Below are 57,671 nucleotides of genomic sequence, written 5' to 3'. Positions count from 1 at the left end.
TCGCGAGTCGACGCTGCTGACCCGCTGAAAGATTTCGGGTCGGTACATCTTCAAACCCGTACAAGCCGACCTGGTCCAAAGCCTCCTCTAGATCGATATCTTGCCTGGCCTTGCCCAGGCCTTTGGCGATTCGCAGATTCTCCAAAGGAGTCAGATCCTGCTTCGAGCCATCCTTATGGCCCAGATAGGCAATGTGTTCATGGAATTCAGGCCCCAACTGAAAAATATCTTCACCTTGCCAGAGCAAATCTCCGGCTTCGGGTAGGCGAATACCGCACAAAATTCGCAACAGGGAGGTTTTACCACTGCCGTTTCTACCCTCCAGGACCAGTGCCTGACCAGGATTGATGGTGAAATCGAGACCTTCGAACAGCATACGGTCATCCCGGATACAGGCCAGAGATTTGGCTTCAAAGGTCGCAACAGAGTGGCTTGAAGATGCGGTTGTCACAGATTCAGTCGTTTTATCGTTATCGTAATCTTTACAGCCCACCAACCATACCTGAATTCACTCAGGAGTCTCAACAAAAAAAGCGCTTAACCTCTTGGTTTGCCGTTTTGTTGATGAGCATGGGTTAATATTCCCAAATAGTGACCAGTGGAGGCAAGGGTTTGTTCAATATCGATCGAAAATGACGACAGAAACCTGAAACAGATCACGCTACAGATCTGCCGTAATGGCTGACTGAAGTAGAATTTTATGAGGATTTCACTATCTCAGTGATACCGGAAAGGGAAGTGGAAACAGTGTTTCCGCAAATACCTGAATTACACTCAAGAAGCTTGTGGCTTTTTGATAATCACCTGTTCCTGTTCGAAACTCTGGAGGTTGGGGGTTCTGTCAGCAATGTTGGATGTTTGCCAAAACAGTGTCATACAGAATGCAATGGCCAACATGAATAGGTATTTCACCGGATATACCCCCGGAACTCTTATTTGGTGGTGAAATTATGGAGCCTAAATACAAGGCAGATTTTTTTATGGGGGCAAATATATAGTAATTACCCTGATTCCGCTAGTGTAGGAACCTACTGATTTTTGATCTAGATCACCAAAATCGTGTGTTTAATTAAAATTTGGGCTGTATTAGGATTTGATTATCGTTGATCTTGACGGGATATGTGCCAATCGGTTCATCTGCAGGCTCTTCCAGAGGTCTCCCGGTTTTCAGGCAGAAACGGCTGCCGTGGAGTGAACATTTGATGTTGTGATCCTCGATGCAGCCGAGGTAGAGGGAGACTTCTTCGTGGCTGCATGTGTCATCTACGGCGTAGATCTTGCCGTCAACGTTCACAATCAGGTACCGATGTTGTTCAATGTCAACACGCTTCATGGTGCCAGGCGGTAGTTCAGCTGTTGCTGCAACCTTGATCCATCTCTCGGTCATCGGCTATCTCCAGTTATCTCAGGCGGTCCGCTGCCTGACCGGAATCCAGAACCTGCCGCACCTGGGCTGCTGCCTGCTCCAGGCTTGCATGGCGTCCGCTGTGCCAGAGGGTGACGGCACAGCTGTAGACCAGCGAGTCGTAAGCTGGGCCCGATTTTCCCTGCAAAGCTTCAAGTGCAGTTTCGGCCGCTATCTCGGCTGCCTGGGTGATATCGCTGATTCGGGCAACATCATCGTCATTGCGCTGGATGGCTGGATGATCCGGCAGCGGAACAGCACGCACACTCTGGTCAATCGACAGACTTGTCGGTGAGATCTCCACCGGACTCTCCTGATTCAGATTGTCGTAGCGAAAAATCATTCCTTGCTGTCTGAGAGAGGGGATCACACCACCCTCGGTACCTCTTACCAGAAGGCAGCCCTCGAATCCGGCGAAGCGTGCCAGAGAGGCGTACTTGGCCGGGTAGGGCTTGTGTACGTAGCCGGTGAGAAGATGGGTCTTCTGTGTCGCGGTGATCGGTTTGGCCAGCACTTCAACCGTGGTCAGTACCTGTCGTTTGATGATGCGTTGCCGCAGTCCGGTAAGATCATGTAGACCAGGACAGAAGGTCTTTTGATCTACATAGGCCCAGCCCAGATCCGGGTTTTCGATACGGTTTACGGCCTCATCCAGATCCATGTCCACATCGATACCGGCGGCCTGCAGGACGTGACGGTGGGTGATACCGAACTTCGGGCCGACCGCATCAAGCCCGTGGCTGACACAGGGGAGTCCACAGGCGGCAAGCACCACTGGAATCACCGGGGCAATTGGCAGGTTCCTGTTCATGCCGTCGTAGGGATCGGCCAGGGAGATCAGCTCATCGACATTGGCTGTACGGCTTTCAGAGATGTTCAGAATAGCTTCCAGGGTGCCTTTGTTTTCATCATCCGTCTCCCGTTTCATGCGCAGGGCAATCAGAAAGATGGCAGTTTGCACATCATCGATTTCACCGCGCAGAATGGCAGACATTCCCTCCCGGGCTTCATCCAGAGAGATATCTTTGCTCAATTCTGGGCCAGTGGCGATTCGCTGGATAATCGAGTGCATCAATGCCGCTGATGTTTGATTTGTCATCTGTACTACCTGGCAGACCGGATCACTGCTGTTGGATGAGAATGGGTCGAATTGGCGAGGAGTATAAAAAACTCAGTAAAATTGTCAAGAATAGCTACCGTAACAACTGTAAGGGGATTGAGTGATTATGCATTGTCAGCACGAGGTGGGTTTAGAGATTACCCAGGGGTAATTACACAAAGTTGGATGGCTGCCCGGCAATGAGAAAGCCTTGCAGGGATACCTCTGCAAGGCTTTGTTCGGGATTTTTCTCGCCTGCTGGCGTGGCTGGGGAAGAGCCGGCGCCGTAGCAGCGAACTCAGCGGTGCAACACAGAGGTCAACACGTGGTCGTATTCAAAAAATACGGAATAGCTTGGATAGTCCCAACGGGTGATCGGTGGGTCGCCAACGGGTGAATGTGTGGTGCTGGGTTGACCGAAACGCTGACTGACCTGATCCATTGTCATGCTGCGGGTTGGGCGTGGAATGCCTTCCTCACTGTTAATGGGGACAGAATTTATCGAGTCTATCAGCAGGACTTCAGCCACGGCTGAATGGGATAGCAGACAGGCACACAAAGTGATGGATAGGGCGGTAATGCGAAAACTCATCTGAGCAACTCCGAATTTGTCTCTTCATGAAGGAATATAGCACTCTTGCCTAACTATAGGAAAGCATGAGTAATTAAGCTGAAATAAAAGCGTAAAATGGATAAAACTCTGACCCAGCTAACACTATTCAGTGTCTACACAGGTTGAATTCGATCAAATGGTATTTTTTTTGCGTAGTCTATGCGGATTATTCGTACTTTATGTTTTAATGCCGAGCTATGTTTAAACCGATCGAATTTTATATCGGCCTGCGCTACACGCGTGCAAAACGGCGAAATCATTTTATCTCCTTCATCTCCGTGATCTCGATGGTAGGGATCATGCTCGGGGTTGTGGCCCTGATTGTGGTGCTCTCGGTGATGAACGGATTTCACAAGGAGATCCGCGAACGGATACTCGGTATGGCTTCCCATGCAACCATCTCCGGGGTCAATGGGGAACTGGCCGATTGGCGAAGCGTTGAATCCGAAGCGGCAAAGTTTCCCCACGTGGTCGGCAAGGCGCCCTATGTGGAGGGGCAGGGCATGCTGATCAGCGGACAGAAGGTCAGCGGGGTACTGTTGAGAGGTATCCTACCGGAGCAAGAGGGCGAGGTATCGGATGTCATCACCTCCATAACCCAGGGCACGATTGAGACCCTGAAGCCGGGCAGTTACGGCATCGTACTCGGCAGAGAGCTTGCCAATGTGCTGGGGGTTGGAATTGGCGACCGGGTGACACTGGTCACACCTCAGGTCAATGTCACGCCCGCCGGCATCATGCCGCGTCTGAAACGTCTGACCGTCAGCGCTATTTTTCAGGTCGGAATGGGGGAGTATGACCGGGGTGTGGCGATTCTGCATATCAAGGATGCAGCAAAACTGATGCGGCTGCAGGATGGGGTGACCGGAGTTCGACTGAAACTGGACGATCTCTACCTGGCGCCACAGGTTTCACGTGAGTTGGCGATGAAGATGGGTGGTTACTACCGGATCAGTGACTGGACCATGCAGCATCGCAACTTCTTCTCGGCGCTGCGTACTGAAAAACGCATGATGACCATCATTCTTTCGCTGATTGTCGCCGTGGCGGCCTTTAATATCGTTTCAACCATGGTGATGGTGGTTACCGATAAGCAGTCGGACATTGCAATTCTACGTACCCTGGGGACATCACCGGGTTCGATTATGGGTATCTTCATGGTTCAGGGTGCGACGATTGGAATCGTCGGTAATCTTTTCGGTATGTTGGGAGGGACGCTGCTCGCACACAATGTGGAAGGGATCGTCAGCTGGATCGAAAAGGCTTTGAGCGTCGATTTCCTCGATCCGAGTATCTACTACATCACCAAGCTACCTTCAGATCCCCATACCAGCGACATACTGTTGATTGGGGGTATGGCTTTTCTGATTACACTGCTGGCGACCCTCTATCCTGCCTGGAAAGCCTCCCGGACCCAGCCTGCCGAGGCGTTGCGTTATGAGTAGTGAAGATCTGGTACTTGAGGCGAATGACCTGGTTCGTACTTTTTCCCAGGGAGGACTTCATGTTGAGGTGCTGCAAGGCGTCAATCTGGAACTCTGTGCAGGCGAACGGGTAGCCATTGTCGGCTCATCCGGGTCTGGAAAAAGTACCCTGTTGCACTGTCTGGGCGGACTGGACAGCGCGGATTCAGGCCGTGTCAGGTTATGTGGCCAGGATCTGCTCGGTCTCAATGAACGGGAAAAAGGTTTGTTGCGTAACCGTAACATGGGCTTTGTCTATCAATTTCACCATCTGTTGCCGGAATTTACCGCGATGGAAAATGTGGCGATGCCGTTGATGATCGGCGGGCACGGGGTAAACCATGCCCGGGCTCGGGCGACAGAGATGCTGCAGCAGGTCGGTCTGGCGGAAAGGATGCACCATAAACCCAATGAGCTGTCAGGGGGAGAGAGGCAAAGGGCTGCCATGGCACGTGCCATGGTCCACCACCCGGCCTGTGTACTGGCGGATGAGCCAACCGGCAATCTGGATAGAAAAACAGCGGATCAGGTTTATGAACTGATGCTGCAGCTCAATCAGGAACTCAATATCAGCTTCGTCGTGGTGACCCACGATGCGGAACTTGCTCAACGCATGGACCGTACCTTGCACTTGATCGATGGCAGGCTGACAGCGGGGTAACAGGCTTATTCTCTACACTGCCCGGAGAGGGTGGTTATTCGGATAGCTTGGCCGAGGTGCTGCTATGCCGGCGGCTCTTCCATTTTTCCACCACGCGCCAGCGCCAGATCCACAGAATCAGACTGTAACCCAGAATTGCAGAAATGGTGGCGCACACCAATGAGCCCAGGATCAGGGGTATCAGGATCTCAGAGCCGACACTCTGCAGCCACTCCAGGCTGAACTGAAAGGGTTCCAGGGAGGCGGTCTCGCCGGTGATCATGATGCCGACTTGGTAGGCAAAATAGAACATCGGTGGAATGGTGATCGGATTGGTGATCCATACCAGGGCGACTGAGAGCGGCAGGTTGACCCGAAAGAAAATCGCGGCTGCGGCTGCGAGTACCATCTGAAAAGGCGCCGGGATAAATGCCATGAACAGGCCGACAGCAAAAGCGCCGGAGACCGAGTGTCGGTTGAGATGCCAGAGATTGGCATCGTGCAGCAGATCACCGAACACCTGCATGTGCTTGTGGTTACACACATGGTCGCGGTGTGGCAACAGACGCTTGATCAGTCGTTTTGGCATGTTTAAGGCAATTAAAAAACGGTCTAATTGGTTAGCGGCAAGTGCGTTCGGAACTTGCGCATCGGCATGCTACCCCATGCAATCCCGGTGGCAGCCGATCAAAAGCAGTTTCTTCCCTGAAAATCACTCAAGTTGTAACTTCTCGACAATAGTAAATCAATAGTAGTTGTCAGGACTATTGTTTTTTTACAATTCAGACAGATTATTTACTTGGTAACTTATCTAAGTGCTGGGCTAATAAGCATAGTCCACAAGCGTGCTGATATCCGATAAAGTGGACTCAGATCTCGACAAGGAGTAGTCGTGAACAGATTTCTGATCGGTTTTATCATCGGTGTGGCGCTTTTTCACCTGCTGGATCACCTGCCAGGCTTGAGATGGTTGTCCGTGGTTTTGACATTTCCATTGCTCTGGCGGTTCAAGCCTCTGCGTCCTTTGGTGGCAATGGCTGCAGGTGCCGGTTGGAGTCTGCTCAATGCCAGCCTGATTCTGCACCACCAGTTACCTCTGAAATTGGAGCGCAGTGACCTGGTTCTGGAAGGTGTGGTGGATTCACTGCCGATTACACAGGGTCTGCTATCCCGTTTTCAGATGCAGGTTACCTCGTTGCAGGACGAAAATGGCGAGTCTGTTGAACTCTCCCGGATTCAGCTCAGCTGGTTTGGTGCGACAGAAGATCTGAGTATCGGCGATGCCTGGCGCTTTAAGGTTCGCTTGATCCGCCCCAGAGGGGCACAGAATCCGTCTGGTTTCGATCATGAACAATGGTTGTTCATACAGCAGATCCAAGCCAAGGGCTATGTCAGGGATTGGGCCGGTAACAGCCAGCTTGAGTCGGACCGACTGCCCGCCTTGCTTGGTTTGTTACGACAAAGGATCGCCAAAGTCATCGATAACGTGAGCGACAAGCCTGAGGCTGCTGCCCTGCTGAAGGCGCTTGCAGTTGGTGATAAACGGGGTATGGATGGGCAAGCTTGGCAGACGTTCACCCGTACCGGGACCAACCATCTGATTGCCATATCCGGCTTGCACATTGGCCTGGTTGCCGGCTGGTGCCTGTTTACCGGTGGCTGGTTGTGGCGTCGCAGTGCCAGACTCTGCCAGCGATTGCCAGCACTCAAAGCCGGTGCCCTGTTCGCCCTGCTGGGCGCGGCGGTTTATGCTGCATTGGCCGGTTTTACCCTGCCTACCCAGCGTGCACTGATCATGTTGGTTGCTACCCTCGGGGCTCTGATTCTGGGTTATCGTATTCAATTCGGCCGAAGCCTGTTGCTCGCGCTCTTTTTGGTGGTTCTGGTGGATCCTCTGGCGATTCTGAGCCGGGGATTCTGGCTCTCATTTTCTGCCGTGGCGGTTATTTTGTGGAGTATCGGCGGTCGCCTTGCTCCCTGGCGAGACTGGCGTCAGGGCATACAGGTTCAACTCTCGGTCAGTCTGGGCCTGTTACCTCTGTTGATCCTCTTTTTCAGCCAGATTTCCCTGATCTCGCCGTTGGTGAATCTTCTCATGGTGCCCTGGTTCAGTCTGGTGCTTGTGCCGATGACTCTGATTGGTCTGCCGTTATTGGTGGTTCCCGCTGTTGCTGATCCCTGGTTCTCACTGCTGCTAACACTCTCCGATGTAACCTTACAGCTGCTGGAGTGGTGTTCACGACAGCCGTTTGCCATGACCGATCTCGCACAACAGGATCTGCTGCTGTTGTGGTTTGTTCTGGCAGGATGCCTGATACTGCTGTTGCCAGCCGGGATGCCGGGGCGTGGTTTGGGGTTGCTGCTGTGTCTCCCGATTTTGTTTGCCTCGGCGGAACGTCCAGCCCGGGGCGAGATATGGTTTACGCTACTGGATGTAGGGCAGGGGCTGGCTTGTGTGGTTGAGACCAGCAATCACCTGCTGCTCTACGATACCGGTCCAGGGCACGGGGATCGGACGGCAGCCGAGTCCGTGATCATGCCATTCCTCAGGTCCAGAGGGCATCGGAAGATCGATACGCTGATTGTCAGCAACGGTGACCGCGACCATGCCGGAGGGGTCGAATCTTTGACTCAATCGATCCCCACCATGCAGCTCCTGGCAGGTGACCCGGAAATGATTGACGGAGTCGCTGAAGCTTGTCTTGCAGGGAGTGAATGGCGCTGGGATGGGGTGCATTTTCAGATTCTGCATCCGGCTGCCAACGTTGTATATAAAGAGCGCAATAATCGCTCCTGTGTGTTGAAGATTGAGAGTGATGATTGGTCGATTCTGCTGCCGGGTGATATTGAACAGGCAGCAGAGGATGCCCTGCTGAGAGTGAACCCCCAACAGCTCCGATCGGATCTGGTTGTCGCTCCGCACCATGGCTCAAACAGCTCTTCGACGGCTGAGTTTGTGACAGCGGTCGACCCACAGTGGGTACTATTTTCAACTGGTTACAAAAACAGCTATGGTTTCCCTAAACCGGAGGTAGTTGAGCGTTGGCAGGCACAAGGTGCCAGGCTGTTGAATACTGCGGATAGTGGTGCTATCGAATTTCGTGTGGTGGCGGGTGAGGTGGAACCGAAACCACGTCTCTATCGCGAACTGAACCAGCGGTTTTGGCGGCAGGGTGATGGAGACTCGGGAAATTATCTGAGATCTGAGTAGACCTCCGCGGTGGACGCCGGGCCATTGTAGATAAGTGTGGAATCTGCCCCGCTTAGATCGCCATGCAATCTGAGCTGCAACAAGATATCCTGGTCGAGTATCATGGTCGTATCGAGAATAGTTTTCGTGAACATCACAGAAGGAAAAGGATAAGTGTTTGAACTTGTAAAGTCGGGTGGATGGTTGATGCTGCCCATTATTGCCTGTTCCATTGCGGCATTGGGGATTGTCATTGAGCGATTCTGGTCCCTGCAGCGAAAACGGGTCATGCCGGAATATCTGATGCGACAGATATTACAGCTCCACCAAGAGGAAAAACTGAATCTGGCCGACCTGGATAAGCTGAAAACCAGCTCTCCCCTTGGCCGGATACTGGCAGCCGGTCTGGTCAATCGGAATCATAGTAAGGTTGTCATGAAAGAGGCGATTGAAGAGGTTGGTCGCCAGGTGGTTCATGAACTGGAGCGATATCTCAATACGCTCGGCACAATTGCCTCCATCTCGCCCTTACTTGGTCTGCTGGGAACTGTCATCGGCATGATCAAAGTGTTCAGCGTCATTGTTACCGCGGGCGTCGGGGATCCTGGGGTCTTGGCCGGTGGTATCTCCGAAGCCTTGATCACCACCGCGGCCGGGCTCTCGGTTGCCATACCCAGTCTGATGTTCCATCGATACTTTTCCGGTCTGATTGATCAGCTGGTAATCGGCATGGAAGAGCAGGCATTGAAGATGGTGGAAGTGATACACGGGGAGAGAGAGCGCTGAAATGAATTTCAGAACCAAAGCTCAAAAATCACCTGAGGTGGATATCACACCGCTCATCGATGTGGTCTTCCTCCTGTTGATCTTTTTTATGGTGTCGACAACCTTCGAGCATGAGAGCCAGATCCTGATCGAACTGCCTGAAGCGACCGGGGAGGAGATTCAACGGGAAAAACAGCAACTCGATATCACCATCAACATAGCCGGTACCTTTTTTGTCGATCAGCGAGAAGTGGTCAATACCGAGATGGAAACCCTGAAGATGGCGATCAGTAAAGCCATTGGCGACCGGGGTAACATTCCTGTAATCATCAACGCGGATGCACGCACGCCGCATCAGTCGGTGATGACTGCGATGGATGCTGCGAGCCAGCTGGGATTGACCAAGATGACCTTTTCAGCCCACAAGCCTGCGTTGGAATGAGGTGGCCCTGGCTTTGAATCCGATTGAAGCTTCCTGGCAACGACGGCAGCCTCTCAACTATCTGCTACTGCCCCTGAGTGCCCTGTTCTGCACGATTGTCGCATTGAGGCGACGTCTCTATCGCTGGGGTTGGCTTAAAAGTCAGCGGATCAATTGCCCCGTGATCATCGTCGGCAATATTACGGTCGGTGGCACGGGTAAGACGCCTTTCGTCATCTGGTTGGTGCAGAAGCTCACGGAATGGGGCTACAGGCCGGGCATCATTACCCGAGGTTACGGGGGGCAGTCGGATACCTGGCCTCGTGAAGTGACTGAAGATACCACAGCGCAACAGGTGGGGGATGAGGCGATACTGTTGAAACGTCACGCGGAGTGTCCGGTGTTTGCCGGACCGGAGCGTCCTCTGGTTGCGCAACAACTGCTCGCAAACTATCCCTGCGATGTGATTCTCTCCGATGATGGCATGCAGCACTATGCCCTGCAGCGGGATCTTGAAATTGCGGTAGTGGACGGTAAACGTCGTTTTGGCAATGGATTCTGTCTGCCTGCCGGACCACTGCGGGAGACCCGAAAGAGACTGCAACAGGCCGATCTGGTGATCGTCAATGGCTATGCCGCTGAGGGCGAGCATGGGATGTCGGTCATCGGTGGCATGGCATGTCCGGTTGCCGGGGGAGGGTGTAAGCCCCTGACGGAATTTGCCACGACACCGATTGTAGCAATCGCTGGCATTGGCCATCCGGAACGCTTTTTTAGCATGCTTGAGTCTGCAAGTCTGAGGGTGGATCGACACCCTTTTGCCGATCATTATCAGTTTAGCCCCGAAGATCTGGCCCCATTCCATCAAAAGACAGTTCTCATGACTGAGAAAGATGCGGTAAAGTGCGAACAGTTCGCCCAGTCCAATCATTGGTATGTGCCTGCGACCGCCAGTGTGGCCATGGAATTCGAACATCAACTCAAGACGAAGGTGAAAAGGCTCTTAGATGGATAGAAAACTGCTTGATATTTTGGTTTGTCCGGTGTGTAAGGGGAAGCTCCTCTATAGGAAGAAAGAGCAGGAGCTGATCTGTCGCGCCGATCGGCTGGCCTATCCGATACGTGATGATATTCCGGTGATGCTCGAAGACGAGGCCCGGAAAATTGCCCCGGACGAAGAGCTTCCGGAAGGCTGAAGGATATGAATTTCAAAGTTGTCATACCGGCCCGTTACGCCTCAGTGCGCTTACCGGGAAAACCGTTGTTGGAGATTGCCGGCAAACCGATGATACAGCATGTCCACGAACGTGCCGTTGAGAGTGGCGCCAGTCAGGTGGTGATCGCGACTGACAGCGAGAAAATAGCCGATATCTGCCGGGAATTTTCGGCCGATGTCTGTATGACCTCTCATGAACACCGCAGCGGCTCCGATCGAATCGCGGAAGTGGTGACCCAGCGAGGCTGGGGGGATGAAGAGATCATTGTCAATCTGCAGGGAGACGAACCCTGCATGCCGGCTGATTTGCTCTCCCAGGTTGCCGAGGATATGAGTCGGCACGATGCGGCCGGGGTCACCACGCTGTCGGCGCCGATCACAGAGCGCAAAACACTGTTTGACCCACATGTGGTAAAGGTGGTGACGGACATTCAGGGGTACGCCCTCTATTTCAGTCGGGCACCGATTCCCTGGCATCGTGACGAATTTATCGATGCTGAAAGTCCACTGCCAGCAGATACCGGTTTTGCCCGTCATATTGGGCTCTATGCTTATCGTGCCGGTTATCTGGCCCGATTTGTTGCTTGGGAAAGGGCGCCGATTGAGCGGGCGGAATCCCTGGAACAGCTACGGGTGCTTTGGCATGGTGGCCGGATCCACGTCAGTAGCGCCAAAACAGATCCCGGACAGGGTGTCGATACGCGGGATGATCTTCGCTTGGTGGAGGCTCAACTCAGTCAGTGAATTGTTAAACAATGTAAAATATTTCGACTACTACCCGAGAAATGGGTTATTTAACCCATTGCGGTTTAGGAACAAGAGGACTTTTTGTCGGGATTTTTTACACTATTTTTTTATATTACGTTGTAATTTATTAGGTTTGCTTTATAACGTTATGTAATCTTTACAATTATAAAATACTGGCATAAACCCTGCAATGATAATTGTCAATAACGGCAAAGCATGGCGATTGTGACGGAATCATCATATTTTAAAGTATTTTAAATCTCTAATATTTAAACATTACTTTAATAAAGCCGAAAAGTGTTATCGGAAAGGCACAAAAATAAAGGGTTACTACATGGCACTGGTAAACGATCAATTGGGCAGTGAAGCGTTTATAGGGGGTTCCGCATTAAAACTCTCATCATCTCCATTTTCATCGGTGGAAAAGGAGGCCCAAACCGGTGTCTCAATCAATGATAACCTCAGATTGACCAACCAACATATTAAGGACGGTCTCTCATGTCTCAAGCTGTTAAAAGAGGGTGCGCATCAGCATGTAAGCTCTGAGGAGCTTGAGAGAAAACGTATCTCTCGTGAACTCCATGACGGCCTTGGACAGCTGCTTACCAGCATGAGCCTGCATGTACAGCGTTGCCTTGATGGATGCGATGGGCAGAAAAATACTCAGCAAAGTCAACAGCGGGAGTCCCTGGAAGCTGTCTCATCCATGGTCAAGCAGGCAATGTCCGAAGTAAGATCGATATGCAGTGCAATCCGACCGGCTATCCTCGATGATCTGGGTGTTATTCCTGCAATCTCCTGGCAGTGCCGCCAGATCACCAAAGTCTGCTGTGATACCCAGATAGTAACCGATTTCGACGTAGATGAAGAGTCCATACCTGAGGATTACAAGAGTGTCATCTATCGCATCGTGCAGGAGTCCCTGAACAATGCGATTAAATATTCAAAGGCGAAGACCATCACGGTCTCTCTGCTACAGGCGCACGATGCCATTCATCTGTTGATTATCGATAACGGTATTGGATTCGATCCTTCCGAAATTCAGGGGAGCCTGGGAATGGGTTTGGTCGGTATGCGTGAGCGAGCAGAATCGGTTGACGGCAGAATCCGCATCGATACCGGTATCGATCAAGGTGTACAGATCCGCGCTTCATTTCCTCTGTAGTCACTCTGTAGCGTAGATCAGTTGAATTCAGTGCTAAGGGGATCTCCGTAGCTGAAATCAATAACATCCTATGATCAATGGACTGATAAGAACTTTCCTCGTTAGCGGTTTATCAAACCTTTCTCCAGCGCATAAGTGGTCAGCGCTGAAACATTGTGCAGATCAAGTTTCTTCATCAGATTGGCGCGGTGTTTTTCAACTGTTTTCACGCTGATGCAGAGATAGTCGGCCATGCTTTTATTGGTGTGACCTTCGGCGATCAATTTCAGTATTTGGCGTTCCCGTTGTGTCACCGTATCCCAGCGGGTGAGGGGTTCGTTGTTGACGTTGTTGGTTTGCAGATAGCTGTTGACAACTTTCTCCGTGATCTCTGCGCTTAAGTATGTTTTGCCATTCAAAACACGTTCAGCCGCAGTCATTAGCTCATTCTGAGTTGCATCCTTCAGAACATAACCATTGGCGCCTGCTTTCAAGCTTGCCAAAACGTACTCTTCTTCATTGTGCACTGTCAGCACCAGAGTCTTGATTTCAGCATCCCGTTCTCTTATTTCACGGATCGCATCCATACCGTTCATACCGGGCATATTCAAATCCATAATCACCAGGTCCGGCTTGAGTTCAATGACCCGACGTATCGCATCGCGGCCATTGTCAGCTTCACCGATTACATCGAACTGGGGATTGGAGGTCAGTAATGCTTTTAATCCTGCACGCAGAATATTGTGGTCTTCGGCGATGATGATTTTTTTCTTGTCGCTGTTCATTGTCACCCGAACCTATCTCATCTCTCTCTGGTTTTGAGTCCCTTGCGCATCGTTTTCCGGCGTTTATTCAGACTAGTTTAGGTGTGATTGCAGGTGATGCAAATTTCAAACCTGTCTGCCTGCTTAGGATGGAGGAAATCTGTGCCATTCACCATGACACAAATTGTTTATTGAATAAACCACAAATATGGTGTCGCTGCCACTGTGCAAACTCATAGGCAGGAGTGGTTTGTTCCCTGTCGATTGGCGAATGGATGAAAAGTCAACGGAATGGCCGTTTTTATATGGATTGTAAGATTTTAAGTAGTCATAGGGCGACTCTATCTCCTATCTGTCAACCCTACCATCCAGGGTAGGGTTTTTGCTGCCATTGAAATACCGGGTTATCTCCTTTTCCAGTAGGGGCTTGCATAGAGAAATAGCGTAGTTTCACGCAAAGCCACCTTTTATATAGAAAGGTACACTTTGGCCTAAGTACTGGTAATGGGGCTGGTAGTTTTTCTGGCTTGAGTCAGAAGAGCCCCGGGAAAGTTGAACGACCAATAGGGGTCTGGAGAAAAATCCATGATAAATGAAAGTCAGGGTTACATGAACAGAGGGCTACAGTTATTTGTATTTCTGTGTCTCTCATTTCTGGTTACTGCGCTGAATGCAGCCTCATTGACCATCAATGTGGTTGATCAGTCAGGCAACCCAATCACTGATCCGAATTTCGGTTTTCGTTGGTTGCTGGAGAGGGATAACACCTTCCCGGTCGATCCGGCGAATCCTGGAACAACAGCTGATGAATTACTGTCGTTGAGCTTTCACGCCAGTAATCACGAAGTCGGCGTTGCTACTGATGGATCTGGTTCACTGTCGGGCAATGTAGATGCATCTACAGCTACGATCGGTGATGTAATCCCTGCTGGACGTTACTACGTATCAGTGCACCCCTACAGCGGTTACAGCCTGAGTGGCGATTCTGTTGATCTGAGAAACGTAGCAGCCGGTGAGGTTACTGTCACAGTACAGCAGCATCCGATCCCCACTGCACAGATCTCGATCTATCTGTTTGAAGACAAGCATCCGGTGAATGGTGTTCCGGATCTGCCGGAAGAGCAGAATGACGGCACGGTTGACTGGACTCAGTTCAGTCTGTTCCTGGAAGAGCCGGGTGGTCGTTACGGTGCAGCCGGTGGTCAGGTTATCCAGGATGCTTTCGGTAACTACCTCGGCACCACCTATGACCAGACCTGTGCCACCAGTAACCCAGTTGGCGCTGGCGGTGATACCCCGGGTGGCATGATCAACGCCACCTGTATCGATGCGGACGGCAATCCGGTTATCGATGTGCTGGGTGACGGCACCATGCAGCCCGATGAGAACGGCTACCTGAATGTTAAGAATCTCGCCCCCGGCAAGTATGGTGTGGTCATCATTCCACCACCCAATGCCGGTTGGCAGCAGACCAGCACCATCGAAGGTAGTAAGGTCATCGATGCCTGGGTCAAGGCCAACGAGCCAGCAGTTTTCGTGGAATTCGGTATCCCCGGTCCCCATGTTTTCATGGGTTTTGTACGTCCCTTCGCCGATCTGCCACCAGCCCAGCAGGGTGAGCAGGTTGCGACCGTCAGCGGTGTTGTTACCGACATGCACATGTCCCGTAACCCGGCTACCAATTTCTTCACCGGTCGTACTTTCCCACAATGCTGGATAGCCATTAACCAGGTCGGTGTTGCCGGTGCCCTGGGTCAGGCCGTCTATGCGGGTGCTTGCGGAGCGGACAGTGACTTCTCAGTGGATCTGGTTCCCCCGGGTGAGTATCAGCTGGCCATTTGGGATGCCAACCTTGATGTGGTTTTTGCCTCCCTGTTGTTTACCGTGGATCCAACCAATGGTACCTGTAACGGTGGGCTCTCCTGTAACTTCGGTGATGTGCCGGTATTCAACTGGTTCACTCGTCTTAATACCGGCATCTTCAGAGATGATGACCAGGACGGTTTCTGGGACGACGGTGAGATCGGAATCGGTCCTGAAAGTCAGGAGACCGTACTGCGCTGGCGTGACGGCACCATCTATCAGGCCTTCCCGACGGATGGTGACGGTTTAGCGCCTTTTGATGAAGTTTTCCCATTCTTTCACTGGTTGGTCGCTGAAGTCAGCTTTGGTAATAAGAAAGCGACAGGTGCCACTTTTGTCGTGGATGCAGGTGGTGAAGTTCGTCCGGATGGCGGATGGGCCGATCCTACCTTTGGTGAACTAAATCCTCAGGGGCAGTGTGAAGCTCGAGGTGTAGGCCACAGTGATATCGTTATCTCTGCTACCGATCCTCGTGGTGTTATCGGCGATTGTCTTGGCTCTGATGACGCTGGTGTTACCTGGGTTGTTGAAAACGGCCGACAGATCATCAATCCGAATACTGGTAACAATCTGTCACGCACCGAGACCGGCCTGGTACTCACTCAGGGCTTCCAGGGCTTCCTGGGTCAGACCAGTGTGATGCAGTTCGGTAAAGTCGACTATGTGATCGACACCCCGTTTGACTTCAGCGCTTTCCCTCCAAGAATCTCCGAGTATGTGGGTGAAAACGGCGGTATCTCCGGTATCGTCTACTACGCTACCACTCGTGCGGAAGATGAGCCTCAGTTTGCTGCGGCCGAGGAGTGGGAGCCTGGTGTGCCTCGGGTACAACTGGCTCTCTATGCGGATGGTGATGTCAACTGTCCGCCACTGAACAACTTCCCGGGTGATCCATGCGACATCGACTGGAACGGTAATGGTATACAGGATCCAGACGATGGCGTGATCGAGGATATCAATGGTGTACCCGGCATTCAGCGTGCTGACGTAAACAACCATCCTCTGGATGTCTTCCCCGGACCTGAAGATGTTGATAACGGTACACCTGGTGTATTCGACATGGGTGATGCGCTTCAGGTCACACATACCGACAGCTGGGATGACAATCTGCCTGCCGGTTGTCAGGGCACCAATAATCCGCCAGGTGCGGAGGTCGATCCTGCCATTGATGATCAGCGCTGTTTCGATGGTCTGCGTAACTTCAACCAGGTTCGTGATGCACTGTTTGATGGTGGGTATGCTTTCGAAGACTATGACCTGGACCATCTGGCATCGATTCCAGCTGCTACCGGCTATAACGCAGCGGTCGTAGCGACCAAGCTCAGCGCTTTCTACACGGGTCTGAGAACCGGCTGGCCTGAGTTGAATCTTCCGGAAGCCTGGCTCATCCCTGGTGACTATCTGGTTGAATCAGCTACACCTGCCGGCTACAAGCTGGTCAGAGAGCACCACAAGAATGTGGATTACGGTGATGAGTACATACCATCACTGCAGGCCTTCCCTGCGACCTGTGTGGGTGAGGAAGTGATGGTTCCTGAATATCTGGCCATGGCTACCAAAGATGGCAGTGGTGATGCAGCTCAGCTGATTCCAGGTGTTGAAGCCATTGGAGCGCCTTTCGCCGGCGAAATGAGACCGCTCTGTGATCTCAAGCATGTACCGCTCTCAGCCGGTCAGAATGCGGCAGCCGAGTTCTTCCTGATGACCGATGTGCCTAAAGCAGGCAACATCTCGGGTGTGATCCTCAACGACCTGGCCAACGAGTTCAATCCGAACTCACCCCAGTTCGGTGAGAAGTTCGCGCCACCTCAAGTTCCAGTTGCTTTCTACGATTGGAACGGCAATGAGATCAATCGGGTCTATGCGGACAACTTTGGTCGCTACAACCTGATGGTTGCTTCAACCACTACCGCGAATCTGCCCATGCCTTCTGGTATGTCGCCGAACATGCTGGTCTCCTGTATGAACGATGCGGGTCCGATTCCGAATCCGGATTTCACCGGTGCCGCCGGCGACGGTATTGATGGCAGTGGTAATCCTGAGTTCATTATCGATCCACATTTCGATACTCAGTACAGCCAGTTCTGTTACACCTTCCAGTATATGCCGGGTACCATCACCTATCTGGATACCCCGGTTGAGCCGGTGGCCGCCTTTGCCGGTCCGGATCAGTTCCCACTGGATTGTGAAGCACCAACACAGACTCCAGCGATCTCCTCCGTGCTGCGTGAGGTGGTTCCCGCCAGCGGCATCGAAGGTCCTTTTGTGGTTGCCGGTACTGGTGAGAACATCGTCATCAACGCCAAGGGCCTGACCGCTGTTCGTAACCCGGAATGGGCCGATGGAGATCCTTTGGCTGAACAGAACATTGATCGGGATTACGGTTTTGGTAGCGTTGCCGGTTCGGTTCTTGTTCAGGATCGGAATGGTAATCCAGTAACTACCCTGGTTGCCTCAACCTGGAGTGACAATGCCATTATCGCCTCTACTGCTGGTTTGGCAGCCGGTGAATACCAACTGCTGGTAGAGCACAACAACGGTAGTGTCTCTCCCACGGGTATCACACTGACTGTTGGTATCGCTGAAGGTGTGGGTCTTGGTAATAACAACTCCACCTATAACGTTGTCAACGTGCCAAGCGCCACCTATCCGACTATCCAGGATGCGATCGGTAGTCTCGATAACGGCCTTGGTGGCGTCAACGCCGGTGACCTGATCATTGTCAAACCTGGTCTCTACAATGAGATGGTGATCATGTGGAAGCCGGTCAAGCTGCAGGGCTTTGGTGCCGAGACTACAATCCTCAATGCCCGACAGACGCCGACCGAAAAGATCATCGCCTGGCGTGAACTGGCGGCCGAGCTGGTTGGTACAGGCACCATTGATCAACTGCCGGGACAACTGGTACCCGTACCCTTCTTCGGTGGGGTTCAGGGTGCACTCGGCGCCCCGATCTTCCCAACGGAAGAGGGTGCAGGCATCATGGTTGCGGGTAAGTGGACCGGTCCTAACCGATTCCATCGTAACAACCGTAATCGCTATGCCCGTATCGATGGTCTGAGCATTATCGGCGCGAGTACCGGTGGCGGTATTGTTGCCAACGGCTACACCCGCTTCCTGGTCATTTCCAACAACCGTCTTACCACTAACTCCGGTTTCTATGGTGGCGGTATCCGCATCGGTCACTCCACTCTGACCCATGAAGTTATTGGTGAGGATGACGAGTTCTTCAGACGCGGCTATAACAGCTGGCTTGAAGATCAGGCTGAAGACGGTTTCATGGCCTACGATGACGCCTTTGCCGACAACATGAATATCCATCATAACGAGATCATCAAGAATGGTGGATTGAATGGCGCCGGCGGTGGTATCTCAATCCACACTGGTGCTAACAACTATCGTGTTCGTAGCAACTTGATCTGCGGTAACTTCTCCAAAGGTGATGGCGCCGGTATCGGCCACATGGGACTCTCCCGCGGTGGTCAGATCCTGGATAACACCATTATCTTCAATGAGAGCTTCAGTCAGACACCTGGCACCAAGCCTGCCGGTGGCGGTATCTTCGTCGGCGGCCTGGCCGGACTGCGTGTCGATGAAGAGACTGGTCTTACCCTGTCTCCCGGTTCCGGTAACGTCAACATTCTCGGTAACCAGATTCGGGGCAACCTGGCCGGTGCCGGTGATGGCGGTGGTATTGCCATGCTGAGTGTCAACGGTGAGGATATCACACGCGATCCTGATGTCTTCGGTCGCTGGTATCGGGTGATCGTTGCCAACAACATCCTGAGCAACAATGTCTCAGGTCTTGCGGGCGCCATCTCCCTGTCAGACAGTGTCAAGACCTACATCCGTTACAACACGATTGCGAACAACGACTCTACCGCAACCGGTTCACAGGCTTTTGGTATCACTGATCCCAATCAGTCTATCGCCAAACCGGCTGGTGTCGTTGCCCGCTACCACAGTGCAACCATGATGTCTCTCATCGATGATGATGTGGCGGAAGAGTTCCCCGGTTCACAGTTCGATGAAGACGATGTACGGAATCGTAGCGAAGAACGGATGACTTTCTCTGATCCGATCCAGCTGCTGGATAACATCCTTTACCACAACCGCTCGTTCTACTGGCGGAATACGGATGATCCAGCGACTGTTGTTCTGGAGAATGGTCTGGTACCGGCAAGCTGTGATAACACCACCAACACCAACTGCGATATCACAGTTGTCAACGTGGAGGATTACACTCAGGATCTGGCGGTGTTGAGCGGACACACCATCGACCCGGTACATCCACAGTATGGTCCGATGTTGCTGCGCCCACTGCGTAACGTCTTGCAGACCGGTGCATCTGCAGTAGCCAACAACACTTATATTGATGGCTACTCAACAGCAAACAATGACCCGCACAACTCGCTTGGTCCAGTGTTTGTCAATGGCCGCTTCAATGAAGACCGTAATGCACTGCTCTTCCCAGAGTTCAAAGTGCTGCAGGTAGCGGGTGCTTTCGATGAAGGCGGTAACTTCCTTCAGGTCAACTTCGGTCCGCTCTCTCTGCTTGATATCGACGGTAATACCGCGACTGCGGATGGCCTTATCGATTATCACCTCGAGGCTGGTTTAAATCCTGCTGTCGATGCAGCTGCCGCCTCTGCCGGTACTGGCATCTACTCGACCGATATCGATGGTGATGCAAGACCGCAAGGCGCCCGTACGGACGCCGGTGCCGATGAGAGGTTGTAATCATGAAAATGATCAACACACATGCAACTGAAAAGCGCCAGCCTGTCACCATGGACAACGTCCTGGTGGCAGGGTGGAACAAACTTCGCAAACACACATCAGGTGAGTCAGGCGCTTACAAAATAACGAGGAGTAAACGCCCCATGAAACTATTTAGTAAGCAAGCTCTTGCCGGAGCAATAGCCCTGGCACTGCTGGGCATCTCGGGTCAGGCTAGCGCCATTGTCAATGTACAGTGTCCTGGTGATAACAACGGTGATGCAGACTGGAATGATGCTGGTGAAACTCAGCCAGCGAATACCAAGTGTATGCATCTGATCGCTGGTGACAGCTATGCCAAGATGTCTGATGGCAATCCGCTCTACACCTTCGGCTTTGGTGATCAGACTGGTACCGCGCCTGATCAAGTTATCGGAGAGGGTATCCTCAGCGCTGAGTGGCCCGGACCTACCATTGAACTGGATGAGGGAGATCACTTCTTCCTCAACCTGACCAATGTGGGTACGGTGGTCCGTCCCGATCTATTCGATCCCCATACCGTCCACTTTCATGGCTTCCCGAATGCCTCGGCGGCCTTCGACGGTGTACCTGAGGTGTCGGTCAGTATCAATATGGGATCGACCCTGACTTATTACTACAACATCGTTGAGCCTGGCACCTATCTCTACCACTGCCACGTGGAAGCCACCGAGCATATGGAGATGGGCATGTTGGCCAATCTTTATGTTCATCCAATTCAGGATGAACTGGGTTGTTTCGATTTCGGGCCAGACAACGCTGGTACCACGGAATACGATCCTGAAAGAGTGCCAAATGGCAATTGTGCAGCAGCGGTTGGCGATGCGGGTTATGTCTACAATGACGGTGACGGCACCACAGCTTTTGATGTAGAGACAGCGATCCAGCTTTCAAGCTTCGATCAGGTGTTCCATGATGCCAGTCTGTTTGTACAGCCACTGCCATTTGCCCTGTTGGAAGGCAACTATCCCCAATTCAATGGTCGGGGTTACCCTGACACCGTCAACCCAGATCCACTGCCTGCTCCAGTTGATGCTACGGACCCAGTCGCGGATCCTGCAGGATTGAATGGCGGCAAGGTAACCGGGACTGTCGGTGAGCCTTTGACCGATGGCGCGATCACGCAGTTTCTGGGTTCCTCGATCCAACTTGACCGAAACACGGGTGAACAGCGTCTGCTGTTACGCCTCTCCAATGTGGGGCTGGATCGCTTCTGGACGATTACCGCCATGGGGCTGACCATGAAGGTGGTCGGCACCGGTGCCCGTCATATGCGTGGCATAGATGGCAAGAACATCTATAAAGAGGCTGCATCCCACAACTTTGGTGGTGGTGAGACCCTCGACATCATTATTGATACCACAGATGTCGCCCCGGGTACCTACTTCCTGCATGCCACCGAAGTGCATCAGATGAGTAATGCAACCCAGTTGGATGGCGGCATGATCACTGAGATTGTCATCAACTGAGCCTGGCCGAACTAGGAGATGAGATTAATGAAACAACTACTCAAACAACCTGGACGGCTCTTGGGCCTCCTGTTTTTGGGCATGAGCAGTGCGCTGACTGTGCAGCAGGCACAGGCGGAGCACGATATCCGAGGCATCTCACAGGGTGCCAACGGTGTGTTCAACCTCTATGCCTATCCATTCAACATGAACCTGCCCGAGGGCACCAGTCTCTACATGTGGGGCTTTGGTGATCTGGATCTGGGTGAAGGCGCCTCTCATGATGCGGGTGCCAACTACCAGTTGCCTCAGTATCCGGCGCCGACACTGATCGTCACCGAGGGTGAGGCGGTCACCATCAACCTGGTGAACTACGGTGTGCCAGACAATATCTCCATTGAGATGACCGGTCATGAAGTCAGCTCTCAATGTATCGATATTCCTGCACCAGGTGGTCCGACACCGACAACCGGAGCGACTAACTGTACGGCCGGGCTGTTTACCAACGAAGCCGATGTGGGACAGGCTGTCAGTTACACCTTCACCGCAGGTTCTCCCGGCACCTATATCTACCACAGTCTGGCCGGTGCAAATCCCGGACTGCATACCGAAATGGGTCTGGTGGGTGTGATGGTTGTCAGACCGGCTGATTACGATCCAATCACAAATCGGACCGCTTACGGTGCCGGTACCGGAACTGATTACGATCATGAGAATCTCTACCTGATGACCGAAGTGGATCCGGATATTCATATCCAGATGGAGAAGGGACACGTCAACCACTTCACCAATACCGATCGCTACGCCAAGGTCTGGTTCATTAACGGCCGGGTCTTTCCGGATCTGTTCCAGGGTGACTACAACACCCTGTTTCCGAACCAGCCCTATGAGTCCCTGGTTATGTCAAGACCCGGTGATGTGGTCCTGGTACGTAACGTCAATGCAGGGCAGGATGCTCATCCCATGCACTACCATGGCGAGAACCTGCGTTTCATCGGTCGTGACGGCAAGATGCTGAGTTCCGATGGTGTTCTGGCCGATCTGGGTCGTTCTGACAACACCATCAATTCGCAGCCAAAGCAGACGGTTGACGCCCTCTGGACCTGGACAGGTAAGGACCTGGGCTGGGACATCTACGGTCACGATACCGGACACAACTGTATCGATGTCAACCCACGTGATGGGTATGCAGATGCCAACTCCGACTACCCTGGTGAGTGGTGTAACGACCACAACAAACCGATACCAGTCTCACTGCCTGGTGTGGGCGATCTCACCCTGGGTGGCTGGTGGAGTGGCAGCCCCTTCCTGGGCGATACCGGTGACCTGCCTCCTGGTGAGGGCGGTCTGAATCCCTTTGGCGGCTACTTCCTGGTATGGCACTCCCATGCTGAAAAAGAGCTGACTACCTTTGACATCTTCCCTGGCGGAAGCCTGGGATCGGTAGTTGTGCTGCCTCCTGGTACACCAATCCAATAATCGGGAGGGCACAATCATGAAAAGGTCTACTACCATGAAGCAAACACTGAAACCCATCGTAGTCGCCTGTGCCTTGGCTTTAGGTGCCGGTCAAGCGAATGCATTGGATGTTTATCTCATTGCTAAATCGTTCACTCAGGATCTACCACTCTCTGGTGGCGGAACGCAACCAACCACCATGTGGGGTTATGCTCTGGATGATATAGGTTCTCCCGGTGCTTGCTACAATGCCGGCAACCCGGCAGACGCAGCCTGTACTGGTGCAACAGCAACTGCACCAGGACCACGGATCACCATCGATCCTGCAGATCCTGTATTGAACATCTATCTCACCAATCTGCTGGATGAACCCACATCGATCGTGATACCGGGTCAGCAGTTACCTCTGATGGGGCCGACCTGGGACGACGGTACGACGGGTGGTCGTACCAATCTGACCCAAAAGGTGCGCTCTTACGGTGTGGAAGCTGCGGCAAACGGCGGCACACAGGTCTATTCCTGGGCAGGCACCAATGCCATCGCCAATAGCGGTACTTTGATGTACCACACGGGTACCTGGCCGCAGAAACAGCTCTACATGGGGCTTGCCGGTGTGATCACCAAGGATGCTGATGTCGGCAATGTTCTCTACGACCATGACGGCATTCCGGCCAGTGGCGATGAGGTAACCTATGCAAATGAGCTGATCCTCTTCTACCACGATGTGGATACTGATTTTAATGCAAATGTGGTTGCCGGTACTCTGGATACCGCCATTCATCGTCATCCCGGTTGGTATATGATCAATGGTCAGTCCTACCAGACCAGCTTTCCGGATATTCTTTACGGTGAGGATGGTGTTACACCCCTGACGACAGCTGGCCCGACTCTGCTGCGTTTCGTCAGTGCCGCATCCGAGAAGCATGTGCCTGTATTGCAGGGCCTCTACGGTACAATCCATGCTGAGGATGGTATCCCCTATACCTATGAGGATGGCACAGGCATACATACCGCGCCGCGTCAGCAGTACTCGATCGGTCTGCCACCGCTGAAGACCAAAGATGTGATTGTCCAGCCCACATTCGGTGGGACCTATGCGGTCTACGACGGCAATGGCAATATGACCAATCCCAGTGATCCGGGTGACTTCTTCCAGGGCGATGAGATCGGCGGTATGATCCGCAAGCTCGGCTTCAACTTGGGCGTTGGAGGTAATCAGCCACCGATTGCCAATGCAGATCCGATCACCATTCAGATTCCTGAAGTTCTGGGGGGGGCAACGACTTCCTATCAGGTCACAGAGAACATCGATGTTCTGGCTAATGATATGGACCCGGATGGTGATGCCATCACTCTGGGCACTGCCATCGGATTCCCGGATATGGGAGCCATACCTGGTTTGACGTTGCAATTTCAATGTATCACTGGAAGCGGTTGCGCTTTATCACTTGATTCAGCTGTTCCACCCAGTGTGGTTGGTGGAGAGACAGCTCAATTCAGTTATGATATCTGGACATCAGCAAATCCCGGCCCATTTCAGGGTAGTGTTGACCTGACAGTTCAAATTAACACTGCACCCGATATGTCAGGTGTGAATCCAATCGGATACACTACCAATGACATTCTTAATGATAGCGCCACTATTCCATTAACGGATTTGGTTGCGGGAGCATCTGACGCTGAAGGTGATACAGTATCCGTAGTCGACAACTCGGTACAACTTGCTACGGTTCCAGCTACAAATGCTACTCTGAGTTGCGAATATGTACTTGGTACATGCACCATAGACTACAGTGCGGATCCCACTGCACCTCAGACTCTGAATTTGACGTATGATGTCACTGACGGTCTGAATGTGGTGGAAAACCAAACCATAAGCGTGTCATTACTGGTGCCTGGCGTGCCTAACCCAATCGATGATGGTCCATTTACACTGTCTGAGATTGCAGGAGCTAACCTGGCAAGCAACGACTTTAACCTTCCTCCGACTTATGGTCTGATGATAGTTACTGGTCCAACCGATGGTACTGCAACCGTTGCGAATGATGGTACATTCACATATGTACCGAACACCACATTAGTGACCGACTCTTTCACTTACTGCATCACTGATGGTGTCACTCTACCCGAAGAGTGTATTGCCGGTAGCCCTGAAGCAACGGTTACTCTTCAAGCTCCGGCGGCACCCGATCTCGTTGCTATAGGTGGAAAAACTTACACCACTGACGAGGATGCAGTCCTTGACGTTCTGGCAGCAAATGGTCTGTTGATCGGCGAATCGCCCATCAATGGCGGTACTCTGGCGGTAGTCGTGGATGACGCACCTACCTGTGCCAACACCGCGGCTGGCAGCTTCACCTACGACGGTACGACTGGTGAATTCCACTACGAGCCTCTGCTGGATTGGAACAGTGTCAATGCACCAACGGGTCTTTGTACCCTTGCTGACGGTCCAGACACCATCACCTATCATCTTGAAGAGACCTACAACGATGGCGGTAATTTCGTGACCATCAGTAGTAACACGGTGACCGCAGAGATCACTGTCAACCCGGTCAATGATGCACCGGTGGCTGTGAACGATACCTTCTATGTTCAGGATGCCTCTACAGCTGTATTGGATGGACAAGGTGAGCCAATATCCATGACCTTCAGTGTTGCAGCCTCTGGGGTTCTCGGGAACGATACCGATCTTGAGAATGACGGGCTGCTGGCAACCGAAGTGAATGATCCTGGCAACCTGGATCCTGCACTGGGTATCGATGGTTCCATGCCAAGCTTTGCTATCGATCCTACCGCGGTCGGTATTCTGACCAGTGTGGAGTATGAGGCGAGCGATCTCATGGCTCAGAGCAACATCGCTACTGCTGATATCGTACGTCAGGTCTCGGTTACCCGTGCCTCCTATCTGCAACGCGGTACTGCCGGTGCCGGCAATGACAGATGGCGCCTCAGAGGTGTGGTTGACACGACCATCCCAACCACGGGTACTGCACAGGGCGTACGGGTCTACCTGGTACGGGTCGATATCAACGGGACACCATCCCCACGGGTTGAAATCGTACCCACAGCGACTGGCAATAATAATGGTCGTATCCGGTCTGTCGGCGGACAACATGTCTGGGGTATCAATGTCAACGGTGTTGGCAACAACAGACCAGATGTTGAATTGCCAGATGGCAATGACTATCTGGAAATCGAGGTGGTTGATTTAGCCACCTACCCAGAGGCTGTCTACAACAACGTACCATTTGATATCGAGCCATAGTTAGTATCATGGCGTGAGGCACCGCCCCCTGTACTGCAGGGGGCGGATTTTTGTTAAGATCAATCGTCAAACGACACAATTCCTGGGTAGTACCATGAAAAGTTCACACTTTTCCGAAAAAGCGCCTGAGGATGATAAGGAGAGGCATCCTAGAGGCAATCCTCTGCTGGTGATTCTGGTCCTGGTGATCTGCACCACGGCCTTTCTTGCATTCACCGCATCGGTCGCCAAGGCAGATAGTAAAGCTGCAGCGCAGAGCGTAGAGCAAGCGGCCTCCAAGCCCTGGAAACCGCCTGTTGCCATGGCGAACGTTCCCAAACCCCCTGTGGATAAGGAAACCGCCAAGAAAATCGCCGAAAAATGGGGTGTTGAGCTACTGAGTCTGCGGCTGACCGCAGCCGGCTACATGATCGATTTCAGGTTTCGGGTGCTGGATATCGAAAAAGCCAAGATATTTTTCGACCACCGCATCAAACCGCACCTAAAGGTTGAGAAATCTAATGCTAAACTACCTATACCCATGGCGGCCAAGGTAGGTGCGTTCAGAGCGACCAACCGGGGCAAGAACATCAAGTCCAACAAGAATTACTACATGGTGTTTGGCAATCCTGATGCCCATGTGAAATCAGGAGAAAAAGTAACAATGGTGATCGGCGACTTTAAAGCTGAAAATTTAACAGTCAACTGATCGGTTGACTCGAGAAGGAAATATGCAATATAGAAATCATCTGCTTGGTTTTCTAACACTACTCGGACTGGTCTCTTCATTTGAATCCCACGCGCTGGTGACCGTCTATTGTTGCGATGCAACAGCCGAGGCTCAGTTCATCCAGGATCTTTCGAATCTTCCATCCATCTCGCCAGACATCACCAAAGAGAGCTTTGAGGGCAGCGCCTGGGACGGCACCCGCAGTACCGGTGTTCAGAGTGTCACTTCCCAAGGCATCACCTGGGCGGGGAGCTCCACGGAATCCTCCTTTGTGCGTACCTCCACCAGTGGTGGCGATGTGCATGAGGGCAGCTATCTGATGTTCCCGGTAGACAACAGAAATGACCATCTGGTACCGGATAAATACACACTGACCGCCAGTGGCACCACGCTGTATGGTGTGGGCGGTTGGTTCCGCAGTAGCACCGGGGCCAAGATCGGTTTTGCCACCAACGGATCGGCTCCGGTCGATTTTACCGGTTCACAGGCCACAGTCTCGGGCTGGACCTTTCTCGGATTCATCGACGATGCCGGTTTCACCAATGTACTGGTAGAGGCTGTGGATGAGGGGGGAGATGAGGTCAATATCTTCTTCTCGGATGACTTTACACTGGGTGCCCAGTCAGGCGCATTCCCAGGGCAGAAACTGCAGTTCAGCAGTGCCTCCTACAGTGTGGCTGAGAATGCCGCTACGCTTCAGGTCACCGTAGAGCGTACCGGTGGCACCAGTGGTGCGCTCTCCGTTGACTATGCAAGTGATACTGATAGTGAGACTGACACCGCCAGCGCCAACCTTGATTACACACCGGTTTCCGGAACCCTCAATTTTGCGGATGGTGAGAGCAGTCAGCAGATCAGCATCGATATTCTGGATGACACCATCTTCGAGGATAACGAGATCTTTACGATCAATCTGAGCGGTCTCAACATCGGTGCACAGAACAGCGCCACGGTGACCATCACGGATAACGATGCACCGACGGTTGGAGCGGTGCAGTTCAGCAGCAGCACCTATACCTTCAGTGAAGGTGACGGCAGCGTTACCATTACCGTCCAGCGGGATGGGGGCAGTTCCGGCAGTGGTTCGGTGGATTATGCCATGAGTGACGCAACAGCAACGGCAGGCAGTGATTACACAGCGGCCTCCGGCACACTCTCATTTGTCGATGGGCAGATCAGCAGTAGCGTGACCCTCGACATCACAGACGATGCCACCGCGGAGGGTACTGAGTCGCTGCTGGTCAGCCTCTCGAATCCGGTCTCGGTCTCTCTGGCTGCCCGGGATGTGGCGGAAGTCTCGATTACCGACAATGAGCCGGTCTCGAGCTCCGGCAGTCTGCAATTCAGTGGTTCCAGCTACACCGCTTCTGAGGGTGATGTTTCGATCCTGGTGCCTGTGACCCGTACCAACGGCAGCAGTGGGGCGGTCTCGATAACCTGTTCAACCAGTGATCTTACCGCCACTGCAGGAGCTGACTATACAGCGACCCAGGCCACGGTTAATTTTGCAGATGGTGAACTCACCAGTAATTGTGTGATACCTGTTCTGGATGACAGCAGTTACGAGGCGGATGAAACCCTGATGGTCACTCTTACAACGCCCACTGGTGGCGCTGTACTTGGCACACCGGCATCCGCCGTTGTGACCTTGAGCAGTGATGACCCAATACCCGCCATGGGCAGCCTGCAGTTCAGTCTCTCTGAATATTCATTGAATGAGGATGGAGGCACAGCCACGATCGCCGTCTCCCGCTCAGGCGGCAGCAGCGGTTCTGTTGGGGTCAGCTACGCGAGCAGTGATTCAACGGCAACCGCCGGTGAGGATTACACGGCCGCTTCCGGCAGCGTGAGTTTTGCCGATGGTGTAACCAGTGGATCCTTCCAGGTGACACTGCTCGATGACAGTGAATACGAGGGTGATGAGCGTATTACGCTGACCTTGAGCAACCCAACCGGTGGTGCCGTATTGGGCCCGACCGCCCAGGTTGATTTGGTGATCACTGAAGATGATGCGGCACCGGCAACCGGCTTGCTGGTCTTCAGTGCCAGCGACCTTGGTGCGGATGAGGCTGATGGTCTGATTGAGGTAACGGTCGAGCGTCAGGGTGGCAGTAGCGGTGCTGCACAGGTCAACTATGCAACCGCAGATGGCACGGCAATTGCCGGCATCGACTATCAGGTTGCCAGTGGTACCCTGACGTTTGCGGATGGTGAACTGTCGAAGACATTCGAAATCACCATCATCGATGATGCCTTATTTGAAGGTACCGAAACCATCAACCTGATACTCTCCGATGCGGTTGGTGCGTCACTGGGTGATACCTCTACGGCAACTTTAAGCGTAACTGATGATGACGTGCCGCCTGCTGCCGGTTCTCTGATCTTTTCCAGTTCGGCCATTACCGCAGCAGAGGATGGTGGCGACGTTACCGTCACCGTTTCACGCAGTGGCGGTTCGACCGGTGCTGTTTCGGTCGATTACAACACCGCTGATGGCAGTGCGATTGCCTCCTCTGACTATACCTACACCTCCGGCAGCATCAGTTTTGCCGATGGGGATGCAGCCGATAAGACCTTTACCGTACCACTGCTGAACGATTCGGCAGTGGAGTCAGATGAGACCATATTGCTACAGATGAGTAACTTTCAGGGTGGGGCGGTAGCCGGTGATCAGAGCAGTGGTCAGATTACCATCACCGATGATGATGTACTCAACGCATCCACTGTGATCGGTTTTACCATCACCAGCCTTACTGTGAATGAATCTTCAGTCAACGCGAGCTTTACCATTGATCGCAGCGTTGTCCTGACCGGCACCGTCAGTGTCGACCTGAGCGTTGGTACATCGACCGCCATTGCCGGTAGCGATTTCAATGTCACCACAGGCACTCTGCAGTTTGCCAGTGGCGAGACGCAAAAGACAATCAATGTGGAGATCATTGACAATACGGTTGTTGATGGGGATCGCACGATCACCTTTGTGCTGGGTAATGCCTCCGGTACCGCAACCATCGATAGCAACAGTGGCAGCTTCACCCTGACCATCTCCGATGATGACCAGGATGGTGGCAGTGATGGGGATGACAATGGCGGTGGCGGCGGAGGTGGCGGTTCTGTGGATCTGTTGCTTCTGTTGGGCCTGATGATCATTTTCTTCGGATACCTGCAGCTGCAGTCTGCCCGTCAGACTCGGGCCTATGCAAAACGTCGTGTTGAAGAGCAGTAACATATAAGGGTTTATACGATGGAAAATAGAGCATGGAAAAACGGTTCGGTTGAAAAGAGTCTCAGTGGCTTGCTAAAGGCGTCTGTGCTTTCTGTTGCCCTGTTTGTCACAGCAGGAGTCAATGCCGCTGATCTGCCAAACATTGTGAAATCCAACGGTGCTGAAGCCCTTGGCCCCCAGTTCAAGCTCGATTGTGTCACCAGACCAGGCAAGCCTCAGAGTCTCGGTGATCGTTTTAAGCTGGCCATGAATAAGCACGACCATTCCCAGCATGGTGGTCATGATGAACACGCCCATCACCGTGCGATGATGGAGAACAAGTCGTACCAGGTGAGTCATGCCGGCTATCAGCTGCCGGATGTTAATCTGATCTCTCACAAAGGGGAGCAGCAGCAGCTGGCAGATATCCTGAACAATGACAAACCGGTGATGCTGAATTTCATCTTCACGACCTGTACCACCATCTGTCCGGTTCTTTCGGCCAGTTTTCATCAGGTACAGGAGATTCTCGGTGAGGAGGTTGACAGTGTATCCATGGTATCGATAACCATCGATCCGGACTATGATACGCCTGAACAGTTGATGAAATATTCGAAACGGTTCAAGGCTGGTGAGCAATGGAATTTTTATACCGGTAGCTACAAAGATGTGGTTACCGTAGAGAAGGCCTTTGATATCTTCCGTGGTTCAAAAATGAATCATGAACCGATTACCCTGATCAGGAATCAAGGTGGACAGCACTGGACGCGTATCAATGGTCTGGCCAGTGCAGAAGATATTGTTAAGGAGTACAAAAAAATCGTATCGGCTGCAAATTGATGCAAAAACTCAACAAAATGATCACGGCGTTTACACTATTCGCCGGCTTGATCCTATTCTCTACTGCCTCACAAAATGAAGTGGAGGTTGACTCCAAAGCCTACGCAACAGGTAAAACACTCTACAAAGAGGGCTATCTGCCGAATGGCCAACTGGTAAAGGCAACCATCCAGGGCGATATCTCGGTGGAAGGGGATCAATTGATCTGTGAGACCTGTCACCGCAAGAGCGGCCTGGGATCCACCGAAGGCCAGCAAGTGGTCCCGGCAGTTGCTGGCAGTGTGCTTTTCAAGCCCCTGAAACTTCCCACCAGTAAACCCCCTGAACCACCGGTATATCGTGAAGCCTACACCCGTGAGACCTTGATGGCAGCGGTCAGGGATGGTGTGGATGCCAATGGCCAGCCACTGGATCCATTCATGCCAAGATATCAGATCGACGATGAGGCGCTGGATGGCTTAATGGCCTATGTCAGTACACTCTCCAATACCCCGTCCCCAGGTGTGGACGATAAGACCATCCATTTCGCAACCATTGTCCTATCCTCGAACAAAGCGGAGGAGAACAAGGCACTGATCGATGTCATGGCGACCTATGTCGAGCAAAAGAATGTTGAAACCAGATATGAGACTAAACGGGCAAAGAATGCGCCATGGCACAAGGATTGGATGTTCAAGCCCTATCGTAAGTGGCAGATACATGTTTGGGAACTGACAGGTGCCGAAGAGACCTGGCCGGAACAACTCAGTGCATACTATTCAAAACAGCCGGTATTCGCGCTGGTCAACGGTTTGGTTCCAACTGGCTGGAACCGGGTCAGTGAGTTCTGTGAAGGGCATGCTATACCCTGTCTATTCCCCACCACACAACAGCCGGTTATCAGTGATGATAACTATTACACCATCTATCTGAACAAGGGTGCGGCGCATGAGTCTGAAGCGGTTGCTTCCTATATCAGGAAAAACCGTCCCGCCGCCCGAGTCGTACAGATTCATGATCAATCTGACATGCTGAGTTCCATCTCTTCCAACGCGCTCATTGATGATCTGAACAAGGCTGGAATCAGCGTAGACACGGTCTCTCTGGGGCAACTTGGCGAAAAAGAATCGAGTGCATTTCGAATTGGAAAAGACGATACAGTGGTATTGTGGCTGGATAGAGGCAAATCAGAACAGCTCTTCAACAGCGGGCAGCTTAACAGTGCAGAGTTGATCATGCTCTCCAGTCAATATTACGGAACAGACACCAAGCTCATCCCTCAGGATTTGGCGGACTCTGTTCTCTTTATACACAGCGCTGAAATGCCCGATAAACTGAACAGGCTGCTGATCCGCTCAACGGGTTGGTTCAGAGCAAAAAGAATCTATAATAAAGAGACCAGAGAGATTCAAGCCAATGCCTACTTCGCGTTGAAGGTGCTTGGTGATGCGGTAAAGCACATTCGTGGTTATTTCTATCGTGACTATATGATTGAAAAGATTGAACATATGATTGATGACTTACCTTATACTTCGATCTTTCCCCGCCTCAGTATGGCGCCGGATCAAAGGTTCGCATCACGGGGCTTCTATGTGGCTAAAACTGACGGCAAAGGAGGAATTGTTAATCTCACTGGTTGGATAGTTCCCTGATTTCATTCCGCGTTGTGAATATTTGTAAATAAATGAGATTTGTTGGATGGATAACAATATCAACTACAACGCAACTCAATACAGGGAAGATTATCAGCTGGCCAAACGATTTGGCGTGATCAGTTTTATCGCCATTATCCTGATTGCCATCGTCATCCTTTTTCTGTTTCGCTATGAAACTGCCCGCATCATCCAGGACTCCACAAAACAGAGTAATGAGTCATTGACCATTGCTACAGAGTACACACTGAATGACCATTTTGTGATGTACCTGAATCTGATGAAGCTGAATGAAAAAAAGCCTGGCGATATGCCGTTGGAGCCGATGCTTGAACGTGCCTTGCAGAGAATGATACGGGATACCAATGTCGACCGTATCAAATTGTATGATCGGTCGGGAAAAGTCGCCTACTCATCGAGACGGGATGCTTATGATGACGATGATGAGGGTAATGACGGTTTTATCTCTGCACTGTCAGGAACTCCACGTACGGTTTTAAACTATCGGGACAGTTTCAGTATCTTCAACTCCGATGATCACGATGTGAATCTGGTACAGACCTATGTACCGATTCGTACCAATGAAAACTCTCCGGTGATGGGAGTGATGGAGGTCTATTACGACATCAGTGACTATGTCAGTCATGCAATGAGGGCAATCATCATTGTGATGTCTGTGACGATGTTGTTGATGCTGTTTCTCTATACATTCCTGCTAATGCATATCAAACGCTCCGAACGGATCATAGAAGCGCAAAACCGCATTACCAGAGAGAAAAAAGCGATGCTTGAATTTCTCACTGCAAAAATGATCAATGCCCAGGAGGATGAGAAGAAACGCATCGCCTTTGAGTTGCATGAAGATGTGGTACAGACCCTTTCCGGCGTCAAAATGCAACTGGAAAAATACATACTGCAGTTCGACAAACAGAAAGACGAGGCTGATGCGGAACAGCTTTCAACGGTCATCATACCTACCTTGCAGAATGCTGCGCACAAGATCCGGGCCGTTGCACTGGATTTGCGTCCGCCGAGCCTGGATGATTTCGGCCTGAAAGCAGCCCTGAATTCGTTGGTTTCCGAGTGTCATACGATTACCACAGGGTTGCAGATTTCGGTGGATATCTCAGTCAATGAGGAGTTGATATCCCAGGATCAAAAATCGATTCTTTATAGAATGTTCAAGGATACTCTCAAGGCAATCTGTTTCGATGAAAAAATCGATGGGGAAGTAACAATATCTCTGACCAATATTGATGACCTGCTACAGCTTCAAGCGAAGATATTCAGCAAACAAAATAAGCTCAATTTTAGCGGGCAGTTACCCGGTTATTTCGTTGCCATGCAGGAGAAAACCATACTCTCGGGTGGTGAGTTTTTCGTCATTGAGCTTTCTGAAGGGTTGCTGGAAGTTAAAGCGGTCTGGTCCTATTGAATAGCGAACCCTCGACGATCGTCACCGGTCTGATTATCGGATTTTAAGGCTTTTCCAGAGTCAAAACTGCCAGCATACCGTTTCGATAGATTTGAAAGTTAATCGGTTGACCCGGTTCCAAGCGATCTATTTTCTCTCTTATCTTCTGGAAGCTAAGTTGGCCATCCAGGGGTATCTCCGCAATGGAAACGATGATATCGCCACCTAGCAACAGCTGCTGGTCGTTGATTTTTACCGGAATGGTGCCTTCGCGTAATTGGAGTCGATCGGTCGCAGAGCCTTCGGCGATCTTCTGTACCAATACCCCGTAATCCAGCGGATAGTTGATTGCCTTTGCTATATCCGCCGTGATTGGCAAGCCATTCAGGCCACTCCAATAGTTATTTCTCTCCAGCATCAACGCTCTGGCAGTATTCGACGTCACCGCAAAGCCTATACCCTGGTGACCCCCGGATGTGGTCTCAATGTAGCTGACGATGCCGATCACTTCGCCGTCGAGATTACAAACCGGTCCTCCAGAGTTGCCTTTATTGATGGCCGCATCGGTTTGTAAAAAATCTCCGAGCAGAAACAGCTTTCCCAGGTCCGGACCCGAGTGTCTAGCGCTGATGTGTCCAGTGGTGAGGGTATGGTGAAGCCCGTATGGCGATCCGATCACAAATACCTCATTGCCGACACTGACTTTGTCGGAATCGCCGAGTTTTGCGAAGACCAGGTTGTCCGGGACCTTTTGTAACTTGAGTAGAGCAAGATCGGCAGCAGGTTCCGTGCCTAAGACTTTGGCAAGCACACGTTGGCCGTCTTTGAATTCAACATGAACGGCATCGCTGGTATGGACAACATGCGCTGCTGTCAGAATATCGCCTTCTTGGCTGATGACGACGCCACTGCCCAGGCCTTGCTCGACTTTTTCAGTGACTGGCGATGTGGAGTAGGTATGAAGTACAACCACAGAAGGATCGACTTGGGTAAACTGACGACTGAAGTCCGTGGCATGACATATTACCGGTAGCAGCAAGGCAAAGAGCAGTAACTGAGACATCGTACGATTCAATGGAGTAACCTCGAGTGGTTGGAGATTTAGCGATCTTTGACAATCTCTCACTTCTGCATTAGCCGGGTTGACGAAAAGTGTCTTAATTCAGTCAATATAGCATCAAATAAAACGCTTCCAAATATGACAGGTTGGAATGGGACCCTGTCCAGTATTGGCAACATTCCATCTCGAACTGACGCTGGATATCAATGGAGTCTGGTAATGATATTGATTCGATTTCATGATCCGACTAAGCTTAAACGGTAAATCACGACTCCTGAATCAATCACTCACTAAGTTGGAGGGTGGAGATGGCTGCCAGTAGGTTTTTAGTTATTCACTATCTGGATGGTACAAGCGAGACTTTCACTTTTCCAAAACAGGCGAAAGACCATTACGACCTGATGGGTAAATTGAATGATGCTATGAAGGCAGATCGATTGGTGATCGAAGCAGACGGCCATCTGAATATCATTCCATTGAGTGCGATTAAAAGATTACAGTTTTCACCGGCGCCTGAAACCTTGCCTGGCGAAGTCATAAAACAGGCAACATTAGATCCCTGAGACACACCGGTCCATTACGGCTGCTTTCCCCTGAATGACTTTGTCTATCCAGCTTCCAGAGCTTAAATATTTCACTCCAGACGTGGCCTGCGTTTTTGCCAAACAAGTCAGTGGCCGGCTATCGTTCCGCCGGTGCTTCAATCTTGAACATAATGGCATAGAGAGTTGGTACGAACAGCAGGGTCAGCAGGGTGGCAAAGCCCAGTCCGGCCATGATGGTCAGGGACATGTTGACAAAGAAGACATCCTGCAACAACGGGATCAGGCCAAGGATTGTGGTTGCCGCGGCCAGTACCACCGGTCGAAGACGACTCACCGTTGAATCGAGGATTGCTTCATAACCGTCTTTCCCATTGGCAATCTGCTGATCGATCTCATCAATCAGAACGATGGCGTTCTTGATCAGCAGACCGATCAGTGAGAGCGCCCCAAGCAGGGACATGAAATCAAATGCGCCGTTGAAACCGAGCAATCCTGCGGTGATGCCGACGATCGCCAAGGGTACGGTGAGCCAGATGATGAGCGGTTGGCGAAGTTTCCCGAAGAGTAGAATACTGACCAGAATCATCAGCAGAAAACCAAAAGGCAGTGAACTGGCTAGACCGGCCTGGGCGTTTTTTGAGTCCTCATACTCTCCACCCCAGCTGAAACTGTAGCCAGGAGGCAGTTCCATCGCCTCGATCTGCGGTTTCAGCCGGTTAAACAGCGGGGTTGCCAGTTCACCGGTTGGATTACACTGGGCGATGATGGTTTGAATCCGGTCGCGGGAGCGGATCAGCGGATTTTCGAAAACGGTCTCGAAACCATTAACCACCTGGGCCGCGGGTACCGATTGGTTGAGCACCGGGCTCCACAGCACGATATCCCGCAGGTTGCCTACATCGCTGCGCTCATCTTCAGAAGCCCGCATATAGATCGGCAACACCCTTATCCCATCCCGGAACTGACCCACAGGGGTGCCATCCATTGCATACTGCAGGGCGTAAGCGAGACTTTCCCGGGTAATGCCAAGTTGGCGGCCGACCTGTTCGTTGAAAATCGGCCGGATCAGTTTTACCGGTTGACGCCAATCATCACGGATATCCTTAGCTTCCGGATCTGCCCGCATGATCTGCTGGGTCTGTTGCGAGAGTTGACGCAGCACGACCGGATCCGGTCCTTGAAAGCGTGCTTCAATCTTGCTGTCCCGGCCTGGTCCGATCCGCAGGGATTTGATGATCGGGTCGGTCCAGGGATAGTGTTCCTTCATGTGCCGGTCGACTTTGTCCCAGACCTCGGCAATACGCTCCCGGGTATCGGTCTTGACGATGATCTGGCTGTAGACGGATGAGGTCTCCTTGGGGTCGTAGACCAGGGTGTACCGCTGATGGCCACCACCGATGCTGATGCTGGTCTGTTCCACACCTTCCTGCTCCATCAGAAACTGGTTGATTCGTAGCGTATCTTCACGGGTGGCCCGAATATCCGTTCCCTCGATCTCCCAGATATCGACAAAAAACATGGGTGTGTTGGATTCCGGAAAGAAGGCTTGTTTGACACTGCCGAATCCGATCACCGCGAGTATGAACAGACCGATCACTATGCTGACAGTGAGCCAACGCAGACGTACCGCGCGATCCACCAGATTGCGAAACAGTTTGAAGACACCGCTGCCATAGGGGTCATCAGCCTGACCTCCTGTCGATGAGCCTGGTTTCAGCAACAGGGAGCAGAGCAGGGGGGTGGTGCTGATGGCAGTGACCCAGGAGAGCAGCAGGGAGTAGAGGATCACCCAGAACAGGGAGTTTGCGAATTCACCGGTACTGTCCTGGGAAAGGCCAATGGCAGAGAAAGCAAGAATTCCGATGACGGTGCCGCCAAGCAGAGCCCAGATGGTTTTCCCCACCGTCTCTTGCGCTGCCTGGGCAGCACGCATGCCGCTCTGCATGCGCACCAGCATACCCTCGGCCACCACGATGGCATTATCCACCAGCATGCCCAGGGCTATGACCAGTGCGCCAAGCGAGATGCGTTGCAGCTCAATGCCCTCAAGGTACATCAACAGCAGAGTTCCTGCCACTGTGATCAGTAGGACAGCGCCGATGATCAGGCCAACCCGTAAACCCATAAAGACCAGCAGAACGACGATGACGATCGCCACGGCCTGCCCCACACTGACCAGAAATCCACTGACCGATTTGTCAACTTCCAGTGGCTGGTTGTAGATCTCTTTGATCTCCATGCCAATGGGAATATTAGGAATCAGCTCCATCACTCTGTTGGTGAGCCGTTCACCGACAGCCACCACATTCTCACCGGACTGCATGGAGATGCCGAGAGTCAGCGCTTGTTTACCGTTCAGGTAGTAAAGTTGACTGGGTACTTCATTATAAGCCCGGGTGATGTTGGCGATGTCCCTCAGATAGATCAGTCGCTTATCCTCGGAGGCGACGAGGATGTCACCAATTGCGGAGACTGATGTGAGTTCACCGCTGGGTACGATACGCAGGCGTTGGTGTTGTACGTTACCATGTCCAGCTGTTACCACCGCATTCTGGGACTGAAGCAGTTGAGCGATGCTGGAGGGGGAGATACCAAGTTCGCCGAGGCGTTCACGGGAGATGTCCACATAGACCACCTCCTTCTGTTCACCACCGATCGTGACTTTGCGTATCCCGGGTACCAGCACCAGCTCCTGCTTGAGGTAGTCGGCAAAATCCCAGAGATCACGCCAGCTGTAACCTTGACCTGTCAGGGCCAGATAGACACCGTAGACATCCCCGAAATCGTCGATCACCATCGGATCCTGGGCACCGGGAGGCAGCTTGTTTTTCATGTCCACGATCTTGCGGCGCAATTCATCGTAGATGTCGGGGAAATCATCGGCCCGGTACTTATCCTTGAACTCGATGGAGATGTCGGACATGCCCGGCCTTGAGATCGACATTTTGATCCGCTTGACCTGCTCCAGGCGCTGGATGGCATCTTCGATGTGATAGGTCACTTCATCTTCCACCTCCTGGGCGGATGCACCGGGATAGAGGGTGATGACCTTGGCGTTTTTGATGGTGAATGCCGGATCTTCCAGCTTACCCATTTTGTCGAAACTGAGCAGACCGCCGCCGACCAGAATGATCACCAGCAGCCAGGAGATGACCGGTGTGCGGACAGAGTATTCCCCGATATTCATGTGTGCCCCTATGCCTGGTGTTGCCGGCTATTGGTACTTCAGATCTTCAGGTCTCTGCATGGCCTGTTCTTTGTCCGGCATCAGCCGCACCTTCATACCTTCGACCAGAAACGGGGTTCCGGCGGTGACAATCCTGTCTCCGGGCATCAAGCCTTCGGAAACTTCGATGTTTTCACCCGACAGCCGTCCAACCTTCACGGTTCGGGGTTGCACCGTCATGCTCTCGGCTTCAATCACCCAGGCTTGAGGATCCAGCTTGTAGTCACCAACAATTGCACTGGCGGGTACGGTGAAGACACTGCTATCACTGTCAAACTTGCTGAAATCGACGGTTACCTTGGCAGTCATGCCGGGTAGGATATTGGCACTCTCCAGTCTTTGCATGGTGTAGGTGATTTGAAAGGTCTGGGTCTTGGCATCGGCCTGGGTTGTGATTTCACGGAAGGTCAGTGGGAAGCTGCTGCCCGGAATGTCGGCAAACGAGACACTCACCGAGACGTCGTCTTTGGCACTCTCCCGGTCCTCGGAGGTCAGCCCCCGAAGCAGGCTTTCCGGCACATCGAATTTAACCTCGAGCTCTGAGATATCCTGCAGCACCAGGATCGACTGCTTTGCCTGAACCTCTTCAAAGTTATCGATATTGAGTCGTGCTATGGTGCCATTGAATGGGGCGGTCAGCTTGGTGTAGTTAAGATCCTGCTGGGCAGCCTTCAGGGAAGCACTCGAGCTTTTGAAATCCGCTTCAAGTTTGTCAAAGTCCATCTTTGAAATATTGCCCTTTTTTATCAACTCCTTGGCTCTGGTGAAGTTGCGATTGGCCTTATCGTAGTTGGCTTTGCGATCGTTATAGACGAGTTGCAGATCGGTGGGATCGAGGCTGGCGACCTGTTGTCCTGTCTGAACCTGGTCCCCCTCTTTGACGGCTACTTCCTTAAGAACGCCGGAAACCCGAAAAGCGAGTTCCGCTTTGCGGCCGGCATCGATGCGTGCCGGAAATGTACGGATTGCACCACTGGCCGTGGTTTCAATCAGAAAACTCTTAACCGGACGGACCGAATCTGTCTGAATGGTGGCTGGGGGTTCACTGCAACCACTGAGAGAGAGACAGACCAGGGCTAAGCCGAAGACGGCGCGATTGGACTGATACATTGTTAGCTTGCACTCCAGCTGAATAGGTCCAGTAGGCTGGACTTTTTAGATTCTTGGTTTAACCTGAATCTGTGGATCGATGACGGCGTATGGCTTAAGTAGCAGCGACCTTTGCGGTATAAAGAAATTGTCTGCTTAAACTATCAAGCTTGTATTTTGAGATACCACTGGGAAATCAGGTTTTGACTCTTTACGCTCACCATGAACCCACGGGTTCAACTTTAGTTTAACTTTAGCGCCAATCAACTGAAATAGACAGCTGGTGACAGCACAATGAAGCCACAAAAAACCCTCAATAAGTTCGGTTTATTGAATCAGACGACCATCCCACAATCACTGTTTAGCACACTGTTTGCGTTTCTGCTTCTCATCATCATGAGCAGCGGCTGTTCACTGTTGGAGATCTCGCAACAGAGTGAGGGGGTGAACAAGGCCGGGACCATCTCCGGTCGTGTCGGGATCGAGAGTGGCAGTGATGCACCGGTGACGATTCTGCTTTTTACCTATCAGGATTTTGCACCGAAGCTGGAACGAAAATATGTTTTGCAGGGGGCCGGGGAGTTTCGTTTCTACGCACAGGAAGGTAGCTACTACATTGCCGCTTTTCAGGACACCAACCGGGACAGTCTCTACCAGCAAAGCGAACCGGCGACCCTGTATGGTGGTAGTGATCTGTTCAATGCATCCTCAGTGGCTTTGCAATCCAGTGGCCATGTGGAACTGGATAGACTGGTAATTAAAGGGCCGATAGCCAATAAAACAAACCGTGACAATATCTCTTTTGAGATTGAGCAGGACCACACGGGAGAGATTGCCACTCTGGATGATCCAAGATTCTCTCGTGAGATCGGGTCACTGGGATTGTGGAAACCGATCTCTTTCATCGACCAGGTGGGTATTGGGCTCTATATGCTCAGCTCACCACAGGAAAAGCGAATCCCTGTAATTTTCATACATGGCGCTGGCGGGACACCGCTGGAGTTCGCCGATTTGGCAAAAAGCCTGGACAGCCAACGCTTTCAACCCTGGGTGCTCCACTATCCAAGCGGCTTACGACTGGACATTGTCAGCGACTATCTGGTGAAAAGCATCAATCAGCTGGAGAGTCAGTATCCGTTCGACAATTTCTATTTGATTGCCCACAGCATGGGCGGACTGGTGATGCGTTCAACGGTAAAAAAGTACACCGAGAGCGAACATCACCCGGCGATCGGTCTGACCATGACCATCAACAGCCCCATGGATGGGATGGCCAGTGCTGAGTTTAGTGCCAAGTCATCACCGATTGTCATTCCCTCCTGGCGGGATATTGCGCAGAACAGTGAGTTCCTCAATATTATCAGGGGTTGGCCCTGGCCGGAGGAGATACCCTATCACCTGGTGTTCTCCTATCAGGGGGGGGATAGTGATGATGGGGTGGTTGATCTGGAGAGTCAGATTCCCCTGACGTTACAGGCTGAAGCGACACGCTTGTACGGATTCAATGCGGGACACGCGACGATTTTAACCAATCCGGAGTTTGTCCAGAGGTTTCAAAATATCCTCAACAACAGTTTATAGAGCGGTCAGGCGATGCTTATGCTGTTATCCAGATAGACGTCCTGAATGCTGTTTAGTAGCTCCACGCCTTCACGCATCGGCCTTTGGAACGCCTTGCGTCCGGAGATCATGCCCATGCCACCGGCCCGCTTGTTGATCACCGCAGTACGTACAGCCTGAGCCAGGTCCCCCTGACCCGAAGAGGCGCCGCCGGAGTTGATTAAACCGGCACGCCCCATATAACAGTTGGCCACTTGATAACGGACCAGATCGATCGGGTGCTCCGAGGTGAGGTCAGTGTAGACCTTGTCGTGAGTCTTGCCGAATTTAACCGCCAGATAGCCCTTATTGCCTTCGGCCTGTTTCTGTTTGACGATGTCCGCTCCAATGGTGGCGGCCAGATGGTTGGCTTGACCCGTGAGGTCAGCTGAAGCGTGATAGTCCACCCCGTCCACCTTAAAGGAGCTGTTTCTTAAATAGGCCCAAAGTACGGTCACCATGCCCAGTTCATGGGCTTGTTGAAACGCTTCCGAGATCTCCATGATCTGGCGGCGGGATTCCGGAGAGCCGTAGTAGATTGTGGCGCCAACTGCCACCGCGCCCATATCGAATGCCTGTTCCACCGAGGCGAACAGAGTCTGGTCATAGATGGTGGGGTAGGTGAGCATTTCATTGTGGTTCAACTTGACCAGGAAGGGAATCTTGTGAGCATAGCGCCGTGATACCGAACTCAATACCCCTAAGGTTGAGGCAACAGCGTTGCAGCCCCCCTCAATGGCCAGTTCCACGATCTTTGAAGGATCGAAATAGATGGGGTTCGGTGCAAAGGAGGCACCACCCGAATGCTCCACGCCCTGGTCAACCGGCAGTATTGAGAGATAGCCGCTGCCAGCCATTCGACCGGTATTGAACAGGCTCTGCAAGCTACGCAGCACCCCGGGTTTGAGCTCCTTGTCGGCGACAACCCTGTCCACATAATCCGGGCCGGGCAGATGAAGCATGGATTGGTCTATGGTCTTGCATTGGTGGCTCAACAGCTGTTCTGCCTCAGAGCCGAGTAGGGTGGTGATATCGCTCATGGCTTGTTCCAGGTGGTGATTCTGCTCTTTGAGTATAGAGCGTCTGTAACCATATGTAAGAGAAAAAACTGTACATTTCACCGATGTCTGTCGAGGCTACTAAAAAAGGTCCTGGAGCCTTCTATTCACTGATTCTTACACGGCTGCATCATTTGACAGCTTGACAAAGTATAACAGACTAACTAGTCTGAAATAATATCAGACTAATCAGTATGAAATCATGCCAAGACACAAAGAGTTCAGCGAAGAAGCGTTATTACAAACGGCGATTCTGCTGTTTTGGGAAAAGGGCTACTGTGATGCTTCGGTTGATGAGCTGATCAAACGATCAGGTGTAGCCAAATATGGTATCTATGCCACGTTCGGCTCAAAACGAGCGTTGTTCAAAGCGGTCCTGAACCAGTATGCCGAGGATAGAAAACAGGATATTCAGCGGCCATTACGAAAGCCGCATGCCGCCTTACCGGAAGTTCTCTCTTTCTTTGCGGCGCTACCGACAAAATTAACCAAAAAGGGCTTTCAAACTGGTTGTTTGATGGCTAATACCGGCATGGAGCTTGGTGTGCAGGATGAGGAGTTCAGCAGTATGGTCAAAGCTTTTTTTGATGAGACAACTGAAACGATGCAGGCCTGCCTGGATCGGGCCGTGAGCTTAAAGCAGCTTGACAGCCAAGCTAATACTGAAATTCTTGCCAGGTTTTTGATCAATGAGTTCAGAACACTACTGATGTTGGCTGCCAGCGGCAATAAGAAGAGAGATCTTAAACTACAGATGGAAACCGCTCTGACATTATTGCCAACACTCAATAAGTTATCAGCTTAACCAACCATGGTGATCGACATGAATCTCTCGATAGTCCCCATTTATCTTGCTGTTGTATTCCTCTTCTGCTTTCTGTTGGTCAGACGGGCTTCGAAAAATGAGTTTATCGAAAAAGCAGTCGAGCGAAAGATTCTTTTGTTGTTGCTTGCATTTATCGTTTGGAGTGTATCGATTGCACTGTTGGCGCTTGGGGATCAACATATCTCGCTGATGGCCAAAATACCTCTGCTATGGCAGGCATTCGTACCGGTGGTGATCTGGATTACAGCACTCATCCTCTCTGCTGAATTACGCTCAGGTTTGCTTAAAATCGCCACCCATACACCGGCACATTGGTTTGTTCTGATTCAGTCACTACGGCTCGGTGCGATCGGTGGCGTCGTCAAAGGATTGAATGGTGAGATTGCTTCTGGCTACATCTTCTGGATCGGAATACCGGATTTTCTTTTTGGCTTATCCGCTCTGTTCATTGGCTTGTTGATGATGAATCGAAAGATCAAGGCACGATTGCTACTCGTTTGGCATCTGATCGGGTTTTCACTGATATTTTTCCCAACCTTTGTGATCATGAGCTATTGGATGAATGAACCCGGGTTTGTCTTTATCTTTGAATATCCAATGATACTTGCGCCTGGGATGCTGGTTCCATTACTGATCTCACTGAACCTGTTGCATGCCTGGGGATTGTTTCAGAATGAGCGGCAATCACAACTGCAAAGCCTGCAGACCTGATATCCACTCCAGTTAGGGCCTATTGGTTTCGTGTTAACAGGCCCTGGAATCAGCAGGGAGATATTCCCAAAGGCTGGTTTCACGAAACCATTCAGGACTGCTCGCTTTCTGTAGCAGCTGGTTCTGTTTCGGCTGGCGGGCTGGCTGAACTCTCAGTTTCTGAGTCCACTTCTGACTCACTGGCGGGAGCGGATTTGGGTTCTTCTCCAGCTGTCTCCTCCGGCAAGCTGATTTCATGCTCTTCCGCCTGTTCGCTGGTCTCGGTGTCTGCGCCACAATTGGTTTGATCCTCAGCAGAACCACAGGATGATTCTTCATCAGCCTTTCGCTTTGACTCGGCATCCATATTGGCCATCCTCTCCCGCTGCTCCTCGGCTCTTGCGCGCCCATACTTGCGCAGATTGATTTCGAATACCTGTAGACCGGATGAAGCTTTGTCCCGGTAACTCCTGTTACCCTGACTCTCAGAGCTGTTCTGCTGATCAAACAGAGAGCTGCTGGACGAGCCAATGGTTGAAGATGGTGTGGGGGATTGTATGGAAACAAAGGGCAGGGCATCATCATCGATGATGCGGATAATGGCTGTGCTCGGATCGGAAATCACCGCGCCGCCACCTGCATTGGAGAGTATCAAGGTAAAACTGCTCTCTTGTTCGTAGAGCGTGTCATTGATGATGTCGATGGTCAGCGTTCGACGGCTGAACCCTGCCGCAAAGGTCAATGTACCACTGATTGCTTGATAGTCCTCATCCGCATTGGCTGAGCCGTCCAGTGTGTTGTACTCAACGGTGGCGTCGATATCAAGGTTGCCCTCACGAAACACAGTCACCCTGAGTTGGCCGGCGTTCTCTCTGACTTCGTAGCTGACAGACTCCAGTGAGATGGTCGCAAAATTGGTGTCAGGATCATCATTCAGGATAGAGATCGTGGTTGAAGCCGGCGACCCAATGTCCGCATCACCATCCAACTCTGTGATCATCAGTTGGAATCGTTCGCTCTCTTCGAACAGCTCATCGTCGATCAGTTCGATAGCGATCTGTTTTTCGGTCTCTCCCGGTAGAAACCGGACCGTTGACTCAGTCTCGACAAAATCAATTTCTGCCAGTGCCGTATCAGCAACTGTCCGGTAACCGACTTCGATCGTTCCTGCCGTACCCCCTGTACGAACCAGGCTGACAAGTGCCTCTCCACGGGATTCGTTAACCGCAACAGAGACGGAGTTGAAAGCAACCGTGCCGGCGCCATCATCATCCAGAATGACCACCTCAACTTCATCCTGATGCCCGAGGGCTGCATTGCCTCTGACATCGCTCAATACTATCTGAAAAGCTTCATTCTCTTCGTCATCCCGGTCATTGATGATCGGTATCTCAATTGTGCGCAGTGTCTCGCCATCCGCAAAGGTCAATCTGCCGGACTGGCTGAGATAATCGCTGCCGGCTACAGCGTCGTCATCACTGGTGGTAAATTCAACGGAAACTTCACCTTCACTGTTGCCCACCCGTCTGACAGTGACGATCAGCCGGGAAGTATTTTCATCGATCGAGTATTGGTTTTCATTGAATATCAGCAGGCTTTCATCACCGGAGCCCGAATTGCTCAAAAGCAGATCATAGGCTGCTGCGACATCCGCCAGGCCATAGCCGAATTGATCGTCGGCTCCGGCTTCACCAAGATCGACTGCGCTGTCGTAGAGTGCGGTCTCAATCTGCGAGATCGGGGTATCGGGAAAGGCGCTCTTGAGCAGCGCCAGAGCACCGGTGATATGCGGAGCCGCAAAAGAGGTACCGGAAACGATGTTGTAGGCAACCGGCAGTCGATCAGTGGTATAGACCTGTGAACCAGGTGCCACCAGCTTCGGGTAGATCCCGCCGTCACAGGCGTTGGGGCCACGACTGCTTTGAAACTCGATCTCATCCAGCAGATCGATCGCACCAACCGATAGTGAACCAGAGTTGTTGGCGGGACTGATACTGGTTTCCGCAAACGGGCCATAGTTGCCTGCGGAAAACACCACACCGATACCCGCTTCCCGTAACAGTCGAATATCCTCGTCAAACTCCTGATAACACTGGTTGATGGTGTTGGCGAAACCCCAGGAGTTGTTGACCAGGTGTGGGGCGTCATCCGTCAGTGGGTCACCATCGGGGTCGAGCAACCACTGAAAAGCCAGATGGATGGCACTGAGAGTGGTCTGATTCGCATTATCAAAGATTCGTGCCGCGATCCATTTTGCTTCCGGGGCCATCCCGACCTGATAGCCGCTCTCATCACCTGCGAGGATCAAGCCGAGTGCCTGTGTGCCATGTCCCACCAGGTCGATTGGCAACTCCTGAATACCATAGGGATCGAACCAGCTGTTGTCACCACCGCGCCAGCGGTCAGCCAGATCCGGATGATTCACATCGACACCGGAATCCATGATCCCGACAACAATCCCTTCACCCCGAATCTCCCGTTCCCAGAGTCTCGCTGCATTGAGCTTCTCGATATTCCACTGAGGCTGGCTGTCAATATCCTCCGCTTCCGGAGTGTTCATGGTCAGGCGCATGTCTACGGTTACCCGCTCGACACCCGGTAGTGCCGAGATTGCATCAATCATCTCGGGGGGGACATCCAACGCGATGCCGTTAATGGTCCAGAGGGATTTCAGTCGGGTTTTTACGCCATGCTTTCTCAGCAGCTCGGCCAACCTGACTGAGGCTTCCCGGGTTTGCTGCTGGAGGCTGCTGAAGACGTTTTGGCGAAACTGCCTGCGTTTCAGCGTTCGGCTCTCTTTGCGGCTGCGAAATTGTTCCGATTTCTGGTGTTGTTCTTTCAGCTCGCTGATGTTGTACTGTTTTTCAAACCGAACAATCACAGGCACCCGATCGAGTGTTGAGGCATCCGAAACCAGCCTTTCCACATCGGCAGTCAGTGCCGCCGCAGCAAAGAGCATCGGTTGGTGAAATATGATGGCCGCCAGAACTACAGCGGTTGTAAATCGGTTAAGCATGCCTAGTTCGCCACAAAAGACGATTAATTCCTCGAATGCGCAGATACCTGTTGTATAAGGTTCACTCTGATAGTGAATTAACTATATTCTCTGTACATATTGGGCGATATGCTGACTACTACTACCAGTGAATGAGGTCTATTACTACCTAGGGTGCAGTGAATGGGCTTCCTAGGCTGTCAGTGTGGATTCTTAACTGACTGTTATTGTTAAGTATATTTCGCTCTGAAGATTGCTTTGGACTGTAGCTGTGATGGTAGGGTTTTTATGCATCAAAGGTAAGGAGTTACCCCATATGCAAATACACCCTCCCATCAATCATACTATCTAAGAATTTCTGCTGAGATAGAGTAAGGAGATTTCTGATCAGATCGGAGTCAATGGATTGAATTGATTCTGCTGCTGTGCAATAGCATTGAATAGCTGTCAGGACTAAGGTTTACGAAGTAGTTGCGATAGTTTGGGAATTGATCATAGGAAAGCCAATGGGTAACAGATTGAACAGATTTTCGGTAGTTTTGCTGTCAGCAGTTTTGACAATGCTACTGGCTTCCTGCGCCCAGCAACCCAAGATGGAGGATGCCGCAGAAGGGAACGGGGTCTCTTTCGACAATCAACAGCGTCCGGAACTGCCCGCTTTAAGTGCTGATGATCAGAATGAGCTAGTGCTATCCGAAGAGGTGAAACGAGAGCCGGAGTTTTTCGTCCGTCAGGGCAGTGGTGAGTTCATCAATTCCAAGGCACAGGCGAAGCGCCAGAGCCAACCTGCCAGAGGCGACATCACTCTGAATTTCGAAGCAGTGGATCTGCGGGAAGTGGTGAAGGTGATCTTCGAAGAAATTCTGCGGGAAAACTATCTGATCGACGATAAGGTTCAGGGAAAAGTCACCATCCACACCACCTATCCGGTCACTACAGAGTCCGTATTGCCGATTCTGGAGAATATTCTGCAGATGAACGGTGCGGTGATGGTGCGTAATGGTGCCCTCTACAAGATTCTTCCAGCGGCTGATCTCAAAGGCATGGCACTGAAACCCTCGGTAGGCCAGGGCCAGGCAAAAATGCGCGCGGGTCAGGGCGTACAGATCGTTCCACTGAAATACATCTCTGCTGTGGAGATGAAAAAGATTCTCGAATCGTTCACCACAAAATCCGAACAGATTCGTATCGATCCAGGCAGAAATCTGATGATCCTCAGTGGTTCCTATCAGAAGATCAACAATCTGCTGCAAACCATCAAGATGTTCGATGTGGATTGGCTGAGCGGCATGTCCTTCGGTCTGATCCCACTGAAATACACCGATGCGAAGACCCTCACCGATGAGTTGCAAAATATTCTCGGGGATGGTGATGCCTCACCCCTGGGTAATATGATCAAGTTGATTCCGGTTGAACGGCTGGGTGCGGTGATGGTGATCAGTCAGCAGCCCAGATATATCGACGAGGCACGCCGTTTGATTGCACAATTCGATCAGGGGAGTGACAAGTCGCCGGACCGCAGGCTCTATGTTCACCATCTGAAAAACGGCAAAGCGGAAAATATCGCCGCGATCCTGCAGAGCATATTCGGCAATGAGGTGGCTGCAACCGATTCCGCCGGTCCTCTCAGCCACAGTGATCCATTGCTGCGCTCCAATGTACGTTCGCCGACAACCACCGGTATCGATCTGAAAAACAGCAATGCGGACCGGGAAGCGGCCTTGACCAAGGATCAACCAACTCTGGCTGCTGCCGATGATCCATCGAAGGATCAGTCCGAGAGCACCAAGCCAGGTGGCGGAGCCGCATCGACAGCAACCATCATTGCCGATCCTGACAACAATGCAATTTTGGTCATGGCCAGCCCCAAGGACTACCAGAAGATCAAAGCAACCATCACCCGGCTCGATGTGGCGCCCAAACAGGTGATGATTGAGGCGACCATCGCCGAAGTACAGCTCTCTGACAATCTCAGCTACGGTGTGCGCTGGTTCTTCAACGGTTCCACCGGTGGTGGGCGTCCCTACCAGGGTGGTCTGGGCTCGCCACTGCCCGATAGCGTTGGTGGTGATGGATTTGCCCTGGGGCTGTTCAACAGTCTGGATGATCTGAAGGTGTTTTTCGATATTCTTGAGAATGAGTCTTCCGTTAAGTTTCTCTCTGCCCCGCAGATCATGGTGATCGATAATCAGACCGCCAGTTTCCGGGTCGGTGACCAGATTCCGATCGTTACCCGCTCTTCGCAGAGCACCACAGATCCTAACGCGCCGATCGTCTCTGAGGTTCAGTTCCGGGATACCGGCACCCTGTTGCAGATCACGCCCCGCATCAACGAGGGTGGCATGGTTACCCTGGAAGTCAGCCAGGAAGTGAGTACACCCGGTTCAGCACCGGCGATCGGCGGTGGCGGCAATGTGGCAATTTCACAACGGACAATTGAGAGCACGGTTGTGGTCCATGACGGTCAAACCGTGGTGCTTGGTGGCTTGATCAGAGAGAACACCAGCAGTGGCCAGGCCGGTATCCCCGGATTGATGCATATTCCGCTGCTTGGCAGTCTGTTCAGTAGTACCACGAAGGATATCAGTCGTACGGAACTGATTATCACCCTGACACCAAAAGTGGTGCGGAATCCGCAGGAAGCCTTCGATATCTCCCAGGAACTGAGAGAGAAAATCAAAGAAGCCACACTGTTCAAGGATGACTTCTACCGGCGTCGCGCGGTGCAGTAAGCGATCCATGAACAGGGCTCATGGCCTTGAGTTGTCTGTCAACAGATCTCGAGGGTGAAGATTCCGCAGATACCCGCGGCAACTGCCTATTTATCCCCGCTGTCTGGCGTTTGTAATGTGGCGCTCAAGGATCTATCCCATTGTTACGCTACACTAGACTGTAGCTATACAATGAGTATGAAATTTTCTGCAGTCCGAACACAGGCATGGGATGAATACAACGAGTCGCAGCATCAATAACGAAACCCTCTCGGCAGACGATCCTGATCAACTGGAACCGGTCTATACCAATCAGCCCATCTGTGTTGCACTGGTGGCATCCGGGCGTTTGGGCATGGCCGATGCGGATCGGGCGGTACGACTGAAGGAGAGTCAGCAAAGCGACGAGTCAATTGGCAATATTCTGCTGCAACTGGGGCTGATTTCAGATCGTGATCTGGCCCAGGCCCTGGTGGAAATCTGCGGTGTGCCTCTGGCCGAACGGAAAGACTATCCGGAATTGGCCCATCTCAGTGATAACATCTCCGCCAACTTTCTCAAACAGCACCGACTGGTGGTGTTCGACGATCAGGAAGAGCACATTCTGGCGATCATGGTCGATCCCAGTGATCGCTTCGTCGTCGAAGCCCTGGAGCTGATCAGTGGCAAGTCGGTAAAACTGCTTACCGGTATCGCCAGTGAGATCGATGAGACCATCCAGGAGCATTTCAATGAACTGCAAAAGAGCAGTTCAGCCGAGGAAGGGGACGGGCTGGAGCACCAGTTGCTGCTGGATGATGTTGAGCAACTCAAAGAGCTGGCCAGTGAGGCGCCGGTCATCAAGATGGTCAACCAGATCATCCAAAGAGCGGTTTCCAGCAAAGCCTCGGATATCCACATCGAACCCTTCGAGCAGGTGCTGAAGATCCGCTATCGGGTCGATGGCCTGTTGCGTGAGACAGAACACCCATCGATCAATATGGCGCCGGCCCTGATCTCCCGTATCAAGATCATGGCCCATCTGAATATCGCTGAACGCCGTCTGCCCCAGGATGGGCGATTCAAGATTCGTGTGCATGGCGCTACCCTGGATCTGCGTGTCTCCACCGTACCGACACTGCATGGTGAGAGTATGGTGCTCAGGCTGTTACAAAGGGATGAGTTGAATCTGGATTTTGCCAGTCTTGGCTTTGAGAGCGCCACCGAACAGCGCCTGCTGGAGATTCTCGATCGTCCCCACGGCATCGTCGTCGTTACCGGGCCCACCGGCAGTGGTAAAACCACCACTTTGTATGCCGCGCTGAACTATCTCAACCGCCCTGAAAGAAAGATCCTCACCGTAGAAGATCCGGTTGAATACAATATCGAGGGGGTCAACCAGATCCAGGTAAAATCGAGTATCGGGCTTGGCTTCAGTGAGGCTTTACGTTCCATCGTAAGACAGGATCCGGATGTGATTATGATCGGTGAGATCCGTGATCAGGAGACTGCCAAGATAGCCGTACAGTCGGCACTGACCGGCCATCTTGTGCTGTCATCTCTGCACACCAATGATGCCGCCGGCAGTATCACCCGGTTTCTTGATATGGGTATCGAGGCGTTTCTGCTTACCTCGACAGTAAATGCAGTTGTCGCCCAACGACTGGTGCGCAATCTCTGCCCCCATTGCAAGCAGTCGTATACGCCGCCGGCGGAGCTTCTTGCTCGCTTTTCCGCTATCCAGGAGTCACCCACCTTATACAAGGCTGTCGGTTGTGATCAATGCGATGGCAGTGGCTATCGTGGACGAAGTGCGATCATCGAGATGATTGAGCTGAGCGAAGCGATGCAGTCTCTGATACTGCAAGGCAAAGACAAACATGCTCTGGCCGCCTGCGCCAAACAGGAAGGGGCAAAATCCATGTATGAGGATGGCCTGCATAAAGTGGCGCGAGGCATTACTACATTGGAAGAAGTATTAAGAGTCACTCAGGAGAATTGATGGCGTCTTTTCTCTATAAAGCAGTTTCATCGGATGGTGAGATCATTGAAGGGGTACTCGAAGCGGTAAGCCGGGAACACGCGGTGAACCAGATTCACCTCAATGGTCAGGTGCCAATCCGCGTAGAAGCGAGTCAGCAGAAGAGCCATCAAACCTCCCGCAAGCTGTTCAAGCGCAAAAAGATTGCCCAGGGTCAGGTGGTCGCCTTTACGCGTGAACTGGCAACCCTGCTGCACTCCGGCCAACCCCTGGATTCAGCGCTTGGCATCCTCGTCTCGATCTCCGGAGACGACTCCCTGTTCAGTCAGCATCTGATGAGTATTCGTGACAGCCTGAAGAGCGGTCATTCGTTCGCCGATGCCCTGGCCAAGGAGGAGGGGGTATTCAGTAACTTTTTTATTCAGATGGTACGGGCCGGCGAAGCGGGTGGTGCTCTGGAGAGCGTGCTTTCAAGACTCTCGGTTCATATGGAACAGGCCCAGGAGGTCAGAAATTCACTGATTTCAGCACTGATCTATCCAGCGATCCTGTTGTTTGTCGCCATCACATCGATCCTGATCCTGCTGACCTATGTTATTCCCCAGTTCAGTGAACTGTTCATGGACATGGGGGAGGCGCTGCCTCTCTCCACTCAGATCACCATGGGTCTTGCGACTTTTCTGCAGGATTATGGCTGGGTGCTGGCCCTGGGGGTGATCTTGGTGATTTTCTTTTTCAAGTGGCAGATGAGTCGCAGACGGTCGGCGAAACGCTGGCATGGTCGATTACTCAACCTGGGAGTGATTGGACCAATCATCAAGCAGGTGGAAGCGGCCCGCTTCTGCAGAACCCTGGGGACACTTTTGGAAAATGGCGTACCCTTGTTGAAATCTGTGGCGATCGTTAAGGACACCATCGGCAATTTCGTGATTGCCGATGGGATGGATCAGGTCATCAAGCATCTGCGCTCCGGTCAGAGACTGGCCGATCCACTGGCCGAATATGCTCAGTTTCCTCAATTTGCCCTGCAGATGATCCGGGTTGGTGAAGAGTCGGGTCAGTTGGAACCGATGTTGATGCAGACTGCAGAGATTCTCGATATGGAGACCCAGACCCTGATCAAAAGGGCGCTCAGTCTGGTTGAACCGGTGATGATTCTGGTGCTTGGTTTGATCATTGCGGGTGTGGTGATGTCGATCCTGGTGGCCATTCTGGGGGTTAACTCACTGGTTGCCCTATGAGTAGATTCATATTTCAAAGTCGTGGTTTTACACTGATCGAACTGATGCTGGTGCTGGTATTGATGGCGATGATGTTCACCCTGACACCACCGCTGATGCACAAAGCATTCCCGGCACTGAAGTTGAAGGCTGCTGCCAGAGATCTGGTTCAGGAGATTCGCTTTGTACAACAATCCGCAATCATTTCCGGTAGCGAATCGAAAATCAGCTTTCAGCTGCAGACCGATCAGTATCAGAGTGATCTGGTAAATCAGGGTGCAGTCAGACAGCTGCCAGAGGGCATCAGTTTTAGCGCGGATACTGGTGAAAACCGTGAACAGATTCTGGTCTTGCACTTCTATCCCGATGGCAGTTCAAGTGGTGGACTAATCCGGCTGGGCAACAAGACACGTGGGTTTGTTATAACTGTGGACTGGTTGACCAGCCGGGTAGAGCTCCTCGACAGCCGTGATTTTAACGAAGATGCGTCATTCAAAGTCTGAGGGAATGTCACTGATCGAAGTGCTGGTGGCCTTCGTCATTCTCGCCATGACGATGAGTGTCATTCTGCGAATCAACTCCGGTGCGGTACGAAACCATCAGGTTGCCTCGCACTATTTTGAAGCTGTGTCTATTGCTCAAACCCGGCTTGAGCAGATGAGTGCGGAGATCGAAACAGAAAGCTACAGTGAACAGGGGGTCGATCTGGATACCTATACCTGGTCCTACTTGCGCCAACCCTACAGTTGGAACGATGCGAAACTTGTGGCACTACCACTGATCACTGTCGAGGAGCGTTTAAAAATCAGCTGGGAAGCCCCTGGTGGCACTCGGGAGTTGTCCTTCACTCGAATCGGGGTAATTCGTGACAAACCCTGAAGTTGGCAAATCCGCTTTTCGAGTCAGGCCAGGTCAATACCGCCACTGTGCTGGTTTTACGCTGCTGGAGATCATGATCGCCTTACTGTTATTGGCGGTCATTACCACCACCTCTGTCTCGATGTTGTTCCTGAATATCAAAGGCTGGGAGCGGGTGACGGATAGCAGCGACAGACAACTGGCTGAGTTACTTACCACGGCCAGGGTAGAACAGATCATCCGCAATATCATTCCTCTGACATGGCAACAAAAGAATCGCGTCCGCCTGTTGGCCTTCATGGGTGATGCCCAGCAGGTTCAGTTTATAGCGCCGGCTCCACAACAGTATCAGCCAGGTGGGTTGTTTGAATATCGCCTCTCTCTGGAAGATGATTTCGAGCAAGGCAGGATTCTGCTGCTTCACTATACCCCACACAATCCGAAGAACAGTCAGTTTGTACTGCCGCAAGCGGGGCGCAAACGCATACTTCTGTCCGGTCTGGAGCATGTCGAATTCAGCTTCTTCGGACTTCTGCTCAATCGCAATCAGCCGGAATGGACAGATCGTTGGGAGCCACTCAATAACAACTATCCCGAGCTGGTGAAAATCAGCTTTACAGAGATGGGCATGACCACTCCTCATGAAAAGATTGTGAGAATAAGACGCAACGACTGATGAATCCGCGAATCGTTCATAACAGCATAAGAGACAGAGGAAATTTTGCTGCTGCCCGGCAAAATCATGGTGTTGCGCTGATTCTGGTGCTTTGGCTGGTTGCCTTGTTGACCATTATTGCGGCCAGTTTTTCCACCCAGTCGAAAGTTGAAAGCCGGCTTGCAGGTAACGCGAAGGATGCCTTGCAGGCAAAACTATTGGCCGAGAGCGGCTTCAGTCGTGCGGTGATGGAGCTGATGGTTCTCAGTCCACAACAACGATGGAATTTTAATGGCCAGCTCTATAGGCTGCAGATGGCTCAGGGAGATCTGGAGATCTCGATACGGAATGCTTCCGGTCTGTTGGATCTGAACAAGGCTTCCGCTGACCAGTTGAATAGATTGTTTGTGCTGATTTCAGATAATCCGGACGAGAGGAACGCCTTGGTTGATCGAGTCAATGATTGGCGGGATGCGGATGATCTCAGAAGGCTGAATGGTGCGGAAGACAAGGATTATCATGCCGCAGGTTATGATTACGCCACTGCCGGAAAAGATCTGACCAGCCTCGAAGAGCTGGCCTATGTGATGGGTTTTGATGCTGCACGGGTAAATCGTTTACGCCCCTACGTTACGCTCAATTCAGACGCCGCTACTGTGGACTTCCGCTATGCCTCCCAGCAACTGACGGCCCTGTTGACCTCGACCGGTCAAGTCGGCTCAGAACTGACCGAAGCCCTGGATCAACTGGATAGTGAATTGGCGAATCTTGACCTCTCCCAGGGTGGCGGAACCTCACAAAGTAAGGTGTTTCGTATCGAAATCAGCGCCAGGACAAAACAGGGAGGGCATGCCAGAATAGTGGCAGATGTCGGTTTAAAAAACCGGGGCAGAAAACCTTATTCGATTCATTCCTGGTATGAGTCGTTATAAGGGCAAAAACCGGATAGAATCTTGAAATGGCCGTACAGACACTAAAATATCAATGGCTGGGTTTCTGGAGGTGGTGGAGTGGTGAAATCAGTTCGCTCATGCCGGATGGCCTGCGTGCATTGTTCAGTGGCGGCAGACCGGCGCAGTTGCTCTATGAGGATGAGTCACTTCGGTTTGTCAACCATGGCCTGAGTGGTGAAGAGGTTGAGCAGAACTATCTGAAGGTCATCGATTTTGAGGATTCCGACCAGAAACGGATGCTGGCCTCTGCGAGTGAGATTCGCCTCTGTCTGGAAAGAAAGAAATATCTGTTCAAAAAGGTCACGCTGCCGATCGAGGCGGAAGAGAATCTACGTGAGGTGCTGGCTTTTGAGATGGATCGCCAGACCCCCTTCAATGCCAGCCAAGTCTACTATGATTATGTGATCAACGGCCGCGACAAGCAGAATCGGACGCTCGATATCACCCTGATACTGGCCCCAGTGGATAAAATCGCTCATGCGCTCGAGCAGTTGGACGAGAACAACATCAGGATAAACGCAATCTCACCCTGCGAGGAGATCGATCCTAAACTCAATTCAGTCAACTTACTGCCTCCGGAAAAACGGGAAAAACCCCGCAAGCGCTACCGGTTAATCAATCTGTTACTGTTTTTCATACTGCTGGTGATACTGATCGGTAATCTGGTGCTGCCGGTATGGCAGAAATCCAAGTTGGCGGCTCGGCTGGAAGATCAGCTGAAACAGAGTCAGCAACAGGCCAATGAGGTCTCCAAATTGAGGGATTCGGTTGCCAATGCAGAGTTGGAAAACCGATTCCTCGAGGACAAGAAAAGATCCTCGATGCAGATACTCGAGGTACTCAATGAGCTGACCCTGCTGCTACCGGATGATACTTGGGTGAACCATTTCGAAATCCGTGACGATAAGGTGCACATTCACGGGCATTCTGTCGCTTCCGCAGTACTGATACCACTGATTGAATCATCCAAGCTGTTTCGAAATGTCTCTTTTCGCTCACCGGTGACGCAGAACAAAAAGAACAAAACAGAGCGCTTTCATATCTCAGCTGAGTTGATCTCCAGCCAGGCGGGGGATGAGACATGACCGATGCAACCTGCAACAGCCATTGGAGGAGGGGTGAATGATTGAATCCCTGACGCCTAAACAGAGTCGCCTACTGGCACTAGGGTTACTGCTGTTATTGGTTGGCTTGAGCCTGATTGCGGTGATCTATCCGGCCTGGACACTGAACAGTCACTATGATGAAAAGATCAGTAATCATCAGCATCAGATTCAGCTCTATCAACGGATCTATGCACAAGCGGACCATTATCAGTCTGAAGCGGCCCGTCTAAAACGTGTCCGTCAGTCGGATCGTCGCTATTTGCAGAGCAAAACCGATTCCCTGGCGAAGGCTGAGCTGCAGCGCCGTGTCAAAGGGGTTGTCTCATCCAACAAGGGTGAGATCCTCAGTACTCAGATCATAAGTAACGATCAGGAGGATGGTTTCAGTCGGGTGGCGATTCGTGTGCGTATGAAAAGCACGCTGGAAAACAGTGTCTCAATATTCCACAAACTGGAGAGCGAAAAACCTTTTCTGTTTGTCGATGAGATCGTGGTTCGAAGTCGACCGATTGCCAGGCGTCGGTTGCCGGCAAACAAAAAGATCAAGCAAACCCTCGAGCTGTTGGATATCGACTTTAAATTAGTGGGATATATGAAGGGGCAGGATTCATGAGTCCCTGGAGAACATTTTTCAACTTTCTAACCCTGTTGCTGCTGATCGTCATCGGTCTGGCATCCGCGATGATTGTTTATCAATGGCGTAATCCGGCAGAGGTGGAAGCGTCAGAGAATCATCAGCTCAACCCAGCATCGAAGCAGACAGCCAAAAAAGCCTCTCTCACCCGATTTAACCCTCCATCAGTGACTGTCTATCAGGAGATAATGGACCGACCTCTGTTCAGGGAGGGCCGGGTGCCTCCTGCGGAGCCAGAGAAGGTGGTCAGCAAGCCCGTCGTGCGACAGACACCACTGAAACTTAGGCTGGAAGGGGTCGTGATAACGCCGAAGAATCGGGTTGCCGTGATCCGGGATCTGAATACCAACCGGTTACTGCGGGTTGCCCAGGGAATGAGTCAGAATGACTGGAAGCTGGAATCCGTGGATCATTCCACTGCAACA

At 51.9% G+C, this 57,671-nt stretch carries 43 protein-coding genes (2 of these 43 running past the window's edge); 32 read left to right on the top strand and 11 right to left on the bottom strand.

Translation table 11 applies throughout. The features are described 5' to 3' along the window. The 4 genes from ccmA to AC4IE8_RS06800 form a co-directional block, all read right to left on the bottom strand. Nucleotides 1–493 carry the 5' portion of a cytochrome c biogenesis heme-transporting ATPase CcmA gene (gene ccmA, locus AC4IE8_RS06815; RefSeq protein WP_490790637.1) on the bottom strand. 203 nt of this gene lie to the left of the window's left edge, so 493 of the gene's 696 nt are visible here — the first part of the coding sequence; it begins with the start codon at nt 491–493; its stop codon lies off the left edge, out of view. 576 nt (nt 494–1,069) lie between these two features. Continuing rightward, the gene (locus AC4IE8_RS06810) at nt 1,070–1,387 is read right to left on the bottom strand and encodes a non-heme iron oxygenase ferredoxin subunit (protein ID WP_490790636.1); all 318 of its coding nucleotides are present in this window, start codon (nt 1,385–1,387) and stop codon (nt 1,070–1,072) included. A 13-nt stretch (nt 1,388–1,400) separates the two neighbouring features. Continuing rightward, nucleotides 1,401–2,504 (bottom strand): anthranilate phosphoribosyltransferase, encoded by a 1,104-nt coding sequence (locus AC4IE8_RS06805; protein ID WP_068995396.1) that lies wholly within the window; start codon nt 2,502–2,504, stop codon nt 1,401–1,403. A 298-nt stretch (nt 2,505–2,802) separates the two neighbouring features. Continuing rightward, nucleotides 2,803–3,096: a hypothetical protein gene (locus tag AC4IE8_RS06800; protein WP_068995397.1), complete on the bottom strand. Its 294-nt coding sequence runs from the start codon at nt 3,094–3,096 to the stop codon at nt 2,803–2,805. A 218-nt stretch (nt 3,097–3,314) separates the two neighbouring features. Between AC4IE8_RS06800 and AC4IE8_RS06795 the strand changes: the two genes are divergently transcribed. Further along, entirely contained in the window at nt 3,315–4,562 is a 1,248-nt protein-coding gene (locus tag AC4IE8_RS06795) for a lipoprotein-releasing ABC transporter permease subunit (protein WP_068995398.1), read from the top strand. Beyond that, nucleotides 4,555–5,241, top strand: a complete 687-nt coding sequence (lolD, locus tag AC4IE8_RS06790; RefSeq protein WP_068995399.1) for a lipoprotein-releasing ABC transporter ATP-binding protein LolD — start codon at nt 4,555–4,557, stop codon at nt 5,239–5,241. The genes AC4IE8_RS06795 and lolD overlap by 8 nt, the downstream gene beginning before the upstream one ends. A gap of 34 nt (nt 5,242–5,275) precedes the next feature. Here the strand turns inward: lolD and AC4IE8_RS06785 are convergent, their stop codons facing one another. Further along, nucleotides 5,276–5,809: a DUF2062 domain-containing protein gene (locus tag AC4IE8_RS06785; RefSeq protein WP_068995401.1), complete on the bottom strand. Its 534-nt coding sequence runs from the start codon at nt 5,807–5,809 to the stop codon at nt 5,276–5,278. A 303-nt stretch (nt 5,810–6,112) separates the two neighbouring features. Between AC4IE8_RS06785 and AC4IE8_RS06780 the strand changes: the two genes are divergently transcribed. From AC4IE8_RS06780 to AC4IE8_RS06750, 7 genes are all read left to right on the top strand, one after another. Beyond that, a complete protein-coding gene (locus AC4IE8_RS06780; RefSeq protein ID WP_490790635.1) occupies nt 6,113–8,431 on the top strand; it encodes a DNA internalization-related competence protein ComEC/Rec2 in 2,319 nt (772 codons plus the stop codon). A 153-nt stretch (nt 8,432–8,584) separates the two neighbouring features. Further along, nucleotides 8,585–9,196 (top strand): MotA/TolQ/ExbB proton channel family protein, encoded by a 612-nt coding sequence (locus AC4IE8_RS06775; RefSeq protein WP_068995403.1) that lies wholly within the window; start codon nt 8,585–8,587, stop codon nt 9,194–9,196. A gap of 1 nt (nt 9,197) precedes the next feature. Further along, the gene (locus AC4IE8_RS06770; protein WP_068995405.1) at nt 9,198–9,617 is read left to right on the top strand and encodes an ExbD/TolR family protein; all 420 of its coding nucleotides are present in this window, start codon (nt 9,198–9,200) and stop codon (nt 9,615–9,617) included. 13 nt (nt 9,618–9,630) lie between these two features. Beyond that, nucleotides 9,631–10,611, top strand: coding sequence for a tetraacyldisaccharide 4'-kinase (gene lpxK, locus AC4IE8_RS06765; RefSeq protein ID WP_490790634.1), 981 nt, complete (start codon nt 9,631–9,633; stop codon nt 10,609–10,611). Continuing rightward, nucleotides 10,604–10,792: a Trm112 family protein gene (locus AC4IE8_RS06760; RefSeq protein ID WP_068995408.1), complete on the top strand. Its 189-nt coding sequence runs from the start codon at nt 10,604–10,606 to the stop codon at nt 10,790–10,792. The genes lpxK and AC4IE8_RS06760 overlap by 8 nt, the downstream gene beginning before the upstream one ends. Before the next feature lie 5 nt (nt 10,793–10,797). Continuing rightward, nucleotides 10,798–11,556 (top strand): 3-deoxy-manno-octulosonate cytidylyltransferase, encoded by a 759-nt coding sequence (gene kdsB, locus AC4IE8_RS06755; RefSeq protein ID WP_068995409.1) that lies wholly within the window; start codon nt 10,798–10,800, stop codon nt 11,554–11,556. 337 nt (nt 11,557–11,893) lie between these two features. Further along, nucleotides 11,894–12,724, top strand: coding sequence for a sensor histidine kinase (locus AC4IE8_RS06750; RefSeq protein WP_490790633.1), 831 nt, complete (start codon nt 11,894–11,896; stop codon nt 12,722–12,724). A 101-nt stretch (nt 12,725–12,825) separates the two neighbouring features. Here the strand turns inward: AC4IE8_RS06750 and AC4IE8_RS06745 are convergent, their stop codons facing one another. After that, nucleotides 12,826–13,488, bottom strand: coding sequence for a response regulator (locus tag AC4IE8_RS06745; protein ID WP_068995412.1), 663 nt, complete (start codon nt 13,486–13,488; stop codon nt 12,826–12,828). A 564-nt stretch (nt 13,489–14,052) separates the two neighbouring features. Here AC4IE8_RS06745 and AC4IE8_RS06740 point away from each other — a divergent pair. The 9 genes from AC4IE8_RS06740 (at nt 14,053) to AC4IE8_RS06700 (ending at nt 34,082) form a co-directional block, all read left to right on the top strand. Continuing rightward, entirely contained in the window at nt 14,053–20,070 is a 6,018-nt protein-coding gene (locus tag AC4IE8_RS06740) for a hypothetical protein (RefSeq protein ID WP_490790632.1), read from the top strand. Nucleotides 20,071–20,213: 143 nt separating this feature from the next. Next, nucleotides 20,214–21,557 carry a multicopper oxidase domain-containing protein gene (locus AC4IE8_RS06735; protein WP_490790631.1) on the top strand — a complete coding sequence of 448 codons (1,344 nt, stop codon included), beginning with the start codon at nt 20,214–20,216 and terminating at the stop codon, nt 21,555–21,557. A gap of 27 nt (nt 21,558–21,584) precedes the next feature. After that, a complete protein-coding gene (locus tag AC4IE8_RS06730) occupies nt 21,585–23,015 on the top strand; it encodes a multicopper oxidase domain-containing protein (RefSeq protein WP_490790630.1) in 1,431 nt (476 codons plus the stop codon). A 34-nt stretch (nt 23,016–23,049) separates the two neighbouring features. Beyond that, nucleotides 23,050–26,262, top strand: a complete 3,213-nt coding sequence (locus tag AC4IE8_RS06725; RefSeq protein WP_490790629.1) for an Ig-like domain-containing protein — start codon at nt 23,050–23,052, stop codon at nt 26,260–26,262. Nucleotides 26,263–26,356: 94 nt separating this feature from the next. Beyond that, entirely contained in the window at nt 26,357–26,950 is a 594-nt protein-coding gene (locus tag AC4IE8_RS06720) for a hypothetical protein (RefSeq protein ID WP_068995418.1), read from the top strand. 22 nt (nt 26,951–26,972) lie between these two features. Further along, complete coding sequence (locus tag AC4IE8_RS06715) at nt 26,973–30,197, top strand: Calx-beta domain-containing protein (RefSeq protein WP_490790628.1); 3,225 nt, start codon at nt 26,973–26,975, stop codon at nt 30,195–30,197. An 18-nt stretch (nt 30,198–30,215) separates the two neighbouring features. After that, nucleotides 30,216–31,016: an SCO family protein gene (locus tag AC4IE8_RS06710; protein WP_490790627.1), complete on the top strand. Its 801-nt coding sequence runs from the start codon at nt 30,216–30,218 to the stop codon at nt 31,014–31,016. Next, a complete protein-coding gene (locus AC4IE8_RS06705) occupies nt 31,016–32,647 on the top strand; it encodes a hypothetical protein (protein WP_490790626.1) in 1,632 nt (543 codons plus the stop codon). The genes AC4IE8_RS06710 and AC4IE8_RS06705 overlap by 1 nt, the downstream gene beginning before the upstream one ends. Before the next feature lie 46 nt (nt 32,648–32,693). Beyond that, complete coding sequence (locus AC4IE8_RS06700) at nt 32,694–34,082, top strand: sensor histidine kinase (RefSeq protein ID WP_068995422.1); 1,389 nt, start codon at nt 32,694–32,696, stop codon at nt 34,080–34,082. 43 nt (nt 34,083–34,125) lie between these two features. Here AC4IE8_RS06700 and AC4IE8_RS06695 read toward each other — a convergent pair whose 3' ends face one another. Next, complete coding sequence (locus tag AC4IE8_RS06695; RefSeq protein ID WP_068995423.1) at nt 34,126–35,124, bottom strand: S1C family serine protease; 999 nt, start codon at nt 35,122–35,124, stop codon at nt 34,126–34,128. 305 nt (nt 35,125–35,429) lie between these two features. Here AC4IE8_RS06695 and AC4IE8_RS06690 point away from each other — a divergent pair, with 305 nt between their 5' ends. Next, on the top strand, nt 35,430–35,684 hold the full coding sequence (locus tag AC4IE8_RS06690) for a hypothetical protein (RefSeq protein ID WP_068995424.1): 255 nt from the start codon (nt 35,430–35,432) through the stop codon (nt 35,682–35,684). Nucleotides 35,685–35,802: 118 nt separating this feature from the next. On the opposite strand, the gene AC4IE8_RS06685 is transcribed toward AC4IE8_RS06690, so the two are convergent. Together AC4IE8_RS06685 and AC4IE8_RS06680 are read right to left on the bottom strand one after the other, a co-directional pair. Continuing rightward, nucleotides 35,803–38,853 (bottom strand): efflux RND transporter permease subunit, encoded by a 3,051-nt coding sequence (locus AC4IE8_RS06685; RefSeq protein WP_068995425.1) that lies wholly within the window; start codon nt 38,851–38,853, stop codon nt 35,803–35,805. 27 nt (nt 38,854–38,880) lie between these two features. Beyond that, complete coding sequence (locus tag AC4IE8_RS06680; RefSeq protein ID WP_068995426.1) at nt 38,881–40,002, bottom strand: efflux RND transporter periplasmic adaptor subunit; 1,122 nt, start codon at nt 40,000–40,002, stop codon at nt 38,881–38,883. A gap of 273 nt (nt 40,003–40,275) precedes the next feature. Here AC4IE8_RS06680 and AC4IE8_RS06675 point away from each other — a divergent pair, with 273 nt between their 5' ends. Next, nucleotides 40,276–41,562, top strand: coding sequence for an alpha/beta fold hydrolase (locus AC4IE8_RS06675; RefSeq protein ID WP_490790625.1), 1,287 nt, complete (start codon nt 40,276–40,278; stop codon nt 41,560–41,562). Between the two features lie 5 nt (nt 41,563–41,567). Here the strand turns inward: AC4IE8_RS06675 and AC4IE8_RS06670 are convergent, their stop codons facing one another. Then, nucleotides 41,568–42,620, bottom strand: a complete 1,053-nt coding sequence (locus AC4IE8_RS06670) for a class I fructose-bisphosphate aldolase (protein WP_490790624.1) — start codon at nt 42,618–42,620, stop codon at nt 41,568–41,570. 220 nt (nt 42,621–42,840) lie between these two features. Here AC4IE8_RS06670 and AC4IE8_RS06665 point away from each other — a divergent pair, with 220 nt between their 5' ends. Both AC4IE8_RS06665 and AC4IE8_RS06660 read left to right on the top strand, forming a co-directional pair. Beyond that, nucleotides 42,841–43,443, top strand: coding sequence for a TetR/AcrR family transcriptional regulator (locus AC4IE8_RS06665; RefSeq protein ID WP_490790623.1), 603 nt, complete (start codon nt 42,841–42,843; stop codon nt 43,441–43,443). Nucleotides 43,444–43,461: 18 nt separating this feature from the next. Further along, a complete protein-coding gene (locus AC4IE8_RS06660; protein ID WP_490790622.1) occupies nt 43,462–44,175 on the top strand; it encodes a hypothetical protein in 714 nt (237 codons plus the stop codon). Nucleotides 44,176–44,266: 91 nt separating this feature from the next. Here AC4IE8_RS06660 and AC4IE8_RS06655 read toward each other — a convergent pair whose 3' ends face one another. Beyond that, on the bottom strand, nt 44,267–47,170 hold the full coding sequence (locus tag AC4IE8_RS06655) for a Calx-beta domain-containing protein (protein WP_490790621.1): 2,904 nt from the start codon (nt 47,168–47,170) through the stop codon (nt 44,267–44,269). Between the two features lie 539 nt (nt 47,171–47,709). On the opposite strand from AC4IE8_RS06655, the gene gspD reads away from it, so the two are divergent. From gspD to AC4IE8_RS06605, 10 genes are all read left to right on the top strand, one after another. Then, nucleotides 47,710–49,881, top strand: coding sequence for a type II secretion system secretin GspD (gspD, locus tag AC4IE8_RS06650; protein ID WP_490790620.1), 2,172 nt, complete (start codon nt 47,710–47,712; stop codon nt 49,879–49,881). Nucleotides 49,882–50,092: 211 nt separating this feature from the next. Next, nucleotides 50,093–51,841 (top strand): type II secretion system ATPase GspE, encoded by a 1,749-nt coding sequence (gspE, locus tag AC4IE8_RS06645; RefSeq protein ID WP_083226271.1) that lies wholly within the window; start codon nt 50,093–50,095, stop codon nt 51,839–51,841. Then, on the top strand, nt 51,841–53,061 hold the full coding sequence (locus tag AC4IE8_RS06640; RefSeq protein WP_490790619.1) for a type II secretion system F family protein: 1,221 nt from the start codon (nt 51,841–51,843) through the stop codon (nt 53,059–53,061). The genes gspE and AC4IE8_RS06640 overlap by 1 nt, the downstream gene beginning before the upstream one ends. Next, the gene (locus AC4IE8_RS06635) at nt 53,058–53,543 is read left to right on the top strand and encodes a prepilin-type N-terminal cleavage/methylation domain-containing protein (protein ID WP_068995433.1); all 486 of its coding nucleotides are present in this window, start codon (nt 53,058–53,060) and stop codon (nt 53,541–53,543) included. Before AC4IE8_RS06640 ends, AC4IE8_RS06635 begins: the two co-directional genes overlap by 4 nt. Further along, nucleotides 53,524–53,919: a type IV pilus modification PilV family protein gene (locus tag AC4IE8_RS06630; protein WP_490790618.1), complete on the top strand. Its 396-nt coding sequence runs from the start codon at nt 53,524–53,526 to the stop codon at nt 53,917–53,919. The genes AC4IE8_RS06635 and AC4IE8_RS06630 overlap by 20 nt, the downstream gene beginning before the upstream one ends. Next, the gene (locus AC4IE8_RS06625; protein WP_490790617.1) at nt 53,906–54,574 is read left to right on the top strand and encodes a prepilin-type N-terminal cleavage/methylation domain-containing protein; all 669 of its coding nucleotides are present in this window, start codon (nt 53,906–53,908) and stop codon (nt 54,572–54,574) included. Before AC4IE8_RS06630 ends, AC4IE8_RS06625 begins: the two co-directional genes overlap by 14 nt. Further along, the gene (locus AC4IE8_RS06620) at nt 54,574–55,485 is read left to right on the top strand and encodes a type II secretion system minor pseudopilin (RefSeq protein ID WP_490790616.1); all 912 of its coding nucleotides are present in this window, start codon (nt 54,574–54,576) and stop codon (nt 55,483–55,485) included. The genes AC4IE8_RS06625 and AC4IE8_RS06620 overlap by 1 nt, the downstream gene beginning before the upstream one ends. Before the next feature lie 26 nt (nt 55,486–55,511). After that, nucleotides 55,512–56,591 carry a PilN domain-containing protein gene (locus tag AC4IE8_RS06615; protein WP_490790615.1) on the top strand — a complete coding sequence of 360 codons (1,080 nt, stop codon included), beginning with the start codon at nt 55,512–55,514 and terminating at the stop codon, nt 56,589–56,591. Nucleotides 56,592–56,628: 37 nt separating this feature from the next. Continuing rightward, nucleotides 56,629–57,225, top strand: coding sequence for a type II secretion system protein GspM (gspM, locus tag AC4IE8_RS06610; RefSeq protein ID WP_068995438.1), 597 nt, complete (start codon nt 56,629–56,631; stop codon nt 57,223–57,225). Next, on the top strand, nt 57,222–57,671 hold the 5' portion of the coding sequence (locus AC4IE8_RS06605) for a hypothetical protein (RefSeq protein WP_490790614.1). 105 nt of this gene lie beyond the right edge of the window; the window shows 450 of its 555 coding nt (coding positions 1–450); it begins with the start codon at nt 57,222–57,224; its stop codon lies beyond the right edge, outside the window. Before gspM ends, AC4IE8_RS06605 begins: the two co-directional genes overlap by 4 nt.

This window comes from Candidatus Thiodiazotropha sp. AKAK2 (assembly GCF_058244685.1).
Note: the sequence above shows the minus strand (reverse complement) of the source record. Positions and strands in the feature narration are given on the sequence as shown.

Coding starts and splice junctions, on each gene's coding strand:
- AC4IE8_RS06690 (WP_068995424.1), top strand. CDS start 35,430: ATGGCTGCCAGTAGGTTTTTAGTTATTCACTATCTGGATGGTACAAGC.
- AC4IE8_RS06670 (WP_490790624.1), bottom strand. CDS start 42,620: ATGAGCGATATCACCACCCTACTCGGCTCTGAGGCAGAACAGCTGTTG.
- gspM (WP_068995438.1), top strand. CDS start 56,629: ATGATTGAATCCCTGACGCCTAAACAGAGTCGCCTACTGGCACTAGGG.
- AC4IE8_RS06715 (WP_490790628.1), top strand. CDS start 26,973: ATGCAATATAGAAATCATCTGCTTGGTTTTCTAACACTACTCGGACTG.
- AC4IE8_RS06640 (WP_490790619.1), top strand. CDS start 51,841: ATGGCGTCTTTTCTCTATAAAGCAGTTTCATCGGATGGTGAGATCATT.
- AC4IE8_RS06705 (WP_490790626.1), top strand. CDS start 31,016: ATGCAAAAACTCAACAAAATGATCACGGCGTTTACACTATTCGCCGGC.
- AC4IE8_RS06745 (WP_068995412.1), bottom strand. CDS start 13,488: ATGAACAGCGACAAGAAAAAAATCATCATCGCCGAAGACCACAATATT.
- lolD (WP_068995399.1), top strand. CDS start 4,555: ATGAGTAGTGAAGATCTGGTACTTGAGGCGAATGACCTGGTTCGTACT.
- AC4IE8_RS06810 (WP_490790636.1), bottom strand. CDS start 1,387: ATGACCGAGAGATGGATCAAGGTTGCAGCAACAGCTGAACTACCGCCT.
- AC4IE8_RS06800 (WP_068995397.1), bottom strand. CDS start 3,096: ATGAGTTTTCGCATTACCGCCCTATCCATCACTTTGTGTGCCTGTCTG.
- AC4IE8_RS06760 (WP_068995408.1), top strand. CDS start 10,604: ATGGATAGAAAACTGCTTGATATTTTGGTTTGTCCGGTGTGTAAGGGG.
- gspD (WP_490790620.1), top strand. CDS start 47,710: ATGCTACTGGCTTCCTGCGCCCAGCAACCCAAGATGGAGGATGCCGCA.
- AC4IE8_RS06740 (WP_490790632.1), top strand. CDS start 14,053: ATGATAAATGAAAGTCAGGGTTACATGAACAGAGGGCTACAGTTATTT.
- AC4IE8_RS06615 (WP_490790615.1), top strand. CDS start 55,512: ATGGCCGTACAGACACTAAAATATCAATGGCTGGGTTTCTGGAGGTGG.
- kdsB (WP_068995409.1), top strand. CDS start 10,798: ATGAATTTCAAAGTTGTCATACCGGCCCGTTACGCCTCAGTGCGCTTA.
- AC4IE8_RS06620 (WP_490790616.1), top strand. CDS start 54,574: ATGAATCCGCGAATCGTTCATAACAGCATAAGAGACAGAGGAAATTTT.
- AC4IE8_RS06730 (WP_490790630.1), top strand. CDS start 21,585: ATGAAACAACTACTCAAACAACCTGGACGGCTCTTGGGCCTCCTGTTT.
- AC4IE8_RS06635 (WP_068995433.1), top strand. CDS start 53,058: ATGAGTAGATTCATATTTCAAAGTCGTGGTTTTACACTGATCGAACTG.
- AC4IE8_RS06660 (WP_490790622.1), top strand. CDS start 43,462: ATGAATCTCTCGATAGTCCCCATTTATCTTGCTGTTGTATTCCTCTTC.
- AC4IE8_RS06700 (WP_068995422.1), top strand. CDS start 32,694: ATGGATAACAATATCAACTACAACGCAACTCAATACAGGGAAGATTAT.
- AC4IE8_RS06805 (WP_068995396.1), bottom strand. CDS start 2,504: ATGACAAATCAAACATCAGCGGCATTGATGCACTCGATTATCCAGCGA.
- AC4IE8_RS06685 (WP_068995425.1), bottom strand. CDS start 38,853: ATGAATATCGGGGAATACTCTGTCCGCACACCGGTCATCTCCTGGCTG.
- AC4IE8_RS06630 (WP_490790618.1), top strand. CDS start 53,524: ATGCGTCATTCAAAGTCTGAGGGAATGTCACTGATCGAAGTGCTGGTG.
- AC4IE8_RS06655 (WP_490790621.1), bottom strand. CDS start 47,170: ATGCTTAACCGATTTACAACCGCTGTAGTTCTGGCGGCCATCATATTT.
- AC4IE8_RS06680 (WP_068995426.1), bottom strand. CDS start 40,002: ATGTATCAGTCCAATCGCGCCGTCTTCGGCTTAGCCCTGGTCTGTCTC.
- AC4IE8_RS06710 (WP_490790627.1), top strand. CDS start 30,216: ATGGAAAATAGAGCATGGAAAAACGGTTCGGTTGAAAAGAGTCTCAGT.
- AC4IE8_RS06695 (WP_068995423.1), bottom strand. CDS start 35,124: ATGTCTCAGTTACTGCTCTTTGCCTTGCTGCTACCGGTAATATGTCAT.
- AC4IE8_RS06785 (WP_068995401.1), bottom strand. CDS start 5,809: ATGCCAAAACGACTGATCAAGCGTCTGTTGCCACACCGCGACCATGTG.
- gspE (WP_083226271.1), top strand. CDS start 50,093: ATGAATACAACGAGTCGCAGCATCAATAACGAAACCCTCTCGGCAGAC.
- AC4IE8_RS06735 (WP_490790631.1), top strand. CDS start 20,214: ATGAAACTATTTAGTAAGCAAGCTCTTGCCGGAGCAATAGCCCTGGCA.
- AC4IE8_RS06720 (WP_068995418.1), top strand. CDS start 26,357: ATGAAAAGTTCACACTTTTCCGAAAAAGCGCCTGAGGATGATAAGGAG.
- AC4IE8_RS06750 (WP_490790633.1), top strand. CDS start 11,894: ATGGCACTGGTAAACGATCAATTGGGCAGTGAAGCGTTTATAGGGGGT.
- AC4IE8_RS06725 (WP_490790629.1), top strand. CDS start 23,050: ATGAAGCAAACACTGAAACCCATCGTAGTCGCCTGTGCCTTGGCTTTA.
- AC4IE8_RS06795 (WP_068995398.1), top strand. CDS start 3,315: ATGTTTAAACCGATCGAATTTTATATCGGCCTGCGCTACACGCGTGCA.
- AC4IE8_RS06770 (WP_068995405.1), top strand. CDS start 9,198: ATGAATTTCAGAACCAAAGCTCAAAAATCACCTGAGGTGGATATCACA.
- AC4IE8_RS06675 (WP_490790625.1), top strand. CDS start 40,276: ATGAAGCCACAAAAAACCCTCAATAAGTTCGGTTTATTGAATCAGACG.
- AC4IE8_RS06665 (WP_490790623.1), top strand. CDS start 42,841: ATGCCAAGACACAAAGAGTTCAGCGAAGAAGCGTTATTACAAACGGCG.